This is a genomic window from Streptomyces sp. NPDC055025 (assembly GCF_053608565.1).
In genome coordinates this window covers 1-56,439 of record NZ_JBSGVS010000041.1, presented here as the reverse complement: position 1 = coordinate 56,439, position 56,439 = coordinate 1, and the positions used below count along the sequence as shown (strand labels likewise).

55 protein-coding genes and 2 riboswitches (1 of these 57 only partly in view) are annotated in these 56,439 nt (G+C 71.0%); of the genes, 37 read left to right on the top strand and 18 right to left on the bottom strand.

Annotation, left to right across the window (positions count from 1 at the left end; translation table 11 throughout):
- Positions 1-830: the 5' portion of an aminotransferase class V-fold PLP-dependent enzyme gene (locus tag ACWGDX_RS24565; RefSeq protein WP_453628820.1), read on the bottom strand. The gene continues 565 nt to the left of window position 1, outside the view; 830 of the gene's 1,395 nt are visible here — the first part of the coding sequence; the start codon lies at positions 828-830; its stop codon lies beyond the left edge, outside the window.
- 325 nt (positions 831-1,155) lie between these two features.
- Here ACWGDX_RS24565 and ctaC point away from each other — a divergent pair, with 325 nt between their 5' ends.
- From ctaC to ACWGDX_RS24545, 4 genes are all read left to right on the top strand, one after another.
- Positions 1,156-2,118, top strand: a complete 963-nt coding sequence (ctaC, locus tag ACWGDX_RS24560; protein WP_453628818.1) for an aa3-type cytochrome oxidase subunit II — start codon at positions 1,156-1,158, stop codon at positions 2,116-2,118.
- A complete protein-coding gene (gene ctaD, locus ACWGDX_RS24555) occupies positions 2,115-3,857 on the top strand; it encodes an aa3-type cytochrome oxidase subunit I (RefSeq protein ID WP_363080052.1) in 1,743 nt (580 codons plus the stop codon). The genes ctaC and ctaD overlap by 4 nt, the downstream gene beginning before the upstream one ends.
- Complete coding sequence (locus tag ACWGDX_RS24550) at positions 3,854-4,252, top strand: cytochrome c oxidase subunit 4 (RefSeq protein WP_453628816.1); 399 nt, start codon at positions 3,854-3,856, stop codon at positions 4,250-4,252. The genes ctaD and ACWGDX_RS24550 overlap by 4 nt, the downstream gene beginning before the upstream one ends.
- Before the next feature lie 112 nt (positions 4,253-4,364).
- Positions 4,365-5,615 (top strand): Ig-like domain-containing protein, encoded by a 1,251-nt coding sequence (locus ACWGDX_RS24545; protein ID WP_453628814.1) that lies wholly within the window; start codon positions 4,365-4,367, stop codon positions 5,613-5,615.
- Positions 5,616-5,709: 94 nt separating this feature from the next.
- Here the strand turns inward: ACWGDX_RS24545 and ACWGDX_RS24540 are convergent, their stop codons facing one another.
- Complete coding sequence (locus ACWGDX_RS24540) at positions 5,710-6,111, bottom strand: hypothetical protein (RefSeq protein WP_383040114.1); 402 nt, start codon at positions 6,109-6,111, stop codon at positions 5,710-5,712.
- Between the two features lie 195 nt (positions 6,112-6,306).
- Here ACWGDX_RS24540 and ctaE point away from each other — a divergent pair, with 195 nt between their 5' ends.
- The 6 genes from ctaE to ACWGDX_RS24510 all read left to right on the top strand — a co-directional run bounded on the left by ctaE (position 6,307) and on the right by ACWGDX_RS24510 (position 13,746).
- Complete coding sequence (gene ctaE, locus ACWGDX_RS24535) at positions 6,307-6,927, top strand: aa3-type cytochrome oxidase subunit III (RefSeq protein WP_453628812.1); 621 nt, start codon at positions 6,307-6,309, stop codon at positions 6,925-6,927.
- Positions 6,928-6,998: 71 nt separating this feature from the next.
- On the top strand, positions 6,999-7,808 hold the full coding sequence (qcrC, locus tag ACWGDX_RS24530) for a cytochrome bc1 complex diheme cytochrome c subunit (RefSeq protein ID WP_453628810.1): 810 nt from the start codon (positions 6,999-7,001) through the stop codon (positions 7,806-7,808).
- Positions 7,805-8,860 carry a cytochrome bc1 complex Rieske iron-sulfur subunit gene (gene qcrA, locus ACWGDX_RS24525; protein ID WP_453628808.1) on the top strand — a complete coding sequence of 352 codons (1,056 nt, stop codon included), beginning with the start codon at positions 7,805-7,807 and terminating at the stop codon, positions 8,858-8,860. The genes qcrC and qcrA overlap by 4 nt, the downstream gene beginning before the upstream one ends.
- Positions 8,857-10,524, top strand: coding sequence for a cytochrome bc1 complex cytochrome b subunit (gene qcrB, locus ACWGDX_RS24520; RefSeq protein ID WP_453628807.1), 1,668 nt, complete (start codon positions 8,857-8,859; stop codon positions 10,522-10,524). The genes qcrA and qcrB overlap by 4 nt, the downstream gene beginning before the upstream one ends.
- Positions 10,525-10,710: 186 nt before the next feature.
- Positions 10,711-11,781, top strand: coding sequence for an anthranilate phosphoribosyltransferase (gene trpD, locus ACWGDX_RS24515; RefSeq protein ID WP_453628805.1), 1,071 nt, complete (start codon positions 10,711-10,713; stop codon positions 11,779-11,781).
- A gap of 215 nt (positions 11,782-11,996) precedes the next feature.
- A riboswitch (SAM riboswitch) is annotated at positions 11,997-12,114 on the top strand.
- Between the two features lie 222 nt (positions 12,115-12,336).
- Positions 12,337-13,746, top strand: a complete 1,410-nt coding sequence (locus ACWGDX_RS24510) for an aminotransferase class V-fold PLP-dependent enzyme (protein WP_453628803.1) — start codon at positions 12,337-12,339, stop codon at positions 13,744-13,746.
- 21 nt (positions 13,747-13,767) lie between these two features.
- Here the strand turns inward: ACWGDX_RS24510 and ACWGDX_RS24505 are convergent, their stop codons facing one another.
- On the bottom strand, positions 13,768-14,049 hold the full coding sequence (locus ACWGDX_RS24505) for an Lrp/AsnC family transcriptional regulator (RefSeq protein WP_453628802.1): 282 nt from the start codon (positions 14,047-14,049) through the stop codon (positions 13,768-13,770).
- Entirely contained in the window at positions 14,046-14,756 is a 711-nt protein-coding gene (locus ACWGDX_RS24500; protein WP_453628800.1) for a rhomboid family intramembrane serine protease, read from the bottom strand. Before ACWGDX_RS24500 ends, ACWGDX_RS24505 begins: the two co-directional genes overlap by 4 nt.
- Positions 14,757-14,907: 151 nt before the next feature.
- On the opposite strand from ACWGDX_RS24500, the gene ACWGDX_RS24495 reads away from it, so the two are divergent.
- The 5 genes from ACWGDX_RS24495 (at position 14,908) to ACWGDX_RS24475 (ending at position 20,593) form a co-directional block, all read left to right on the top strand.
- On the top strand, positions 14,908-15,150 hold the full coding sequence (locus ACWGDX_RS24495; protein ID WP_453628863.1) for a hypothetical protein: 243 nt from the start codon (positions 14,908-14,910) through the stop codon (positions 15,148-15,150).
- 33 nt (positions 15,151-15,183) lie between these two features.
- Entirely contained in the window at positions 15,184-16,548 is a 1,365-nt protein-coding gene (locus ACWGDX_RS24490) for an NYN domain-containing protein (protein ID WP_453628798.1), read from the top strand.
- Between the two features lie 321 nt (positions 16,549-16,869).
- Positions 16,870-17,892: an NlpC/P60 family protein gene (locus ACWGDX_RS24485; RefSeq protein WP_453628796.1), complete on the top strand. Its 1,023-nt coding sequence runs from the start codon at positions 16,870-16,872 to the stop codon at positions 17,890-17,892.
- Between the two features lie 304 nt (positions 17,893-18,196).
- A complete protein-coding gene (locus ACWGDX_RS24480; protein ID WP_453628794.1) occupies positions 18,197-19,231 on the top strand; it encodes an NlpC/P60 family protein in 1,035 nt (344 codons plus the stop codon).
- A 105-nt stretch (positions 19,232-19,336) separates the two neighbouring features.
- Positions 19,337-20,593, top strand: coding sequence for a hypothetical protein (locus ACWGDX_RS24475; RefSeq protein WP_453628792.1), 1,257 nt, complete (start codon positions 19,337-19,339; stop codon positions 20,591-20,593).
- Here ACWGDX_RS24475 and ACWGDX_RS24470 read toward each other — a convergent pair.
- Positions 20,550-21,809 (bottom strand): glycosyltransferase 87 family protein, encoded by a 1,260-nt coding sequence (locus ACWGDX_RS24470; RefSeq protein WP_453628861.1) that lies wholly within the window; start codon positions 21,807-21,809, stop codon positions 20,550-20,552. The two genes, ACWGDX_RS24475 and ACWGDX_RS24470, sit on opposite strands and share 44 nt — an antisense overlap.
- Before the next feature lie 126 nt (positions 21,810-21,935).
- Here ACWGDX_RS24470 and ACWGDX_RS24465 point away from each other — a divergent pair, with 126 nt between their 5' ends.
- Positions 21,936-23,090 (top strand): glycosyltransferase family 4 protein, encoded by a 1,155-nt coding sequence (locus tag ACWGDX_RS24465; RefSeq protein ID WP_453628790.1) that lies wholly within the window; start codon positions 21,936-21,938, stop codon positions 23,088-23,090.
- Between the two features lie 189 nt (positions 23,091-23,279).
- On the opposite strand, the gene ACWGDX_RS24460 is transcribed toward ACWGDX_RS24465, so the two are convergent.
- On the bottom strand, positions 23,280-25,076 hold the full coding sequence (locus tag ACWGDX_RS24460; protein ID WP_453628788.1) for an AMP-dependent synthetase/ligase: 1,797 nt from the start codon (positions 25,074-25,076) through the stop codon (positions 23,280-23,282).
- Between the two features lie 291 nt (positions 25,077-25,367).
- On the opposite strand from ACWGDX_RS24460, the gene ACWGDX_RS24455 reads away from it, so the two are divergent.
- The 6 genes from ACWGDX_RS24455 to ACWGDX_RS24430 all read left to right on the top strand — a co-directional run bounded on the left by ACWGDX_RS24455 (position 25,368) and on the right by ACWGDX_RS24430 (position 30,331).
- Positions 25,368-26,135 carry a metallophosphoesterase family protein gene (locus ACWGDX_RS24455; protein ID WP_453628859.1) on the top strand — a complete coding sequence of 256 codons (768 nt, stop codon included), beginning with the start codon at positions 25,368-25,370 and terminating at the stop codon, positions 26,133-26,135.
- A gap of 56 nt (positions 26,136-26,191) precedes the next feature.
- Positions 26,192-26,641, top strand: a complete 450-nt coding sequence (locus tag ACWGDX_RS24450; RefSeq protein ID WP_382850034.1) for an SRPBCC family protein — start codon at positions 26,192-26,194, stop codon at positions 26,639-26,641.
- Between the two features lie 5 nt (positions 26,642-26,646).
- Entirely contained in the window at positions 26,647-27,867 is a 1,221-nt protein-coding gene (locus tag ACWGDX_RS24445) for an ArsA family ATPase (protein ID WP_453628785.1), read from the top strand.
- Positions 27,868-27,957: 90 nt separating this feature from the next.
- The gene (locus tag ACWGDX_RS24440; protein ID WP_453628783.1) at positions 27,958-28,458 is read left to right on the top strand and encodes a DUF5304 domain-containing protein; all 501 of its coding nucleotides are present in this window, start codon (positions 27,958-27,960) and stop codon (positions 28,456-28,458) included.
- A 65-nt stretch (positions 28,459-28,523) separates the two neighbouring features.
- A complete protein-coding gene (locus ACWGDX_RS24435; protein ID WP_453628781.1) occupies positions 28,524-29,465 on the top strand; it encodes an ROK family glucokinase in 942 nt (313 codons plus the stop codon).
- Positions 29,466-29,581: 116 nt separating this feature from the next.
- Positions 29,582-30,331: an endonuclease/exonuclease/phosphatase family protein gene (locus tag ACWGDX_RS24430; RefSeq protein ID WP_453628779.1), complete on the top strand. Its 750-nt coding sequence runs from the start codon at positions 29,582-29,584 to the stop codon at positions 30,329-30,331.
- A 220-nt stretch (positions 30,332-30,551) separates the two neighbouring features.
- On the opposite strand, the gene ACWGDX_RS24425 is transcribed toward ACWGDX_RS24430, so the two are convergent.
- Entirely contained in the window at positions 30,552-31,145 is a 594-nt protein-coding gene (locus ACWGDX_RS24425) for a hypothetical protein (protein WP_453628777.1), read from the bottom strand.
- Positions 31,138-31,917 carry an alpha/beta hydrolase gene (locus ACWGDX_RS24420; RefSeq protein WP_453628775.1) on the bottom strand — a complete coding sequence of 260 codons (780 nt, stop codon included), beginning with the start codon at positions 31,915-31,917 and terminating at the stop codon, positions 31,138-31,140. Before ACWGDX_RS24420 ends, ACWGDX_RS24425 begins: the two co-directional genes overlap by 8 nt.
- Before the next feature lie 149 nt (positions 31,918-32,066).
- Between ACWGDX_RS24420 and ACWGDX_RS24415 the strand changes: the two genes are divergently transcribed.
- The 4 genes from ACWGDX_RS24415 to ACWGDX_RS24400 all read left to right on the top strand — a co-directional run bounded on the left by ACWGDX_RS24415 (position 32,067) and on the right by ACWGDX_RS24400 (position 35,881).
- Positions 32,067-32,780: a lysophospholipid acyltransferase family protein gene (locus ACWGDX_RS24415; RefSeq protein ID WP_365902339.1), complete on the top strand. Its 714-nt coding sequence runs from the start codon at positions 32,067-32,069 to the stop codon at positions 32,778-32,780.
- A 101-nt stretch (positions 32,781-32,881) separates the two neighbouring features.
- A complete protein-coding gene (gene macS, locus ACWGDX_RS24410) occupies positions 32,882-34,030 on the top strand; it encodes a MacS family sensor histidine kinase (RefSeq protein ID WP_453628773.1) in 1,149 nt (382 codons plus the stop codon).
- Positions 34,027-34,707, top strand: a complete 681-nt coding sequence (locus ACWGDX_RS24405; RefSeq protein ID WP_453628771.1) for a response regulator — start codon at positions 34,027-34,029, stop codon at positions 34,705-34,707. Before macS ends, ACWGDX_RS24405 begins: the two co-directional genes overlap by 4 nt.
- A 145-nt stretch (positions 34,708-34,852) precedes the next feature.
- Positions 34,853-35,881 (top strand): 6-phosphofructokinase, encoded by a 1,029-nt coding sequence (locus tag ACWGDX_RS24400; RefSeq protein ID WP_453628769.1) that lies wholly within the window; start codon positions 34,853-34,855, stop codon positions 35,879-35,881.
- Between the two features lie 123 nt (positions 35,882-36,004).
- Here the strand turns inward: ACWGDX_RS24400 and ACWGDX_RS24395 are convergent, their stop codons facing one another.
- Together ACWGDX_RS24395 and ACWGDX_RS24390 are read right to left on the bottom strand one after the other, a co-directional pair.
- Positions 36,005-37,921: an anthranilate synthase family protein gene (locus ACWGDX_RS24395; RefSeq protein WP_453628767.1), complete on the bottom strand. Its 1,917-nt coding sequence runs from the start codon at positions 37,919-37,921 to the stop codon at positions 36,005-36,007.
- 118 nt (positions 37,922-38,039) lie between these two features.
- A complete protein-coding gene (locus tag ACWGDX_RS24390) occupies positions 38,040-38,096 on the bottom strand; it encodes a trp operon leader peptide (protein WP_370748118.1) in 57 nt (18 codons plus the stop codon).
- Positions 38,097-38,208: 112 nt separating this feature from the next.
- Here ACWGDX_RS24390 and ACWGDX_RS24385 point away from each other — a divergent pair, with 112 nt between their 5' ends.
- Both ACWGDX_RS24385 and ACWGDX_RS24380 read left to right on the top strand, forming a co-directional pair.
- Positions 38,209-39,561, top strand: a complete 1,353-nt coding sequence (locus tag ACWGDX_RS24385; RefSeq protein WP_453628765.1) for a class II 3-deoxy-7-phosphoheptulonate synthase — start codon at positions 38,209-38,211, stop codon at positions 39,559-39,561.
- 183 nt (positions 39,562-39,744) lie between these two features.
- Positions 39,745-40,041: a (2Fe-2S)-binding protein gene (locus ACWGDX_RS24380; RefSeq protein WP_453628763.1), complete on the top strand. Its 297-nt coding sequence runs from the start codon at positions 39,745-39,747 to the stop codon at positions 40,039-40,041.
- A 25-nt stretch (positions 40,042-40,066) separates the two neighbouring features.
- On the opposite strand, the gene bfr is transcribed toward ACWGDX_RS24380, so the two are convergent.
- The gene (gene bfr / locus ACWGDX_RS24375) at positions 40,067-40,597 is read right to left on the bottom strand and encodes a bacterioferritin (RefSeq protein ID WP_453628761.1); all 531 of its coding nucleotides are present in this window, start codon (positions 40,595-40,597) and stop codon (positions 40,067-40,069) included.
- Between the two features lie 154 nt (positions 40,598-40,751).
- On the opposite strand from bfr, the gene ACWGDX_RS24370 reads away from it, so the two are divergent.
- Positions 40,752-41,384, top strand: coding sequence for a sulfite oxidase-like oxidoreductase (locus ACWGDX_RS24370; RefSeq protein WP_453628759.1), 633 nt, complete (start codon positions 40,752-40,754; stop codon positions 41,382-41,384).
- A 41-nt stretch (positions 41,385-41,425) separates the two neighbouring features.
- Here ACWGDX_RS24370 and ACWGDX_RS24365 read toward each other — a convergent pair whose 3' ends face one another.
- From ACWGDX_RS24365 to thiO, 5 genes are all read right to left on the bottom strand, one after another.
- Positions 41,426-42,280: a deoxyribonuclease IV gene (locus tag ACWGDX_RS24365; protein ID WP_453628757.1), complete on the bottom strand. Its 855-nt coding sequence runs from the start codon at positions 42,278-42,280 to the stop codon at positions 41,426-41,428.
- 6 nt (positions 42,281-42,286) lie between these two features.
- Positions 42,287-44,173 carry a Stk1 family PASTA domain-containing Ser/Thr kinase gene (gene pknB / locus ACWGDX_RS24360; RefSeq protein ID WP_453628755.1) on the bottom strand — a complete coding sequence of 629 codons (1,887 nt, stop codon included), beginning with the start codon at positions 44,171-44,173 and terminating at the stop codon, positions 42,287-42,289.
- Positions 44,174-44,359: 186 nt separating this feature from the next.
- Complete coding sequence (locus ACWGDX_RS24355; protein WP_453628753.1) at positions 44,360-45,166, bottom strand: thiazole synthase; 807 nt, start codon at positions 45,164-45,166, stop codon at positions 44,360-44,362.
- Positions 45,167-45,172: 6 nt separating this feature from the next.
- A complete protein-coding gene (thiS, locus tag ACWGDX_RS24350) occupies positions 45,173-45,391 on the bottom strand; it encodes a sulfur carrier protein ThiS (RefSeq protein ID WP_365902351.1) in 219 nt (72 codons plus the stop codon).
- Positions 45,388-46,581 (bottom strand): glycine oxidase ThiO, encoded by a 1,194-nt coding sequence (gene thiO, locus ACWGDX_RS24345; protein WP_453628751.1) that lies wholly within the window; start codon positions 46,579-46,581, stop codon positions 45,388-45,390. Before thiO ends, thiS begins: the two co-directional genes overlap by 4 nt.
- Positions 46,579-46,692: riboswitch (TPP riboswitch) on the bottom strand. Its footprint overlaps the gene before it by 3 nt.
- Positions 46,693-46,823: 131 nt before the next feature.
- Between thiO and ACWGDX_RS24340 the strand changes: the two genes are divergently transcribed.
- The 5 genes from ACWGDX_RS24340 to ACWGDX_RS24320 all read left to right on the top strand — a co-directional run bounded on the left by ACWGDX_RS24340 (position 46,824) and on the right by ACWGDX_RS24320 (position 51,422).
- Positions 46,824-48,047: an NAD(P)/FAD-dependent oxidoreductase gene (locus ACWGDX_RS24340; RefSeq protein WP_453628749.1), complete on the top strand. Its 1,224-nt coding sequence runs from the start codon at positions 46,824-46,826 to the stop codon at positions 48,045-48,047.
- 157 nt (positions 48,048-48,204) lie between these two features.
- A complete protein-coding gene (locus ACWGDX_RS24335) occupies positions 48,205-48,570 on the top strand; it encodes an Rv2175c family DNA-binding protein (protein WP_453628747.1) in 366 nt (121 codons plus the stop codon).
- Between the two features lie 105 nt (positions 48,571-48,675).
- Positions 48,676-49,326: a thiamine phosphate synthase gene (thiE, locus tag ACWGDX_RS24330; RefSeq protein ID WP_453628856.1), complete on the top strand. Its 651-nt coding sequence runs from the start codon at positions 48,676-48,678 to the stop codon at positions 49,324-49,326.
- Positions 49,327-49,442: 116 nt separating this feature from the next.
- Positions 49,443-50,360: a methylenetetrahydrofolate reductase [NAD(P)H] gene (gene metF, locus ACWGDX_RS24325; RefSeq protein ID WP_383040042.1), complete on the top strand. Its 918-nt coding sequence runs from the start codon at positions 49,443-49,445 to the stop codon at positions 50,358-50,360.
- A 51-nt stretch (positions 50,361-50,411) separates the two neighbouring features.
- Entirely contained in the window at positions 50,412-51,422 is a 1,011-nt protein-coding gene (locus tag ACWGDX_RS24320) for a hypothetical protein (protein ID WP_453628746.1), read from the top strand.
- A gap of 66 nt (positions 51,423-51,488) precedes the next feature.
- Here the strand turns inward: ACWGDX_RS24320 and ACWGDX_RS24315 are convergent, their stop codons facing one another.
- Both ACWGDX_RS24315 and ACWGDX_RS24310 read right to left on the bottom strand, forming a co-directional pair.
- Entirely contained in the window at positions 51,489-52,997 is a 1,509-nt protein-coding gene (locus tag ACWGDX_RS24315; protein WP_453628744.1) for a phytoene desaturase family protein, read from the bottom strand.
- A gap of 31 nt (positions 52,998-53,028) precedes the next feature.
- A complete protein-coding gene (locus ACWGDX_RS24310) occupies positions 53,029-53,646 on the bottom strand; it encodes a DUF4126 domain-containing protein (protein ID WP_453628742.1) in 618 nt (205 codons plus the stop codon).
- Positions 53,647-54,143: 497 nt separating this feature from the next.
- Between ACWGDX_RS24310 and ACWGDX_RS24305 the strand changes: the two genes are divergently transcribed.
- From ACWGDX_RS24305 to ACWGDX_RS24295, 3 genes are all read left to right on the top strand, one after another.
- Positions 54,144-54,683, top strand: coding sequence for an SAV_6107 family HEPN domain-containing protein (locus tag ACWGDX_RS24305; protein ID WP_453628740.1), 540 nt, complete (start codon positions 54,144-54,146; stop codon positions 54,681-54,683).
- Positions 54,684-54,795: 112 nt separating this feature from the next.
- A complete protein-coding gene (locus tag ACWGDX_RS24300; protein ID WP_383040033.1) occupies positions 54,796-55,581 on the top strand; it encodes a methyltransferase in 786 nt (261 codons plus the stop codon).
- 421 nt (positions 55,582-56,002) lie between these two features.
- Entirely contained in the window at positions 56,003-56,401 is a 399-nt protein-coding gene (locus tag ACWGDX_RS24295; protein ID WP_365902360.1) for a DUF3040 domain-containing protein, read from the top strand.
- Positions 56,402-56,439 lie beyond the last annotated feature (38 nt).

The window sequence follows — 56,439 nt, the reverse complement described above, 5'->3', positions numbered from 1 at the left end:
TCCGGCACCAGTTCGGGCACCCGCGCCCTGATCCGGTCCACCAGCGCCCGCAGCCGCGCCGCCTCGTCCACCGCCTCGGCGCGCACCGCCCGCAGCGAGGCCACCGCCGCCACCACGGCCGGGATGTTCTGGAAGCCCGGCACGCGCCCCGACTCCCGTTCATCGGTGGGTCCTTGAGGGGCGAACCGGACGCCCTTGCGTACGGCCAGCAGCCCGACCCCGGACGGACCGCCCCACTTGTGCGCGCTCGCCGTCAGCAGCGACCAGGCGCCCTCCACCGGACCCCAGCCCAGCGACTGCGCCGCGTCCACCAGCAGCGGGACTCCCCGGCTCCGGCAGGCCTCGGCGACCGCGGCCACCGGCTGCTCCGTCCCCACCTCGTGGTTGGCGGACTGGAGACAGGCCAGCGCGGTGTCCTCGCGCAGGGCCCCGGCGTACTCCTCCGGCGCCACCGCTCCGTAACGGTCCACCGGCACCTCGGTCACCGCGCCGCCCGTCGCCGCCTCATGGGCCGACGCGGCGTGCAGCACCGAGGAGTGCTCCACCGAGGAGACCACGAGACGCCGCCCGGTCCGCCGCCGCCCCGAGAGCGCGCCGGACATCCCGGAATGCACGGCGTACGTCCCCGAAGGGGTGAAGGCCAGCTCGTCGGGACGGCAGCCGACCGCCTCCGCGGCGGCCTCCCGCGCCGCGTTCAGCAGCATCACGGCCCGCCGCCCCTCGCGGTACAGCCGGGCGGGGTCCGCCCACCCCTCGTCGAGGGAGGCCTGGAGGGCCTGCCGGGCGACGGGATGCAGCGGGGCGGAGGACGCGACGTCGAAGTAGGGCACACCGCCACGCTAGTACGTCCTCCCGGGGGGCCCGGTCGGCCCGGCGGAAGAGGCGGGGCGCGGAGCGGCGGAAGCGGACCGAAGGTGTCCCGAAGGCGGCCGGGAAGCGGCCCGGAGGCGGCCCGGAAGCGGTCCGGAGGTGGGCATTCCACCCCTTCGGGGTGCGGGGCGGCGCGTTGGGCACCCTCCCCGCACGGCCCCAAAACGAGTCCAGTAGGGTTTGGTCCGCATAAACATCCAAACCCCTGCCCGCGTCAGGGCCGGCGACCGACCAGCGAGACGGCCGCGGCCGGCCGCGCGGGCGAGACTCTCGGGAAGGCGCTACGTGAGTCCCAACGGCTCCGACCGCTCGTCGCGGCGCCCGATGCGGCGGAAGCTGCCGCAGGTGCTGACTGCGGGCCTGATCCTCGCGACCGCCACCGGTTGCACATACAAGGACTTCCCCCGCCTCGGAATGCCCACCCCAGTGACGGAAGAGGCTCCCCGGATCCTCTCCCTCTGGCAGGGCTCGTGGGCGGCAGCGCTCGTCACGGGCATCCTGGTATGGGGTCTGATCCTGTGGAGCGTCATCTTCCACCGGCGCAGCCGCACCAAGGTGGAAGTCCCTCCGCAGACCCGGTACAACATGCCCATCGAGGCGCTGTACACCGTGGTCCCGCTCATCATCGTCTCGGTGCTCTTCTACTTCACCGCACGTGACGAGTCGAAGCTCCTCTCCCTCTCCGAGAAGCCGGCCCACACCGTGAACGTGGTCGGCTACCAGTGGAGCTGGGGCTTCAACTACATCGAGAACGTGGACGGCAACCCGTCGACGGGCAACACGGTTCCCAAGGAACTCGACGCCATTCCCGACCGGTTCACGAAGCAGTTCCCCAAGGGTGCCGAGGGCGTCTACGACGCCGGTGTCCCGGGTCAGCGCAACCCCCAGACCGGCAACCCGGGTCCGACCCTGTGGCTGCCCAAGGGGGAGAAGGTCCGGTTCATCCTGACATCGCGTGATGTCATCCACTCCTTCTGGGTGGTGCCGTTCCTGATGAAGCAGGACGTCATCCCGGGGCACACCAACTCCTTCGAGGTGACCCCCAACCAGGAGGGCACCTTCCTGGGCAAGTGCGCCGAGCTGTGCGGCGTCGACCACTCGCGGATGCTCTTCAACGTCAAGGTGGTCTCTCCGGAGCGCTACCAGAAGCACCTGGAAGAGCTGGCCGAGAAGGGCCAGAACGGCTACATCCCGTCTGGCATCGCACAGACGGATCCGGCCAAGAACGCGGAGACGAACAAACTGTGAGCATCCTCAACGAACCCCAGGGTGCCGCCGCAGCAGCAGAGGACTCGTACGAGGACGAGCTGCCGGTACGGCGCAAGCAGCCGGGCAATGTCGTCGTGAAGTGGCTGACCACCACCGATCACAAGACGATCGGCACGATGTACCTGGTCACGTCGTTCGTGTTCTTCTGCATCGGCGGTCTGATGGCGCTCTTCATGCGCGCCGAGCTGGCCCGTCCCGGCACGCAGATCATGTCGAACGAACAGTTCAACCAGGCGTTCACGATGCACGGCACGATCATGCTGCTGATGTTCGCGACGCCGCTGTTCGCGGGATTCGCCAACTGGATCATGCCGCTCCAGATCGGCGCGCCCGATGTGGCGTTCCCGCGCCTGAACATGTTCGCGTACTGGCTGTACCTCTTCGGCTCGATCATGGCCGTCAGCGGCTTCCTCACCCCGCAGGGTGCCGCCGACTTCGGCTGGTTCGCCTACTCCCCGCTGTCGGACGCGGTCCGCTCACCGGGTGTCGGCGCCGATCTGTGGATCATGGGTCTGGCCTTCTCCGGCTTCGGCACGATCCTCGGCTCGGTCAACTTCATCACCACGATCATCTGTATGCGTGCCCCCGGCATGACGATGTTCCGCATGCCGATCTTCACCTGGAACGTGCTGCTGACCGGTGTGCTGGTCCTGCTGGCCTTCCCCGTGCTGGCCGCCGCGCTCTTCGCCCTGGAGGCGGACCGCAAGTTCGGCGCGCACATCTTCGACTCGGCCAACGGCGGGGCACTGCTCTGGCAACACCTCTTCTGGTTCTTCGGCCATCCAGAGGTGTACATCATCGCCTTGCCGTTCTTCGGCATCGTCTCCGAAGTGATCCCGGTCTTCAGCCGCAAGCCGATGTTCGGCTACATCGGTCTGATCGGCGCGACCATCGCGATCGCGGGTCTCTCCGTGACGGTGTGGGCGCACCACATGTATGTGACCGGCGGTGTGCTGCTGCCGTTCTTCTCGTTCATGACCTTCCTGATCGCGGTACCGACCGGGGTGAAGTTCTTCAACTGGATCGGCACCATGTGGAAGGGCTCCCTGTCCTTCGAGACACCGATGCTCTGGACGATCGGCTTCCTGGTCACCTTCACCTTCGGTGGTCTGACCGGTGTGATCCTGGCGTCGCCGCCGATGGACTTCCATGTCTCCGACTCGTACTTCGTGGTGGCGCACTTCCACTACGTCGTCTTCGGCACCGTGGTGTTCGCGATGTTCGCCGGATTCCACTTCTGGTGGCCGAAGTTCACCGGCAAGATGCTCGACGAGCGGCTCGGGAAGATCACCTTCTGGACGCTCTTCATCGGATTCCACGGCACCTTCCTCGTCCAGCACTGGCTGGGCGCCGAGGGAATGCCGCGCCGGTACGCGGACTATCTCGCCTCCGACGGATTCACCGCGCTGAACACCATCTCCACGATCAGCTCGTTCGTTCTCGGTCTGTCGATCCTGCCGTTCCTGTACAACGTCTGGAAGACCGCCAAGTACGGCAAGAAGGTCGAGGTCGACGACCCGTGGGGCTATGGGCGTTCACTCGAATGGGCGACTTCCTGCCCGCCGCCGCGGCATAACTTCCTCACTCTGCCGAGAATCCGTTCGGAATCCCCGGCATTCGATCTGCACCACCCGGAGATCGCCGCGCTCGAACAGCTCGAGAACATCGGGCACGGTTCGGAGCCCGTCCTCGCCGGTGGCAAGGAGGCCGGGAAGTGAAGATCCAAGGCAAGATGTTCCTCTGGCTGGGCGTCTTCATCCTCGCCGCCGCCGTGCTGTACGGCGTGTGGTCGAAGGAGCCGGCCGGTACGACCGCGCTGTTCCTGGCCTTCGGCCTGAGCATCATGATCGGCTTCTATCTGGCCTTCACCGCCCGCCGGGTGGACGCGATGGCCCAGGACAACAAGGAAGCCGATGTCTCGGACGAGGCCGGTGAGGTGGGGTTCTTCGCCCCGCACAGCTGGCAGCCGTTCTCGCTCGCCATCGGTGGCGCGCTGGCCTTCCTCGGGATCGCGATCGGCTGGTGGCTGCTGTACTTCTCGCTGCCGCTGATCCTGATCGGCCTGTGGGGCTGGGTCTTCGAGTTCTACCGGGGCGAGAACCAGAACCAGTAGAACGGTTCGCAGCGCTCCCTGGGGGCCCGCCGTACTCGAACGGAGTATGGCGGGCCCCCGTTTGTACCCGCTCGTCGCGCGCTGAGCGGAAAGATCTTCCTACCGTGTGCTCATGGACCACACGCCACGTCTGCGCGCCGTCCTCACCTGCACTCTGCTGGTCGTGTCCCTCGGGGCGAGCGCCAGCGCGTGCAGCAGTGACGACGGGCCGCACCCGCTCTCCGGGAAGCCGCGCGAAGCCGCCCCGGGGAAGATCGTCTTCAGTACGCCCGCGGGCGCCACCAAGGTCGATCCCAACAAGCCCCTCCAGGTGACCGCCAAGGGTGAGCGGATCACGGACGTCAACGCCGTCGACAAGGCGGGCCACTATCTGGCGGGTGAACTCACCGCCGACGGCCTGCGCTGGCACTCCACGGCACCACTGGCGGCCGGCTCCCAGTACACCGTCAAGGTCGCCACCGAGGACAAGAAGGGCAAGCCGGGCTCGCGGACGCTCACCTTCGAGACCATGCCCGCCAAGCGGACCCTCACGGTCGAGTTCGGGCCCGACGCGGGTGAGTACGGTGTCGGCCAGCCCATCACCGCCACGCTCAGCCAGCCGATCACGGACAAGAAGGCGAGGGATGTGATCGAACGGTCGCTGAAGGTCCGTGCCACCCCCGCGGCGGAGGAGGGCGCCTGGCACTGGGTGGACGACGAGGAGCTGCACTACCGGCCCAAGGAGTACTGGCCCGCGAACGGGAAGGTCACCGCCTACAGCACCCTCCAGGGGGTGAAGATCACCGACAAGGTGTACGGCGGTGCCGTCAAACCGCTCAAGCTGACCACCGGCGACCGGGTGGAGGCCATCGTCGACGCCAGCTCCCACTACATGACCCTGTTCCGCAACGGGGAAGAGGTCACCAGCATCCCGGTGACCACCGGCAAGCCCGGCTTCTCCACCCGTAACGGCATCAAGGTCATCCTGGGCAAGGAGTACTTCGTACGGATGCGCGGTACGAGCGTCGGCATCGGCGGCGGTGAGGGCTACGACCTCCCCGTGTACTGGGCGACCCGGGTCACCTGGAGCGGTGAGTACGTGCACGCCGCGCCCTGGTCCGTGGGCTCGCAGGGATCCGCGAACGTCAGCCACGGCTGTGTCGGTATGTCCACCGCCAACGCGGCCTGGTTCTTCGAGAACGTGCAGGAGGGCGATCTCGTCCAGGTGATCAACAGCGCCGGCGACTACATGGAGGACTTCGGCAACGGGTTCGGCGACTGGAACGTGGACTGGGAGGACTGGCGCGAGGGCAGCGTCCTGCTGGCCGGGACGAGGGAGGGCACCAGCCCCGCCGACCCGGCCCGCCTCCGCCCCCTGGTCTGAAACACGGTCCGTCGGCCGGACAGCCTTCAACGGACAACCAGGTCCTGCCGCCCCTCACAGGCGGCAGGACCTGGCCCGTTCCGGACCTCGGGACCTACGCGCTGATGGCGAGGCGGTGGCGCAGCAGGGCGGCCAGGGCGTCCGCGAAGCCGACCGGTTCGACCGGCAGGGTCACCGCCGCGTCCGCGCGGCTCCAGGTGGCCAGCCAGGCGTCCTGCGGGCGCCCCATGAGCAGCAGCACGGGCGGGCAGTTGAAGATCTCGTCCTTGATCTGCCGGCAGACGCCCATCCCGCCCGCGGGGACCGTCTCGCCGTCCAGTACGCAGACGTCGATCCCGCCCCGGTCGAGCTGCTTCAGCAGGGCGGGCAGGGTCGCGCACTCCAGGAACTCGACGGGCGGTACGTCGGCGGCCGGCCGGCGTCCCGCTGCCAGCCGGACCTGCTCGCGGGTGTTCGCGTCGTCGCTGTAGACCAGCACCGTGGCGGTCGGCTGCATTGTTCCTCCGTGACATCAGTGTCTGCGAGGGCTCCAGGGCTCCGTCGCCCTGAACCGATGCGCGGATGCTACTCCGTCGGAGACCGAGTCAGCACGGGTACGTACGTCGTTCGCCGACCCGTTCGAGCTGGGCACACTCCACGGACACACCGAACGGCACCCCCCGGAGTCAGGGCGGGATAAGCGACCGACATAATGTCGGTCGTGGCGACAGCAACGACAGTAGAAACCGGGCACGCGCACCCGTCGGTCAACCGGCCGAACCTCACCAGCGTCGGAACCATTATTTGGCTGAGTTCCGAGCTGATGTTCTTCGCGGCCCTCTTCGCGATGTACTTCACCCTGCGATCGGTGATGGGCGCGGCGCACTGGAAGGAGATGGCGTCGGCCCTGAACATCCCGTTCTCGGCGACGAACACCACGATCCTGGTGCTCTCCTCCCTCACCTGCCAGCTCGGCGTCTTCGCCGCGGAGCGCGGGGATGTGAAGAAGCTCCGCTCCTGGTTCGCGATCACGTTCGTGATGGGTGCGATCTTCATCGGCGGTCAGGTCTTCGAGTACACCGAGCTTCTGAAGAAGGACGGCCTGTCGCTGTCCTCCGACCCGTACGGCTCGGTGTTCTATCTGACGACCGGCTTCCACGGGCTGCACGTGACGGGAGGTCTGATCGCGTTCCTGCTGGTTCTGGGCAGGACCTACGCGGCCAAGAGGTTCACCCACGAGCAGGCAACCGCCGCCATCGTCGTGTCCTATTACTGGCACTTCGTCGATGTCGTCTGGATCGGCCTCTTCGCCACCATCTACTTGATCAAGTAGCCGGGTCCCGTGCCCGAAGCGCACACAATCCAGAAACACCGACGCAGAAGATCCTGACACCGGGGTAATCCGTGAAAAAGCTCTCCGCACGACGACGCCATCCGCTGGCGGCGGTCGTCGTCCTACTCCTCGCACTGGCGGCCACCGGGGGGCTGTACGCCGCGTTCGCGCCCGCGGGCACGGCACAGGCTGACGAGACCTCCCAGTCCCTCGCCATCGAGGAGGGCAAGAAGCTCTACTCCGTCGGCTGCGCAAGCTGCCACGGAACCGGCGGTCAGGGCAGCAGCGACGGCCCGCCCCTGGTCGGCGTCGGCTCCGCCGCCGTGGACTTCCAGGTCGGCACCGGCCGTATGCCCGCGCAGCAGCCCGGCGTGCAGGTGCCGAAGAAGAAGGTCATCTACTCGCAGGCCGAGATCGACCAGCTCGCCGCGTACATCGCGTCCCTCGGCGCCGGTCCGATCATCCCGACCGGGAACCAGTACGACCCCGCCGGCGCGGATGTCGCCAGGGGTGGCGATCTCTTCCGCACCAACTGCACCCAGTGCCACAACTTCACCGGCGAGGGTGGCGCACTGACGAACGGCAAGAGCGCACCGAATCTTGAGGGTGTGAGCCCGAAGCACATCTACGAGGCCATGCAGACCGGCCCGCAGAACATGCCTTCGTTCCCCGACTCGACGATGCCGGAGCAGCAGAAGAAGGACATCATCGCGTACATCCAGGCGGTGAACGGAGAGAAGGCCGCGAGCCCCGGCGGTCTGAAGCTGGGTGGCCTCGGCCCCGTCAGCGAAGGTCTCTTCGGCTGGATCGTCGGTCTGGGTGTTCTGATCGCAGCCGCCGTCTGGGTCGCGGCCCACACCGCTAAGGCCAAGAAGTCATGAGTAGCCAAGAAGAGTTTCCAGAGAAGAACCTGCCGAGCGAGCAGGGCGACGCGCACGGCGCGGTCGAGCGTACGGACGACCCGTTCGCCGACCCGGGACTGCCGGCCCACCGGCCCCGTATACAGGACATCGACGAGCGGGCCGCCAAGCGGTCCGAGCGTACGGTGGCGCTGCTGTTCCTGCTGTCGATGGTGGCGACCGTCGCGTTCATCGCCTCGTTCGTGGCGTTCCCGGTCAGCAAGATCGTCTACATCTTCCCGCTGGGCCATGTCAGCATCCTGCACTTCTCGCTGGGTGTGACCCTCGGCATCGCCCTGTTCTGCATCGGCGCGGGCGCGGTCCACTGGGCCCGGACGCTGATGTCGGACGTCGAGGTGGCGGACGACCGCCATCCGATCGAGGCGCCGCCCGAGGTCAAGGCGAAGGTCCTGTCGGACTTCGCGGCCGGTGCGGCGGAGTCCGGCTTCGGCCGGCGCAAGCTGATCCGCAACACGATGTTCGGTGCGATGGCGCTGGTGCCGCTCGCCGGTGTGGTGCTGCTGCGCGACCTCGGTCCGCTGCCCGAGAAGAAGCTCCGCTCGACGCTGTGGGCCAAGGGCAAGCAGCTCATCAACATGAACACGAATCAGCCGCTGCGTCCCGAGGACGTGGTGGTGGGCTCGCTCACCTTCGCCATGCCGGAGGGCCTGGAGGAGCACAGCGAGGACTTCCAGAAGCAGATCGCCAAGGCGGCCCTGATGATCGTCCGGATCCAGCCGGACGAGATCAAGGACAAGCGTGAACTCGACTGGTCCCACCAGGGGATCGTGGCGTTCTCCAAGATCTGCACCCATGTCGGCTGCCCGATCAGCCTGTACGAGCAGCAGACGCACCATGTGCTCTGCCCGTGCCACCAGTCCACCTTCGACCTCTCCGACGGCGCCCGCGTCATCTTCGGCCCGGCCGGTCACCCCCTTCCGCAGCTGCGGATCGGTGTGAACGCGGAGGGCAACCTCGAGGCGCTCGGCGACTTCGACGAGCCCGTCGGTCCTGCCTTCTGGGAGCGCGGATGAGTACCAGCACTGCTACGGACGACAAGAACCGCAAGGCCCCCGCGGGTGAGCGGGTCGCCGACTGGGCGGACGGCCGGCTGGGGATCTACTCCCTGGCCAAGGCCAATATGCGGAAGATCTTCCCGGACCACTGGTCCTTCATGCTCGGCGAGATCTGCCTCTACAGCTTCATCATCATCATCCTCACGGGTGTGTATCTGACGCTGTTCTTCCACCCCTCGATGAACGAGGTGGTGTACCACGGCAGTTACGTCCCGCTCCAGGGCGTGACGATGTCGGAGGCGTACGCCTCGACGGTGGACATCAGCTTCGACGTCCGCGGCGGTCTGCTGATCCGGCAGATCCACCACTGGGCCGCGCTGATCTTCCTCGCGGGCATGCTCGTCCACATGATGCGCGTGTTCTTCACGGGCGCGTTCCGCAAGCCGCGTGAGATCAACTGGCTGTTCGGCTTCCTGCTGTTCGTCCTGGGCATGTTCACCGGGTTCACCGGCTACTCGCTCCCGGACGACCTGCTCTCCGGCACCGGCGTCCGCTTCATGCAGGGCGCGATCCTGTCGGTGCCGGTCGTCGGCACGTATCTCTCGATGTTCCTGTTCGGCGGGGAGTTCCCCGGCGGCGACTTCGTGGCCCGGTTCTACTCGGTCCATATCCTGCTGCTGCCCGGCATAATGCTGGGACTGGTCGTGGCCCATCTGATCCTGGTCTTCTACCACAAGCACACGCAGTTCGCGGGCCCCGGCCGGACGAACAAGAACGTCGTGGGCATGCCGCTGCTGCCGATCTACATGGCCAAGGCCGGAGGCTTCTTCTTCCTGGTCTTCGGGCTCATCACGATCGTCTCCGCCATCGCCACGATCAACCCGATCTGGGCGCTGGGCCCCTACCGACCCGACCAGGTGTCCACCGGAGCCCAGCCCGACTGGTACATGGGCTTCTCCGAGGGACTCATCCGGGTCATGCCCGGCTGGGAGATCAACTTCCTGGGACACACCCTGGTGCTGGGTGTCTTCATCCCGCTGGTGATCTTCCCGCTGGTGCTGGTCGCGATCGCGGTCTACCCGTTCATCGAGGGCTGGGTCACCCGCGACAACCGCGAGCACCACATCCTGGACCGCCCGCGCAACGCGCCGACCCGTACGGCGTTCGGTGTGGCCTGGCTGACGTGGTACTTCATCCTGCTCGTCGGCGGCGGCAACGACCTGTGGGCGACGCACTTCCATCTGTCGATCAACGCGATCACCTGGTTCGTCCGGGTCTTCTTCTTCGTCGGACCGGTCGTCGCCTTCGTCGTCACCAAGCGGATCTGCCTGGGCCTCCAGCGCCGCGACGCGGAGAAGGTGCTGCACGGACGCGAGTCCGGTGTCATCAAGCGGCTGCCGCACGGTGAGTTCATCGAGGTGCACACCCCGCTGGACCAGTCCGATCTGCACAGGCTGACCGCCCACGACCAGCACAAGCCGGCCGAGATCGGCCCGGAGGTCGACGAGAACGGCGTACGGCGCAAGGTCGGCCCGGCCGAGAGGCTCCGGGTGAAGCTGAACAAGGGCTACTACGGCGAGGGCAACCAGATCCCCAAGCCGACGGCCGAGGAGTACAACGAGATCGCCGCCGCGCACGGCCATGGGCACGAGGAGATCACCAGCGGCCACAGCAAGCACTGATCCACCGGTTCGCCACCACCGAGGGCCCCGGCCCGGTCTCCCCGCGAGGGGGACCGGCCGGGGCCCTCGGCGTGGGACCGTCCGTACTGCGGGCATCCGTCCTGCCGGCCGGGCGTACGCCGATAGGCTGGTGGCGCGGGCCTCGTACGGTCCGCACACCCGTCCCGGAACCCACCAGGAGCGAGCATGAGCGCTGTGACCCCCGTCGGAGGCGACACCGTGGCGGACCGCACCTGGCCGGGCGTGCTGAACCCGCTGCTGCGCGGCGAGAGTCTGGGCACGGAGGACACGGCGTGGGCCATGGACCGCATCATGAGCGGCGAGGCCACCGACGCGCAGATCGCCGGGTTCGCGGTCGCCCTGCGGGCGAAGGGCGAGACGGTCGAAGAGGTCTCCGGCCTGGTGCGCGCCATGTACGCGCACGCCAACACCATCGAGGTGCCGGGCCGTACGGTCGACATCGTCGGCACGGGCGGCGACCTCGCCAGGACGGTCAATATCTCCACCATGGCGGCGATCGTCGTGGCGGGCACCGGCGCCAAGGTCGTCAAGCACGGCAACCGCGCCTCCTCGTCGGCGAGCGGTGCCTCGGACGTACTGGAGAAGCTCGGCGTCAATCTGGAGCTGACCCCCCAGCGGGTGGCCGAGGTCGCCGAGGAGGCGGGCATCACCTTCTGCTTCGCGGTGAAGTTCCATCCCGCGCTGCGGTACGCGGCCAAGGCCCGCAAGGAACTCGGCGCCCAGACCACCTTCAACATCCTCGGCCCGCTCACCAACCCGGCGCGGGTCAGGGCCCAGGCGGTGGGTGTGGCGGACGCGCGGATGGCGCCGATCGTCGCGGGTGTGCTCGCCGAGCGCGGAAACTCGTCCCTGGTCTTCCGCGGCGACGACGGCCTGGACGAGCTGACCACCACCGCGACATCACGGGTGTGGGCGGTACGGGACGGCAAGGTCACCGAGGAGGCCTTCGACCCCCGGGACGTGGGCCTGGAACTGGTCCCGGTCGAGGCGCTGCGCGGCGCGGACGCGTCGTACAACGCCGATGTGGCCCGCCGGCTGCTGGCCGGCGAGACCGGCCCCGTACGCGACGCGGTGCTGCTCAACTCGGCGGCGGCGCTGGTGGCCCTGGACCCGACGGACGACCCCCTAGCCCTCCAGCTCGCGGCGGGTATCGCGCGGGCGGCGGAGTCGATCGACTCGGGCGCGGCGGGGCGCACGCTGGAACGCTGGGTGGCGGCGAGCCACCGCGACGCCTAGGCCCTGTACGCCTAGGCCCTGTACGGCTGGGCCCTGTACGGGCCAGGTCCTGTACGGCTCTGGCGCGGGTCGCCTCCCGGTCAGGGGGCCGTGGTGCGGGGTGCGTTGTCGGGGTGGGCCGGTTTTCGAACCGCCCACCCGCCGCGCCCCGCACACGTCCCGTATCGCGGACACCCGTTGGGGCGCGCGGCACCCTGTGCCATAATCTTGGACCAGGTCATGAGTGACAGCGATTAAGGCCCCGGCTCGCTGTCCGGCAACCCTCCGTCCGTGGCGGGGTGCCCCGGGTGAAGACCAGGCCGTGGGCAGCGAGGTCCGCGGCAAGCGCGGACCCCTCGCACCTTGGGGTCCTGGTCCTCAAGGGAGCAGTCTCGTGAGCAAGCGAATGTGCTAGGGCCTGTCCGACAGGCCCCAGGGGTTTTTCGACCCCTTCTTCAGTACGCCTCCATGCGTCGAGGCACCCCCCGTCACCGCCCCCGCGGCTCCGTCGAGCCGTGGTGCCGCCGTGCGGGTTCCTGAAAGCCGTTCCGACTTGTCCCGCCGGGAGATATCGCCATGTCCGCATACCTGAACGCCGCCGCCCCGACCACCGCCACCGCGACCTCCGGCACCGCGACCTCCGGTACCGACCCGCTGCCCGTCCTCGGGCGTGATGTCACCGTGCCGCTCGTCACCGGCGGCGAGGTCAGCTACGCCGCGCTCGACTACGCCGCCAGCGCCCCCGCCCTCCAGCGGGTCTGGGACGACGTGGCCGCGTACGCGCCGTACTACGGCAGTGTCCACCGCGGCGCCGGCTATCTCTCGCAGCTCTCCACCGACCTCTTCGAGAACAGCCGCCGCACGGTCGCGGAGTTCCTCGGCTGCCGCCCCGACGACCAGGTCGTCTTCACCCGCTCGACCACCGACTCGCTGAACCTGCTCGCCGCGGTGCTCCCCGCCGACTGCCAGGTGTTCGTCTTCGAGACCGAGCACCATGCCTCGCTGCTGCCCTGGCGCGAGGCCCGGGTCAGCTATCTGAACGCCCCCCGCACCCCCGCCGAGGCCGTCGCCACCCTGGAGCGGGCGCTCGCGGAGCGTGACCCCCGGGGTCCGGCGCTGGTCTGTGTGACCGGGGCCTCCAATGTGACCGGCGAGCTGTGGCCCGTACGGGAGCTGGCCGCCGCCGCGCACACGCACGGCGCCCGGATCGTGCTCGACGCCGCGCAGCTCGCCCCGCACCACCCCGTGGACATCGCCGGGCTGGATGTCGACTGGGTCGCGTTCTCCGGGCACAAGCTGTACGCGCCCTTCGGCTCCGGGGTGCTCGCGGGCCGTGCCGACTGGCTCCAGGACGCGGAGCCCTATCTCGCGGGCGGTGGCGCCAGCCGCGCGGTGGCCCGGCGGAGCGACGGCGGGGTCGATGTCGCGTGGCACACCACCGCGGCCCGGCACGAGGCCGGTTCCCCCAATGTCATCGGGGTGTACGCGATCGCCGCCGCCTGCCGGGCGCTCACCGAGGCGGGCTTCGACACCCTCGTCGACCGTGAGCGGCGGCTCGTCGCCCGAGTGCGCGCGGGTCTCGCCGAGGTGCCCGAGGTCAGGGTGCTCTCGCTGTTCGGCGACGACGCCCCGCGCGTCGGTGTCCTGTCGTTCGTGGTCGAGGGATGGAACAGCTCGCACTTCGCCGCCGCGCTCTCCGCGGAGTACGGCATCGGTGTACGGGACGGTCTCTTCTGCGCGCACCCGCTGGTGCGGACCCTGCTGGGCACCGACCCGCAGGACCCGGGGGAGTGCGGCGCCCCGGAGGCCGAGCCGGGCGAGCGCTCGCTGAACGCGATCCGGGTCAGCTTCGGCGCCGGCACCCCGGACGAGCACGTGGACCGCTTCGTCCGGGCCGTACGGGAGCTGGTGAGCCAGGGAGCGCGCTGGAACTACCGTACGGAGGACGGCCGTTGCGTCCCGGACCGGGACGGCGCCACGGCCTGACGCACGGAGCCGCAGGCGGCCTTACGCGTCGAGTCCGATGGCGAAGGCCGCTTCGAGGTCGTGCTGTGAGTACGTACGGAACGCCACATGCGTGTCCGTGGCCTCGACACCCTCGATCCTGCTGATCCGGCCGGGGATCACATCCGCCAGATCGTCGTGCCTGGCCACCCGCACCATGGCGATCAGGTCGTACGTACCGGTCACCGAGAAGACCTCGCTGACGCTGTCCAGCGCGGCGATCGACTCCGCGATCTCGGGGATCCGGGCCACGCTGGTCTTGATGAGCACGATCGCGGTGATCACGGTTGACGTTCTCCCTCGGTGGCCGCGGTGTGGTCTCCCACTCTATCGGTACGCCAGTACCGCCCCCAGGCGTAGAGAAACCCGGTGGCGAAGCCCACGAGGTGCGCGAGATAGGCCACGCCGGGACCCGAGCCCGCGCCGCGCGCCGCCAGCCACTGGATCGCGAACCAGAAGATCAGCACGATCCAGGCGGGAAAGCGCAGCGGCAGGAAGAACAGGAACGGGAAGAGGCTGGTGACCCGGGCCTTCGGGAAGAGATAGAGAAAGGCGCCGAGCACCCCCGAGATCGCGCCCGAGGCCCCCACCAGCGTCTGGTCCGAGGCCGCGTTCACCATGGCGTACGTGAGCAGGGCGAAACAGCCGACGGTCAGATAGAAGAACAGGAAGTGCGCCCGGCCCAGCCGTTCCTCCGCCATCGCGCCGAAGACGAACAGAAACAGTATGTTCCCCAGCAGATGCAGCCAGCTTCCATGGACGAAGAGCGCCGTCAGCGGGGTGAACAGGGCGCGTGGGGAACCGCTCAGCAGCTCGACCGGGATGACGCCCCACCGTTCGAAATACAGGCTCTGCGCGTCGAGGAGCGCCTCGCCTCTCCCGTACGCCGGGTTGAACCCCGACGACGGACTGAACAGGAATGCCAGACAGCAGAGGCCGATCAGCGTGTGGGTCACCACCGGTCCGTCGGCCGTCGTCCGCGACGTATTCACCGACAGAGCATGGCTTACCGGGAGTGAAGGGTACAGAGTGCCTCGCCGCTCCCTGGGGTGGCCCGGAGGCCGTAGGGTTGCAAGGAGTACATCCGCTGTTCGACGGCGCGCCGCGGGCGGCGGCGGCAGGGACGACGAAAGAGGACGCATGATGACGACGGTTCCCCAGCCGACGGCCGCCACCCGGTGGCGCTGCACACTGTGCGGCAATCTCACGCGTTTCGACGTGACGCGGTCGTCGAGGGCCGTCGAGTACGTCCATCTGGACCTGGCGGGGGAGCCGAGGGTCGAGGAGCGCGAGGTGGTCAGTGAGACCATCGAGTCGGTGCGCTGCCGGTGGTGCAACGCGGTGGATCAGATCGAGCTGGTGGACAGGCCGGGCGCCGGTTCCTGAGGGAGCCGCCCGAAAGGGTATGGGGTGACGGATGTGGAGCAGGCCGCAAGCGGTGCTGAGCCGGCCGGCGCGGCCGGCGGTGACGCCGCGGAGGCGCTGGACCGCCCGCTCCCGGACGGGGTACGACGCAGGGTCATCGCGCTGGTCTCGGACGCCTTCGGCGGTCTGACCGTCACCGAACTCCCCGCGCAGCTGCGCCAGTACGCCCGGTTCACGCCCAACAGACGGGCCAAGTTCGCCGGTAACGCGATGGCGGCCGCCCTGGAGAGCGATCCGCTGTTCCGGCAGCGGATCGGTGAGCGCATCAGCCACTCCCAGCCGGAGCTGGCCGGGGCCCTGGAGTCGGGGTCGCCGCCGGCCGCCGCGGATCCCGTCGACGTGGCCGCGGCCGCGTATGTGCTCAGGCCCCCCGGATGGGTGAAGTTGGTGGCCGCCGCGGGCGAGGAGGCCCAGCGCGCGGACGCCGAGCGCGCCGACGAGGAGGCCCGGCGCGAACTGGATCGGCTGCGTGAGGAACTGGCCGTGGCCAGGGCGCTGACGAAGAGCGAGACCGAGCGGCTGCGTACGGAACTGGAGTCGGCCCGCAAGGAGGCCGAGTCGCTCCATCGCAAACTGCGCAGTGCCCAGAGCGATGTGAAGCGGGGCGAGGCCGCCCTGCGCCGGGTGCACGCGGAGACCGAGGCGGTCAGGGCCGAGGCCGCCGCCGCGGTGTCGGCCGCGGAGAGCGAGACCCGCCGGATCAAGGCGCGGCTCGGTGAGGCCGAGTCGGCGGTCGAGGCGAGCCGCAGGGCCGCCCGCGAGGGCCGCTCGGTGGAGGACATGCGGCTGCGGCTGCTGCTGGACACCGTGCTGGAATCGGCCCAGGGGCTACGGCGCGAACTGGCGCTGCCGCCCGCCACGGTCCGGCCCGGCGATACGGTCGACGCGGTCGAGCCCGGCCGGATGTCGCCCAAGGACGTGGCGGCCCGCGCGCTCTCCGAGACCGATCCCGCGCTGCTCGACCAGTTGCTCGCGCTGCCGCAGTCGCATCTCATCGTGGACGGCTACAACGTCACCAAGACCGGCTATCCGACGATGCCGTTGGAGAAGCAGCGGCTGCGGCTGCTGGGCGGGCTCGCCATGCTCGCGGCGCAGTCGGGCGCGGAGATGACCTGTGTCTTCGACGGCGCGGAGCTGGCGGCGCCCGTGCTGCTCGCCCCGCCGCGCGGGGTGCGGGTGCTGTTCTCCAAACCGGGTGTGACCGCCGACGAGTTGATCCGTCAGCTCGTCAGGGCGGAGCCGCCGGGGCGGCCGCTGGTGGTGGTCTCCACCGACCGTGAGGTCGCGGACGGAGTGGCTCTGGCCGGCGCCAGACCCGTCGCGTCCGCCTTGTTGCTGAAGCGGCTTTCGCGCATCTAGTCAACTTGTGGGATCAATGCCCGAATTAAGGGCCTTTTTCTGGGGCGTAGCGTCAAATGTCCATCACTGCCTGTGTAGCGTCTGTAAATAATGCGCGTCCTGACGGAGATTTTCCTTGTCAGGATTTGAACTGATCACAAGAAGGTCACTATGGTCAGGCGTCGAACCTTCGCGCGGTTGATCACCCACCCGGGGTGACAGCGAAGGAACCGCCGATTTCATGCAGTTCAGCCCAGCTGGCAGGGGTATGGGACGTATGGAGCCGGGGCCCTGTGTCCCCCATGGCCCGGTAGGCGGCTGAGGAAGAAGGAGCTCGCCTCCGTGGCGTCCCACCGTCGTCCCAAGCAGCCGAGCCGCGCCCGTGTGACCGTGCTCACCGCGACCGCTGCCGCCGCTGTCGCCCTGACCTCCCAGGCCGCTCAGGCCGCTCCGCAGCCGAGCAAGAGCGACGTCAAGGAGAAGGTCGACAAGCTTTACGAGGACGCCGAGAAGGCCACCGAGAAGTACAAGGGCGTGGAGGAGCAGCAGACCAAGCTGGAGAAGGAGGTCGACGCCCTCCAGGACAAGGTCGCCCGCGGTCAGGACGAGCTGAACGACCTCCGCGACAGCCTCGGTTCGATGGCCAGCGCCCAGTACCGCACCGGCGGTATCGACCCCGCCGTGCAGCTCTTCCTCTCCTCGGACCCGGACAGCTATCTGGAGAAGGCGTCCACGCTCGACCAGGTCAGCGCCCAGCAGGCCGAGTCGCTGCGGCAGATCCAGGAGAAGCAGCGCCTTCTGGCGCAGCAGCGCCAGGAGGCCCAGACCAAGGTCCAGGACCTCGACGAGACCCGCAAGGAACTGCGCGCGAAGAAGGACCAGGTCCGCGAGAAGCTCGCCGAGACGCAGAAGCTGCTCAACACGCTCACCGCCCAGGAGCGCGCTTCGATCGCCGAGGACGAGTCCCGCGCCAACCGCGCCAGTTCCCGCGCGGACCTCGGCAACGCGGTGCCCGCCTCGCAGCGCGCGTCGGCCGCCTTCGCCGCCGCCCAGGGCAAGATCGGCACGCCGTACGTCTACGGCGCCTCCGGCCCCAGCTCCTTCGACTGCTCCGGGCTCACCTCGTGGGCGTACGCCCAGGCCGGTGTCTCCATACCCCGTACGTCCGAGGCTCAGGCCAACGCCGGTACGCGGCTGGGCATGAGCCAGCTCCAGCAGGGCGACCTGGTCATCTTCTACGGCGACCTGCACCACGTCGGTTTCTACGCGGGCAACGGCCAGGTGCTGCACGCCCCCAAGCCGGGTGCCAGCGTGCGCTACGAGTCGATCAACAACATGCCGTTCCAGTTCGGCGTACGTATCTGAGGTTTCATGCCGGGATTCCCCGTCCGGGGCTCCGCCGCACTCTCTTCCCGCCGCACCCCCTTCCCGCCGGATCCCGGACTCCATGCCCGCCCATTCGGGCGAATTCCCGCACCTCCCGCTGACGCCGCGCCCCGCCGATGACCTGTGGTCTACGGCGGGGCGTCACTTTGTGTGCGCGGGGCGGTCGTTGGCCGCTCCGTGATCGCCCGGCTACTGTCTGCTCCCGCGGCTCAGGCCAGTGGTCCGCCCGTCGGGCGGCCGGGGGCCGCGTCAGTGCGTTCAGCGGAAGGAAGTGCGGCCTCCTGTGGTGTCCCATCGCCGTCCCTCACACTCCGGCCCCCTGGTTTCCCGCGGGGGCGCGGCCGTGGCCCTGTCCGCCGCGGCGGCCACGGCGGCCGCGGCCCTCGGAGCGGTCCCGGCGGGCGCCGACCCGCGGCAGTCGCCCGAGGAGACCCGGGCCACGGTCGACCGGCTCTACGAACAGGCCGAGAAGGCGACCGAGCAGTACAACAAGGCGACCGAGCGGGTGGACCGGCTGCGCGCGCTGGTGGACCGGGCGCAGGACAGCGCGGCGCGCGGCCAGGGGAGCGTCAACCGGATGCGCGGAGCGCTCGGTTCGGTCGCCGGCGCCCAGTACCGCTCCGGCGGGATCGATCCCGCCCTCGCCCTGCTGCTCTCCTCCGACCCCGACAGCTATCTCGACAGGGCCTCCGTACTGGACCGGGTCGGCGAACGCCAGTCCGGTGCGCTGAGAGAACTCAAGCAGGCCCAGCGGAGACTGGGACAGGTACGTATGGAAGCCGCCCGCGATCTCACCGAGCTGGAGCGCAGCAGGGCCGTCGTCGCCCGGCACAAGCGCACCGTCGAGGGGAAGCTCGCGCAGGCGCGGCGGCTGCTGAACTCCCTGCCCGCCGCCGACCGGGAGTCCTACGACCGGGCCTCCCGCTCCGGCCGCGGCGGACCGGCCACGCTCTCCGGCGGCGGACCGGCCTCCGCGCGGGCCTCCGCCGCGATGCTCGCCGCCCAGCGCGCGGTGGGCCGGCCCTATGTGTGGGGCGCCAACGGGCCCTCGGGCTTCGACTGTTCGGGACTCACGCAGTGGGCGTACGCGCAGGCGGGCGTCGGACTGCCGCGTACCTCCCAGGCGCAGCGGTACGCGGGCAGTCGGGTCCCGCTCTCGGAGGCACGGCCGGGGGATCTCGTGGCGTACCGCGACGACGCGAGCCATATCGCGATGTACGCGGGCAACGGCCAGGTGATCCATGCCCCGTATCCGGGCGCCTCGGTGCGCTACGACCCGGTGGGCATGATGCCCGTCTCCTCGGTCACCCGCGTCTGATCCACCGGTCGCGCTCCTCGGCCGCGCGTCGGGCACACGCGTCCGGTCCCGCTCCCCGGCACACGCGCCCGGTCCCGCTCCCGGGCACGCCGTACGATCGGCGGGGTGGCAGGTCGGGCGCGTACCGCGGCGGGACGGCACGGTACGCGCGGGCGCGCGGCCGTGCTGTGGCTGACCGTGCTCCTGCTGGTGCCGGTCTGGGGCTGTACGGCCCCGGCGAAGGCCCCCGACAGCGCCGCCGCGGCGATCGGGCAGACCCTGGACCGCAGAGCCGCCGCCGTCCTCGACCGCGACGAGCGCGCGTATCTCGCCGTCCTCGACCCCACGGCGACGGCGCTGCGCGCCACCGGCCGCCGTGAGTTCCGGAACCTCGCCGAGGTGCCGCTCGACTCCTGGACGTACCGGCTCACCGATGTCGAGCGCTCCGGTGACCGGGCCACCGTCCGCGCCGAACTGCGCTACGGGCTCGCGGGCTACGACCGCGCTCCGGTGTCCGCGCCGCGCACGCTGGAGCTGACGGAGCGCGCGGGGCGCTGGTATGTGACCGCCGACCGGCCCGGCGAAGGCGCCGCCCAGCAGCTCTGGGAGCAGGGCCCGGTACGGGCCGTACGGGGCGCCCGCAGCCTGGTCCTCGGCGCCGGGCAGGACGACGCGCGGCTGCGCGCGATCGCTGCCACCGCCGACCGGGCCGTCCCGGCCGTCGACGACGCCTGGCCGCGCCCGTGGGCCGGCCGGGCCGTTCTGCTCGTCCCCGGCTCGCTGGAGGCCATGGCGAGGCTCCTGGGGGCCTCCGCGGCCGGTTACCGGGGCATCGCGGCGGTCACCACCGGAATCACCGCCGGGGAGAGTGCCGCCGGCACCGCGCCGGCCGACCGGGTCGTGGTGAACCCCGAGGCGTACGGCTCCCTCTCCGGCTTCGGCCGGGAGATCGTCCTCGCCCACGAGATCACCCATGTCGCGACCCGTACCGCCACCTCGGCCGCCACCCCCACCTGGCTCTCGGAGGGCTTCGCCGACCGGGTCGCGTACCGGGGCACGGACCGTACGGCCGGACAGATCGCCCCCGAACTCCAGCGCGCCGTGCGCGGCGGCGCCGCCCCCGCCGCGCTCCCGGCCGACGAGGACTTCGCCTTCGGCGCCGGCGCCGACCGGCTGGCCAGGGCGTACGAGAGCGGCTGGCTGGCCTGCGAGCTGATCGCCGAGCGCTGGGGCGAGCGGCGGCTGACCGACTTCTACCGCGCGGTGGGCGCGCACGCCGGGCGCGAGGGCGCGGTGGAGAAGGCCCTGCACGATGTCCTGGCCACCACGCCGGAGGACTTCACCGCCCGCTGGCGCGCGTACGCCCGGCAGCGGCTGGGCTGACCCCGGCCGGCTCCGCGCGCTCCGCCGCCCGCCCGCGTGAGCGCGGGACCGTCGCCCGCCAGAGCCGGTGGCACGCGAGGAGGGTCGCGGCGACCAGCAGGCCGTTGCGTACGAAGAGCAGCGCCACCCCCAGCGGATCGCCCCCCACCACATGCGAGAACAGCACCGGGAACTCCAGCAGGGTGACCCCCGTCGCGGCCAGCACCAGCCACCCGGGCAGCGCCATCCGGCTGCCGCGCAGCGTCAGACAGGCGGCGGCCAGACCCACCAGCCAGAGCATGTACTGCGGGCTGATCACCCGGCTCGTGGTGGTGAACAGCAGCACCGCGGCGAAGGCGGCGTCGCAGGGGGTGCTCGCGCCGAACTCGCGCGCCTTGAGCCGCCAGACGAACAGCCAGCCGGCGGCCAGGGCGGTCAGCCCCAGCGCGGCCGTGCTGACCAGCGGGACATACGGTCCGACGAACTCCACGGAGCCGTAGTTGAGCAGCGCCCCGCCGCTCCAGCCGAAGTGCCGCGCCACCTGGAAGACCAGGGCGCCCAGCGACTCGATCTCGGTGCCCCGGTCGCGCTGGAAGGTGAGAAAGGCCAGCGCGCCGGGCATCGCGGCACAGCAGACCACCGTCAGCGCGACGGCCGTGACGGCCGCGGCGGTCCAGGTCCCGCGGGTGTCCCGGCCGCGCGGGGTGCCCACCAGCAGCAGCAACGGCCAGATCTTCAGCAGCGCGCCGAATCCGGCGAGCGCCCCCATCAGCCGGGGTCCGCGCACCCCCGTGAGCAGCGCGGTGACGGCCACCGCCGTCACCATCAGGTCGTACCGCGCGTACGAGGTCGGTCCCAGCAGCGGCACCCCCGCGATCCACACCCACGCGCCCCGGTACGACCGGCCCGTGCCCCGGGCCGCCCGCAGCAGCAGCGCGAAGGCCACCGCGTCACAGAGGAAGGCCAGCACGAAGAAGGCGGCGGCGTAGCCCAGGAACGGCAGGACCGCGGGCGCCAGGATCGGGAGGGCCGCGGCGGGCGGATACTGCCAGGTCACATCGTCCAGCGGATAGGTGCCGGTCCTCAGCACCTCGTACCAGCCCTGGTAGATCACCGAGACATCGCCGGTGACGTCGGGCCCCGGCACGGAGACGACCTTGAAGACACAGAGCAGCAGAACGGCCCTGGTGAGGGTCCACACCGCGACCGGGAGCCGTGTGCCGTGCGTGCCCGCCATGCCCACCTCGTCCGCTTCCTGTGCTTCGCGCGCTTCGTCTGTTCCGTTCCCGGTCGCGGGAGTCATGATGCCGGGCGGGACCGCGCCCGAGCCATCAGGCAGGGCCGTTGGGTACTGTCGGCGGCGATGCGCAAGACATTGATCGTGACCAACGACTTCCCGCCCCGGCCCGGGGGCATCCAGGCGTTCCTGCACAACATGGCGCTGCGCCTGGACCCCGAACGCCTCGTGGTCTACGCCTCGACCTGGAAGCGCGGCAAGGAGGGCGCGGAGGCCACGGCCGCCTTCGACGCCGAGCAGCCGTTCACCGTCGTACGGGACCGTACGACGATGCTGCTGCCGACCCCGCGCGTGACCCGCAGGGCCGTCGGGCTGCTGCGTGAACACGGCTGCGAGTCGGTCTGGTTCGGCGCGGCGGCGCCGCTCGGACTGATGGCCCCGGCGCTGCGCAAGGCCGGTGCGCGCCGGCTGGTGGCCACCACACACGGCCATGAGGCCGGCTGGGCGCAGCTTCCCGCCGCACGGGGGCTGCTGCGGCGGATCGGCGAGTCCACGGACACGATCACCTATCTCGGTGAGTACACCCGCTCGCGTATCGCCGGCGCGCTCACCCCCGAGGCCGCCGCGCGCATGGTGCGGCTGCCGCCGGGCGTCGACGAGAAGGCCTTCCACCCGGGCTCGGGCGGCCCGGCCGTCCGGGAGCGGCTCGGGCTGGTGGACCGGCCCGTCGTCGTCTGTGTCTCACGGCTGGTGCCGCGCAAGGGCCAGGACACGCTGATCCTCGCGCTGCCCGCGATTCTGGCGCGGGTGCCGGACGCGGTGCTGCTGATCGTGGGCGGCGGACCGTACGAGGGCGAGCTGCGCAAGCTGGCGGCCGAGACCGGGGTCACCGGTTCCGTACGCTTCACCGGCGCGGTCCCCTGGGCGGAACTGCCCGCCCACTTCGGCGCGGGCGACGTCTTCGCGATGCCCTGCCGTACGCGGCGCGGCGGTCTGGACGTCGAGGGCCTCGGCATCGTCTATCTGGAGGCCTCCGCCACCGGGCTCCCGGTGGTCGCGGGCGACTCCGGCGGCGCGCCGGACGCGGTGCTGGACGGGGAGACGGGCTGGGTGGTCAGGGGCGGGCCGCCGCAGGTCGCGGCGGAGGAGTCGGCGGAGCGGATCGTCGCCCTGCTGCTCGATCCGGAGCTGCGGAGACGGATGGGGGAGCGGGGACGGGAGTGGGTGGAGGAACGCTGGCGCTGGGACGACTTGGCGTCCGAGCTGCGGGCGCTGCTCTAGGGCCTCTCGTTTGGATCTTGCTGGGCTCCAGCCGGATCCAGACGAAAGACCCTGGGCCCCCGGCCGGGGGCATCGTCCCGGGTCCGGTTCGGCCCGGGACGGCGGGTCCGCGCGAGCCGTCGTGCGCGGGTCCGGACGCGCGCCTCCTACGCCCCGGCCCCGCCCGTCGGTGGGCCCGCGCTCGTCCGCTCAGGTCTGGTACAGCGCCTCGATGTCGTCCGCGAAGTCCTTCGCGACCACATTCCGCTTGAGCTTGAGCGAGGGGGTGATGTGGCCGCCCTGCTCGGTGAACTGGGTGGTGAGGATGCGGAACTTGCGGACCGATTCGGCCTTGGAGACCGCGGTGTTCCCCTCGTCCACGGCTCGCTGCACCTCGGCCAGCAGTTCCGGGTCCAGCCGGAGTGTCGCCGCCGTCGAGTTCGCCGGTTTGCCGTGTTCGGCGGCCCAGCGGGTCAGGAACTCCTCGTCCAGGGTGATCAACGCGCCGACAAAGGGACGGCCGTCGCCGACGACCATGCATTCGGAGATGAGCGCGTGGGCGCGGATCCGGTCCTCGATGACGGCCGGGGCGACGTTCTTGCCGCCGGCGGTGACGAGGATCTCCTTCTTGCGGCCCGTGATGGTCAGATAGCCGTCCTCGTCGAGGGTGCCGATGTCGCCGGTGTGGAACCAGCCGTCGGCCAGCGCCTCCGCTGTCGCCTCCGGGTTGTTCCAGTACCCGGTGAAGAGGTGTTCGCCGTGGAGGAGGATTTCGCCGTCGTCGGCGATGCGGATGACGGACCCGGGGAGAGGCTGTCCGACGGTGCCGATCTTCTGGCGGTCCCAGGGGTTGAAGGAGGTGGCGGCGCAGGACTCGGTGAGTCCGTACCCCTCCAGGACGGTGAAGCCGATGCCGCGGTAGAAGTGGCCGAGGCGCTCGCCGAGAGGGGCGCCGCCGGAGATGGCGTACTCGCCGTTTCCGCCGAGCACCGCGCGTAGCTTCCGGTAGACGAGCCGGTCGAAGAGCTTGTGACGGATACGCAGACCGAGGGACGGGCCGCGCGGGGTGGACAGGGACCGGCTGTAGGCGATCGCGGTGTGGGCGGCCCGGTCGAAGACCCGGCCCTTCCCCGCCGCCTGCGCGGTGGCGCGTGCCGAGTTGTAGACCTTCTCGAAGACCCGGGGCACCCCCAGGATCAAGGTCGGCCGGAAGGCGGCCAGCTCCTCCGTCAGATTCTTGATGTCCGGTACGCAGCCGAGTTTGATCGGCGCCATCACGGCCGCCACCTCGACGAGCCGCCCGAAGACATGCGCGGCCGGGAGGAAGAGCAGTACGGAGCATTCGCCCGTGCGGAAGAGGGGCTTGAGCCGCTCCACCGCGTTCCCGCACTCCGCGAAGAAGCTGCGGTGGGTGAGCACACAGCCCTTGGGGCGGCCGGTGGTGCCCGAGGTGTAGACGATGGTCGCCGGGTCGTCGGCCTTCGCGGACGACGCGCGCTCGTCGACCACCGCCTCCGGGATCTCCGCGCCCGCCGCCGTCAGCTCCTCGACGCCGCCCCGGTCGATCTGCCAGACCGCCCGCAGCTCGGGCAGTGTGTGCTGGACCGACTCGACGGCTGTGTAGTGCGCGTCGTTCTCGACGATCACCGCGACCGCGCCGGAGTCGCCGAGGATCCACTGGACCTGCTCGGCGGAACTGGTCTCGTACACCGGTACGGTCACCGCGCCCGCGGTCCAGATCGCGAAGTCGAGCTGGACCCACTCGAAGCGGGTACGGGACATCAGCGCGACGCGGTCGCCGGGCCGGATGCCCGCCGCGATCAGGCCCTTGGCGGCGGCCCGTACCTCGGCCAGGAACTGGGTGGCGGTCACATCGGTCCACACGCCCCCCACCTTGCGGCCCAGGACCGCGACATCGGGATGCTGTGCGGCGTTGCGGCGGACGAGATCCGTCAGATTGCCGTCCGCGGGGACCTCGTACAGGGCCGGAAGGCTGAACTCGCGCAAGACTGCTGCTCCTCATCGGGCGCCGGCGCCACGGCTCCGTGCGACTCGCCGGTCGCGGTCCAGGACCGGGGCAGGTGCTCGGCGGGGCGAGCACGAGTGGACTGCCCGGACGTTACCCATCGGTACTGGCGTACGCATAGGGGGGTCCGGCCAGATGTTCCCTGCGTCACACGTGATGGACGGTACTGCGCGCACAGTAGTCCACACCTCTGACACGACGGAAGGAACCGCAGGTCCGGCCCCCTCTATCGGGTGGGAGAACCCCGTTCTAGGGTGATCCGCATGGCAGGTATGCGAGTCAATGTGATCAGTGATGTGCATGGGAACACCCAGGGCCTTCTGACGGCCGGCGACGGCGCCGACGCCCTGATCTGCCTCGGTGACCTTGTGCTCTTCCTTGACTACGCGGACCACTCGCGCGGTATCTTTCCCGACCTCTTCGGGGTCGGGAACGCCGACCGGATCGTGGAGCTGCGCACCGCCCGCCGCTTCGACGAGGCCCGTGACCTGGGCCGGGAGCTCTGGTCCCGGCTGGACATCGACCCCGCCGCGGCCATCGAGGGCGCGGTGCGCCGTCAGTACGCCGAGATGTTCGCCGCGCTTCCCGCCCCGACATACGCCACCTACGGCAATGTCGACATCCCGGCGCTCTGGCCGGAGTACGCGCGCCCCGGGACCACCGTTCTCGACGGGGAGCGGGTGGAACTGGGCGGCCGGGTCTTCGGCTTCGTCGGCGGCGGACTGCGCACCCCCATGCGCACCCCGTACGAGATCTCCGACGAGGAGTACGCCGCCAAGGTCGAGGCGCTCGGCGAGGTGGACGTCCTGTGCTCGCACATCCCGCCCGATGTGCCGGAGTTGACCTATGACACCGTCCCGCGCCGGTTCGAGCGGGGCAGCCGTGCGCTGCTGGAGGCCATCCGCCGTACGAAGCCCCGCTACGCCCTGTTCGGCCATGTCCACCAGCCGCTCGCCCGGCGGATGCGGATCGGCTCCACGGAGTGTGTGAATGTCGGTCACTTCGCCGCGACAGGGCGCCCCTGGGCCCTGGAATGGTGAACGGCGCACTCGCGATAGCCTGCACACCGCGTACCCAGTACCGGAGGAGCACGGCGATGGCGGAACACACCAGTTCGAGCATCACGATCGAGGCGGCACCGGCCGATGTCATGGGCGTGATCGCCGACTTCGCCCGCTACCCGGAGTGGACCGGCGAGGTGAAGGAGGCCGAGGTGCTGGCCACCGACGACCGCGGGCGCGCCCAGCAGGTCAGGCTGGTGCTGGACGCCGGGGCGATCAAGGACGACCACACCCTCGCCTACACCTGGACCGGCGGCGACGAGGTGAGCTGGACCCTGGTGAAGTCCCAGATGCTGCGCGCCCTCGACGGCTCGTATCTGCTGACGCCCCTCGGCGGCGGCGACCGCACCGAGGTCACCTACCGGCTGACCGTCGACGTCAAGATCCCGATGCTCGGCATGATCAAGCGCAAGGCGGAGAAGGTCATCATCGACCGCGCGCTCGCGGGCCTGAAGAAGCGCGTCGAATCCGCCCCCGGAGCCTGACCCCGATGCGTACGGTCCTGGTCACCGGCCCCGGCGGGGCGGGCCGTACCACCATCGCCGCGGCCACCGCGCGGGCCGCCGCCCGGCGGGGCGGACGCGTCCTGCTGCTCTCCGCCGACCCGCTCGACGATCTGCTCGGCATACCGGTGGGCGCCGGGCCCACCGGGGCGGGCGACGGCCTGTGGGCCGCGCGCGTCGACTCCGGCGAACACTTCCGCGCGGAACTGCTCACCCTTCAGGAGCGGGCCGCCACCGCGCTCGATCTGCTCGGCGCCCGCAGACTGGCCGGCGAGGAACTCACCGAGCTGCCCGGCAGCGAGCAGTTCGCCCTGCTCCACGCCGTGCGCCGGGCCGCCGAGGGCGACTGGGACGTCCTGGTCGTCGATCTGCCGCCGCTGCGGCAGGCACTGGCCGTACTGGCCCTGCCCGAGCAGCTCCGCCGCTATCTGCGCCGGCTGCTGCCCCGCGAGCGGCAGGCCGCCCGCGCGCTGCGCCCGATGATGGCCCAGCTCGCCGGGGTGCCGATGCCCGCGCAGTGGCTGTACGAGATGGCCGACCGGCGGGACGCGGAGCTGGCCGTCGTCCAGTCCGTCGTCCAGGACCCCATGACGACCGTACGGCTGGTCGCGGAGCCGGGGCCCACGGCGGCGGCGGCCCTGCGCACCGCCCGTACCGCACTGGCCCTGTACGGGCTGCGCGTCGACACCCTCGTACCGAACCGGATCCTGCCCGGCGACGCGGCGGGGCCCTGGCTCGCGACGCTCGTCGCGCAGCAGCGCAAGTGCCTGGACGAGTGGTACGAGGAGTGGGCGCCCGAGGCGCCCCTGTACCCGGTGGGGCATCTCGGCCGCGACCCGTACGGCCCGGACGATCTGACGCTGCTGGGCGAGGGCTCCGGTGAGGACGGGGGAGCGGGCCTGGCCACCGGGCTCGCGGACGGGCTGGACGGGCCGGGCCCGGCGGCGGCCGACCCCTGGCCGGTCGAGGACCGGCTCGCCGAGGACAACCTGCTCGTCTGGTGCCTGCCGCTGCCGGGAGCGGTCAAGAGCGAGCTGTCCCTGGTCCGCAGGGACGACGAACTCCTGCTCACCGTCGGCCCCTTCCGCCGTACCGTGCCCCTGCCGTCCGCGCTGCGCCGCTGCACGGTGACCGGCGCGGCCCTCACCGACGGGGTGCTGCGGGTGAGATTCACCCCCGACCCCGCGCTGTGGCCGCGCGGGCACTGAGGGACCCGGGGCCGTTCGGGTACCGTCGAAGGTAAGAACCCCTTCCGCTGCCCACGGCGGAGGGCCTCTGCCCCTGACGCAGGAGTCTCCATGAGCGAAGCCACCGAGCGCCCCGCCACCGACTCGGACGCCTGGGCGGCGGCATGTGCCGAGGATCTGGAGGCGGAGAAGGCCCGCCGCCGCGCGACCTACGGTCCGCCGCCCGTCTCCGCCGCCGACGAGCTGCGCAAGCTCGTCGACGCCGTCGCGGACAAGGTCTCCTCCCTGCCGGGACCGCTGTTCGGTATGGCCGCGCAGGGCGCCGTGGAGCAGTTCATCAACCAGGCCAAAGCGGTCGTCGAGCCGGTCATCGAGCGCAACCCCGGGGTTTTCGGCCATCTCGCCGCCGCGGGCAACGAACTGCTCGCCGCGTACCGCTCCGCGGTCGAGAACCAGGAGGGCGGCTGGACCCGCGGCTCCTCCTCGGCGCCGTCCACCGGGGACCCGTCGGCCGCCGGACCAGACGTCCCTCGCGACACGAAGAAGTCCGACGACCCCACCGACCCCAGGGACGAAGGACCTGGTCCGAGCGGTCATATCGACCTGGACTGACCTTCGCCCGCCAGCCCTCGGGTACGGTTGACCACAGCGGGGCTCGACCGAAAACTGAGGGACACATGGGACTCACCATCGGCGTCGACATCGGCGGCACGAAGATCGCGGCGGGCGTGGTCGACGAAGAGGGCACCATCCTGGAGACGCACAAGGTGCCCACCCCGCCGACCGCAGAAGGCATCGTGGACGCGATCTGCGCCGCGGTCTCCGGCGCCGGCGAGGGACACCAGATCGAGGCGGTCGGTATCGGGGCCGCCGGATACGTCGACGACAAGCGCGCCACCGTCCTCTTCGCGCCCAACATCAACTGGCGCCATGAACCGCTCAAGGACAAGGTCGAGCAGCGGATCGGCCTGCCGGTCGTCGTGGAGAACGACGCCAACGCCGCCGCGTGGGGCGAGTACAGGTTCGGGGCCGGACAGGGCCACGACGATGTCATCTGCATCACGCTCGGCACCGGGCTCGGCGGCGGCATCATCATCGGCAACAAGCTGCGCCGGGGCCGCTTCGGTGTGGCGGCGGAGTTCGGGCACATCCGGGTGGTGCCGGACGGTCTGCTCTGCGGCTGCGGCAGCCAGGGGTGCTGGGAGCAGTACGCGTCCGGGCGCGCCCTCGTCCGGTACGCCAGGCAGCGCGCCAACGCGACCCCGGAGAACGCGGAGATCCTGCTCGGTCTCGGCGACGGCAGCGCGGACGGCATCGAGGGCAGGCACATCAGCTCCGCGGCCCGCGCCGGTGACCCGGTGGCCATCGACTCCTTCCGCGAACTGGCCCGGTGGGCCGGCGCCGGTCTCGCCGATCTGGCCTCGCTCTTCGACCCGTCCGCGTTCATTGTCGGCGGCGGGGTCTCCGACGAGGGCGAACTGGTCCTCGACCCGATCCGCAAGTCCTTCAGGCGCTGGCTGATCGGCGGCGAGTGGCGTCCGCACGCCCAGGTGCTCGCGGCCCAACTGGGCGGCGAAGCGGGCCTGGTGGGCGCCGCGGACCTGGCCCGCCAGGGCTGACGCCGACACCCGCGCCCGCCGCACCCGACGTGGGTACGGCGGGCGCTGCCCGGAGCACCGCACCCCGGCCCGGTGTCGGCCGAAACCCGTCGGACTCTCTCCCGTATCTTGTGGGCATGGCGATGCCCCCGCTGCCCGACTCCCGTACCGAACCGGACGGTTCGGCCGTGATCCGGGTGCTCAGTTACAACATCCGGTCGATGCGCGACGACCGTGAGGCGCTGGTCCGGGTGATCAAGGCCTGTGCGCCCGATCTGGTCCTCATCCAGGAAGCGCCGAGATTCTTCCGCTGGCGCAAGCGCGCCGCGTGGCTGGCCGCGCGGACCGATCTCGTGGTGCTGAGCGGAGGGGCCACCGCGTCCGGGCCCCTGCTGCTCTGTTCGCTGCGCGCCACGGTCGAGCGGACCGAGGACATCCTGCTGCCGCTCACCCCCGGTCTGCACCGGCGCGGCTTCGCCACGGCGGTCGTACGGTTCGGCCGGGCCCGGCTCGGGGTGCTGAGCTGCCATCTCAGTCTGGACGCCGACGAGCGGTACGCGCAGGCGCGGACGCTGCTCGACCGCGTCGGGGCCATGGACGTACCGCACGCGATCGCCGCCGGTGACCTCAACGACCCACCGGAGGGCCGGAGTTTCCGGCTGCTGGCCGGGGAACTCCGGGACTGCTGGACGGCGAAGCCCTGGGGCGACGAGTACACCTCCACCCCGGAGCGCCCCCACCAGCGCATCGACGCGATCTTCGCCACCGAGGGCGTCGAGATCCTCGGCTGCGGGGTGCCGAGGGGACTGCCGGGCGTCACCGAGACCGACCTGAAGGCGGCGACGGACCACCTACCGGTACTGGCAGCGGTGCGCCTCCCGGCTTAGAGGACCGCGGCTCCGGGCGCGTCCCGGCGGAGCCCGGTCCCGTCCGCCCGATTCGTCCTCAATCGCCGGACGGGCCGGGTTTCGGCCCGCGTCCGGGGTCCGGGCGGGAGGGGGTCGGGGAGTGTCCCGGCACCCGCACCCGCACCCGCCACCGGCCCCCGCGCCGCCAGGCGCGCGGCGCACCCCGCCCACGCCCCCCGCCGGGAGGTGAGGCGCACCGTCAGACGACCGCGCCCCGGCCCGGGTCGTCGTTCTCCTCGTCGTCGTGTTTCATCCGCGCCACCAGCGTGGCGAAGCCGCCCAGGAAACCGCCGATGCACAGCGTCGTCAGCCACCACGTCATGTCCCACTGGAGCAGGACCGCGACCAGCATCAGCACCGGTCCGCCGATCACCGCCAGCCAGGCGAACTTGGCCGTGACGTCGGCCTCGGGCAGCGGCGGCGGCTCCGGGGGTACGAAATGTCCCTCGTCGCCGTCGTCGAGGTCCTCCTCCCGGGCCTCCGGCACCTCGTAGTCGCGCGGTCCGGAACCGCCGACCCCGGGCGCGAAGACGACCGAGCCGCCGAGCGTGGGTCTTGCCTCGTCGCTGTCCTTCTCCGGAGCCGGGGCGGGCGCCGCCGCTTCCGGATCGGGTCCGGCACCCGGCCCGAGGGTGTTCTTCTCCCCCTCCAGCACGGCCAGATCCTCCACCGACTTGAACGGCTTGGCGCCCGGCGGATCCGCCGGCTCATCCCCGTACCCGGCGACGATCGCCGCCCAGGCCGCGTCCTCGTCGATCGGCTGCGGCTCCCGGTCCGCGTCATGCTCAGCCACCGCTGGTGCTCCCCTTCTGCCCGGCAATCGGAGCGAGGCGGCCGATGAACGAGAGACTCTCCTCGAAGATCCGCTCCGCGTCATGGTCCAACGTCGCCACGTGGTAGCTCTGTTCCAACTGGATCTCACGGACATCCCGTGACGAGATCCGGGCGAGGATCCTGGCCGAGTCGGCCGGTGGTACGACATGGTCCCGAGGGCTGCGCAGCAGCAGCAACGGCTGGGTCACCTGGGGCAGCGCCCCGTCCACCAGACCGAAGAACTTCCGCAGCGAGTACGCGGCGTGCAGCGGCACCCGGTCGTAACCGACCTCCTTCACGCCCTCCTTGGCGATATCGCTCGTCACTCCCCTGGTCGTCGGCACGAGATGGCGCACCACCGGCAGGACATGGGCCGCCGCTCCATGCAGCTTGATCGCCGGGTTCACCACGACGATCCCCTGGACCGCCGGGCCGTGCTTGGCCGCGAGCCGCAGCGCCAGCGTCCCGCCCATCGAGAGTCCGAGGACGAAGACCTGGCGGCACCGCTGGAGCAGCTCGCCCAGCGCCCGGTCCACCTCCGCGTACCAGTCCTGCCAGCCGGTGAGCTGCATGTCCTGCCAGCGGGTGCCGTGGCCGGGGAGCAACGGCAGGGACACGGTGAGACCGTGCCCGGCCAGATGCTCGGCCCAGGGACGCAACGACTGCGGGGAACCGGTGAATCCGTGACAGAGAAGAACGCCGACCTCTCCGCCCTCATGGCGGTACGGCTCGGCTCCAGGAAGGACCGGCACCGGGGTCTCCTGTTCGTGAGGCTCGGGAAGGTGTACTTCACCGTACGCGACCGGACCGACACCGACCAGATCCGTCCGGCCTCCGTGAAGGAGAGCACGTACCCCCCAGGCGTTAAGGTCTGTCCGACAGCACACAGGAGGCATTCGAGTTGATCTACGGTGCGATGAAGTTCTCCATCGGAGGGTCCCTGAAGCTCGCCTTCAGGCCCTGGGTGGAGGGTCTTGAGAACGTTCCCGCCGAGGGCCCCGCGATCCTCGCCAGCAACCATCTCTCCTTCTCCGACTCGTTCTTCCTCCCGGCCGTCCTCGACCGCAAGGTGACATTTATCGCCAAGGCCGAGTACTTCACCTCGCCCGGTCTCAAGGGGAAGCTGACCGCCGCCTTCTTCAAGGGAGTCGGACAGCTCCCGGTGGACCGCTCGGGCGGACGCGGCGCGGGCGAGGCCGCCATCCGGAGCGGGATCAAGGTCCTGGAGCGCGGTGAACTCTTCGGTATCTACCCGGAGGGCACCCGCTCGCCCGACGGCCGGCTGTACCGGGGCAAGCCGGGCGGTCTGGCGCGTGTGGCGCTGGCGTCCGGAGCGCCCGTCATCCCCGTCGCCATGATCGACACCGAGAAGATCCAGCCGCCCGGCAAGGTGGTGCCCAAGCTGATGCGCCCGGGGATAAGGATCGGCAAGCCGCTGGACTTCAGCCGCTACCAGGGCATGGAGAGCGACCGGTTCATCCTGCGCTCGGTGACCGACGAGGTCATGTACGAGATCATGAAGCTGTCCGGCCAGGAGTATGTCGACATCTACGCGACGGCGGCCAAGCGCCGGCTCGCCGAAGAGGCGAAGGCGTCGGGAACCGGCGGGGAGTGATCCACGAGAGGTGAGATCCACGAGGGGGGGAGGATCCGATCGACCGTCGGTACGGGTTCGCGGTGTCCTGGAGGCGCGGCGGACCGCAGAAGGACAGACGTATGTCGGTCGAGCAGCCGCTCTGGCGGGCGCTGACCGCCTACCGGCCGCTCACCATGGTCTACGCCGTGCTGATCTTCGTCTTCGAACGCGACCGGTTCGAACACCCCTGGGTGGCCGCGGCGTTCCTGGCGTTCCTGGCCGTCTGGACGGTCGTCACACTCCCCAGAGTCGCGAACGCCGTGAACTGCACCAAGCGCTTCCTGGTCGCCGATCTCACCGTCGCCCTCACCGGCATCCTGCTCACCCCGCTGGCCGACGAGCACGCCCGGAGCGTCGACGGCCCCACCCTGCCGTCGATATGGACCGCGGGTTCGGTCCTCGCCTTCGCGATCAAGGGCGGCTGGCGCTGGGCCGCCGTCGCCTCCTCCTTCGTCGCCGCGGCCAATCTCGTGGAACGCGCCCACCCCAGCCGGGACACCCTCCACAATGTGCTGCTCGTCTGGGTCGCCTCCATCGCCATCGGATATGTCGTCGAGGTCGCCCGAGCCTCGGAACGCACCCTCGCCCGCGCCCTGGAGATCGAGGCCGCGACCCGGGAACGCGAGCGGCTGGCCCGGGACATCCACGACAGCGTGCTCCAGGTGCTGGCGATGGTGCAGCGGCGCGGTACGGCGATCGGCGGCGAGGCCGCGGAGCTGGGCCGGCTGGCGGGGGAGCAGGAGATCGCCCTGCGCACCCTGGTCTCCAGCGGTCTCGTGCCCACCGTGCGCGCCCCCGCGGAGTCCATGGCGGCCCCCGCCGATCCGGGCCCCTGCGATCTGCGCTCGCTGCTCGCGCCGTACACCGGCCCGAAGGTCACCTTCGCCGAGCCGGGCGCGCCCGTACTGCTGGAGCACGCGACGGCCGGTGAGCTGGCGGCGGCGGTCGGCGCCGCCCTGGACAATGTCCGCGAGCACGCGGGCCGGGACGCCCGCGCCTGGATCCTGGTCGAGGACTGGCCGGACGAGGTGATCGTGACCGTCAGGGACGACGGACCCGGCATCCCGGACGGCAGACTCGCCCAGGCCGAGGGGGAGGGACGGCTCGGTGTCGCCCTCTCCATCCGCGGCCGGCTGAGGGAGCTGGGCGGCAGCGCCGAACTGGTCTCGGTGCCGGGACAGGGCACGGAGGTCGAGTTGAAGGTTCCACGGGGGAAGGCGGAGCGATGAGCGAGCGGCAGACGGAGGAGACGGTCAGGGTGATGGTCGTCGACGACCATCCGATGTGGCGGGACGCCGTCGCCCGCGATCTGGAGGCCGCCGGTTTCGAGGTGGTCGCGACCGCCGGGGACGGCCCGCAGGCGGTGCGCCGCGCCACGGCGACCACCCCGCGGGTGCTCGTCCTCGATCTCAATCTCCCCGGAATGCCGGGAGTCCGGGTCTGCAAGGAACTGGTCGGCTCCCTGCCCGGACTCCGTGTACTGGTCCTCTCCGCGAGCGGCGAGCACGCCGATGTCCTGGAGGCGGTGAAGTCCGGCGCCACCGGCTATCTGCTCAAGTCGGCCAGTACGGAGGAGCTGATCGACGCCGTACGCCGTACCGCCGCGGGCGATCCGGTCTTCACCCCCGGACTCGCGGGTCTGGTGCTGGGGGAGTACCGCAGGCTCGCGACGGAGCCCGCGCCCGCCGCCCCGGACGAGCGGGGGACGCCCCGGCTGACCGAGCGGGAGACCGAGGTGCTGCGGCTGGTCGCGAAGGGGCTCTCGTACAAACAGATCGCCGAACGCCTCGTCATCTCGCACCGCACCGTGCAGAACCATGTGCAGAACACCCTGGGCAAGCTGCAACTGCACAACCGCGTCGAGCTGGTCCGTTACGCGATCGAGCGCGGACTCGACGACGCCTGACCGTTCTCCCGGGGACAGATCCGTACAACCATCTCCGTCCGCCCTCTGGTGGAACCCAATCCCTCCTGCGCACCATGCCGGAGTGACCTGAGTCACCCTTCCTGTGGCCCGGGTGCCCCACCGACGGCGAAGGGAAGTGTTTTCCATGCGAGTCGGAGTGCTGACCGGGGGCGGCGACTGCCCCGGGCTGAACGCGGTCATCCGCGCCATCGTGCGCAAGGGCGTTCAGGAGTACGGCTATGAGTTCACCGGATTCAGGGACGGCTGGCGGGGGCCGCTGGACGGCGACACCGTACGGCTCGACATCCCCGCGGTACGCGGCATCCTGCCGCGCGGCGGCACCATCCTCGGTTCCTCCCGCACCAATCCGCTCAAGGCCGAGGACGGTGTCCGCCGGATCAGGGAGAACCTCGCCGTGCACCAGGTCGACGCGCTCGTCGTGATCGGCGGCGAGGACACGCTCGGCGTCGCGTCGCGGCTCTCCGACGAGTTCGGCATCCCCTGCGTCGGAGTGCCCAAGACCATCGACAACGACCTCTCCGCCACCGACTACACCTTCGGCTTCGACACCGCGGTCGGCATCGCCACCGAGGCCATCGACCGGCTGCACACCACCGCCGAATCCCATATGCGCGTCCTGGTCTGCGAGGTGATGGGCCGTCACGCGGGCTGGATCGCCCTGCACTCGGGGCTGGCCGGCGGCGCGAACGTCATACTCATCCCCGAGCGGCGCTTCGACGTCGACCAGGTCTGCGCCTGGGTGACCTCACGTTTCAAGGCCTCGTACGCCCCGATCGTGGTGGTCGCGGAGGGCGCGATGCCCAAGGACGGCGACCTGGTCCTCAAGGACGGCACGCTGGACTCCTTCGGCCATGTCCGGCTCTCGGGCGTCGGCGAGTGGCTGGCCAAGGAGATCGAACGCCGCACCGGCAAGGAGGCCAGGACCACGGTCCTCGGCCATGTCCAGCGCGGCGGCACCCCGAGCGCCTTCGACCGCTGGCTGGCCACCCGCTTCGGCCTGCACGCGATCGAGGCGGTGCGGGACGGGGACTTCGGCAGGATGGTGGCGCTGCGGGGGACGGACATCGTACGCGTACCGATGGCGGAGGCAACGGCCCAACTCAAAACGGTCCAGCCGGCACTGTACGAAGAGGCGAGCGTCTTCTTCGGCTGATTCCTGAGACCTCCGGCCGGGGGCCCGGCCGGCGGTCGACGGTGGGGGCCGGGGTCGGAGTGCCCCGGCCCCCGCACCACCCACCGACCCCCGCCGCGAGGCGCCCCCACAGCCCCCGGGAGGCTACGCCCCCCGCACCCCCGCCCCCATCGCCTCCGCCAGCAACTGGCCCACGATCTCCCGCCCGTTCACCGTCAGCACCGACTCCGGGTGGAACTGCACCGACGCGAACCCGTCGCCCCTCAGCGCGTACACCTCCCCGCTGTCCGTGTCCCGGCTCACCCGCACGCCATGCGCGCCCAGTTCCTCCGCCGTCTCCTCGTCGCAGCGCGCCGTGAAGCTGTTGTAGAAGCCGACCGTCTCCGTCCGCCCGAAGAGATCGATCCGCGTCTGCGCGCCCTGGTACGGAACCCGCTTGCGTACGGTCTCCAGGCCGAGTTCCGCCGCGATCAGCTCATGGCCGAGACAGACGCCCAGCAGCCCGTGCCGCCGCTCCCGCAGGAGATCCGACGCGAGCCCGCGCAGCAGCCGCATCTTCGGGTCCGCCATGTCCGCCGGATCGCCGGGGCCGGGCCCCAGCACCACCGGCCCCCCGGACCCGACACCCCCGTGCCGGAGTACGGCCTCCCGTAGCCCCGGCTCGTCGTACCGCCGTACCGTCACCTCCAGGCCCGAGGACCGCAGCAGATGCGCGAGCATCGCCGTGAACGTGTCCTCGCCGTCGACGACCAGCGCGTGCCCGCCGAGCGTCGCCGGTTCGGTCCGCATCCTCAGCCAGAACGGCGCCAGATCCGCGCGCCGCGCGTCCAGCGCCGCCCGTACCCTCGGGTCGTCGGCGAGCCGTGGGCGCCCGGACTCCTCGCGCGGCCGGCCGGGACGTACCCCCAGGGCCGCCAGCACCCCCGCCGCCTTGGCATGGGTCTCGGCCACCTCGCCCTCGGGGCGGGAGTGCCGTACGAGCGTCGCCCCCACCGGCACCCGCAGTCCGCCGTCACGGCCGATGTCGGCGGTACGGATCAGAATGGGGGAGTCGAGGGTCTGCGCGCCGCCCGCGTCCCGCCCGATGAGCGCGAGCGCGCCGCCGTAGTAGCCGCGCCCGCCGGCCTCATGGCGTTCGATGACCCGGCAGGCGTTCTGCACCGGTGAGCCGGTGACCGTCGCCGCGAACATCGTCTCCTTGAGCACCTCGCGCACATCGAGCGAGGACCGCCCGCGCAGTTCGTACTCGGTGTGCGCGAGATGCGCCATCTCCTTGAGCCGGGGGCCGATCACCACCCCGCCCCGGTCGCCCACGGCGCACATCATCTTCAGCTCCTCGTCGACGACCATGGAGAGCTCCTCGGTCTCCTTGCGGTCGGCGAGGAAGTCCAGCAGCGCCTCCGGCGACGGGCCCCCGGGCGGATAACGGAAGGTCCCGCTGATCGGATTCATCACGACCGTCCCGCCGCTCATCCGGACATGGACCTCGGGGCTGGCCCCGACGAGGGTGCGCTCGCCGGTGTGGACGACGAAGGTCCAGTACGCGCCCCGCTCACCGGCGAGCAGCCGCCGGAAGAGGGCGAGGGCATCGGCCCTGGAGAAGCCCGGGATCCGGCCCTCGAAGGTGCGCCGGATCACGAAGTTGGCGCCCTCGCCCCGGCCGATCTCGTCCTCGATCACCCGCCGGACGATCTCCCCGTACCGCTCGTCGTCGAGATCGAACGCGCCGTCCTCGACCCGTACCCCGTGGGCGGGCAGGCGGTCGAGCACCTCGGCGAGCGGCAGTTCGTACGTCTCGTCCGCCACCAGCACGGACAGGGGTGTCCCGTCGTCCCGTACGTCGAAGCCGCGCTCCCTGATCTGCCGGAACGGCACCAGGGCGAGCGAGAGCCCGTCACCGGCGGGGAGATCGGCGAGCCGGGCGGCCTCCCGTACGGTCCCGGTCAGCAGCTCCACGGTGTCGTGGTCGCGGCCGGGGGTGCGACGGCGCAGCAGGGCGAAGGGCGGGCAGTCGTCGTGCGTGAGTCGGTCCAGCGGATGGGCGAGCGGATTGCGGGGCATCTGCGGTGTTCCTTCCGGAGAGGAGGAACGGCCGTCTCCTCCCCGGTCCGCCGTCGGCCCGGACAAGACTGAAGGCCGCCCCTCGGGGCGGCCTTCGCGATTCGTGGTGCGCGCTGAATCAGTGGGCCGCCGGACGAGCGGTCCACCACCAGGTCTGATTCGAAAGCGCGAACATGAGCGGCACCCTAGCGCATCCGCTCCGCCGCGGGCGCACGGAGCGCAAGGTTCATGTTCCATACTGTGAGAGCCACCCGTGCTACGGCGTGCGACCACGTAATCTGGGGCGCGTGACAGTCAACGCTGAGAACCTCGCGACCCATGAGCCGTCCTGGAGAGACCTTCCCGCCGCGCAGCAGCCGGAGTATCCGGACCAGGACGCCCTGCGCGGGGTCGTGGCGGAGCTGGAGAGCTATCCGCCGCTCGTCTTCGCGGGTGAGTGCGATCAGTTGCGTGCGCGGCTGGGTGCCGTCGCCAGGGGCGAGGCGTTCCTGCTCCAGGGGGGTGACTGCGCGGAGGCGTTCGACGCGGTCTCGGCGGATCAGATCCGGAACAAGCTGAAGACGCTTCTCCAGATGGGTGCCGTCCTCACCTACGCGGCGTCGGTGCCGGTGGTGAAGGTCGGCCGGATCGCCGGCCAGTACTCGAAGCCGCGTTCCAAGAACACCGAGACGCGTGACGGGGTGACGCTGCCGACGTACCGGGGTGACTCGGTGAACGGGTTCGACTTCGAGGAGAAGGCCCGGATCCCGGATCCGGAGCGGCTGAAGCGGATGTACCACGCGTCCGCGGCGACGCTCAATCTGGTGCGTGCCTTCACCACCGGTGGTTACGCGGATCTGCGTCAGGTGCACGCGTGGAACCAGGATTTCGTGAAGTCGTCGCCGTCGGGGCAGCGTTACGAGCAGCTCGCCCGGGAGATCGACAACGCGCTGAACTTCATGAAGGCGGCGGGCACCGATCCGGCGGAGTTCCGTACGGTCGAGTTCTACTCCTCGCACGAGGCGCTGCTGCTGGACTACGAGTCGGCGCTGACGCGGGTCGACTCCCGTACCGGCGGGCTGTACGACGTGTCCGGGCACATGGTGTGGATCGGTGAGCGCACCCGTCAGCTGGACGGCGCGCACATCGAGTTCGCCTCGAAGATCAACAATCCGATCGGGGTCAAGCTCGGTCCTGCGACCACGGTCGACGAGGCGCTCACCTACATCGACCGGCTGGATCCCGAGCGGGTGCCCGGCCGGCTGACGTTCATCGTGCGGATGGGCGCGGACAAGGTCAGGGACAAGCTTCCCGAGCTGGTCGAGAAGGTGACGGCCTCGGGTGCCACGGTGGCGTGGGTGACGGATCCGATGCACGGCAACACCTTCGAGGCGGCGTCCGGCCACAAGACCCGGCGCTTCGACGATGTGCTCGACGAGGTCAAGGGCTTCTTCGAGGTCCACAAGGGGCTGGGCACGCATCCGGGCGGTATCCATGTCGAGCTGACCGGTGATGATGTCACCGAGTGTGTGGGCGGCGGGGACGAGATCTTCGTCGACGATCTGCACCAGCGGTACGAGACGGCCTGCGACCCGCGCCTCAACCGCAGCCAGTCCCTCGACCTGGCCTTCCTGGTCGCCGAGATGTACCGCGACCAGTAGGCGCGACCGGTGGGCCCGGCCGAGCGGCACGTTCGGTGACATGTACGGCACGGTGGGGCGTGGATCGATGTGATCCGCGCCCCATCGGTGCTTTTCGGGCTTTTGCGGTTCGAGGGCGACAGCTAAGGTTAGGTTAACCTCACCGAATGGTCGGGGTGGTCCGATCGACAGCCCGCCCGGGAGGTGAACCGCGTGTACGTCTGCTCCTGCTTCGGCATCACCGAGACAGAGGTGAAGGCACACGCGGACGCTGGCGCGTGCACCCCTCGCCAGATCGCCTCGGCGAGCAAGGCCGGCACCGACTGCGGCTCCTGTGTGCGCAGTATCCAGTCGATCCTCGGGCGCGGCGGCTGCCCCCGCCGTGAACTGCCCGACCGCCGTACCCCCGTACGCGTCGAACCGGCGGACCCGGAGGTCGCGGCCGTACCCATGACCCCGGCCCCGGTCCCGGCCCCGGCACGCCTGCGCAAAGCCGCCTAGGTCCTGTCCGCCTGCGCAAGGCCGCCTAGGTCCTGTCCGCTCCCGTGCTGTCCGTGTGGTCCCCCCGGCCGTCGTGTTCGCCGTCCGGCTGTTCGATGACCTGGGCGATATAGAGCGCCTCGCCCAGCTTCTCGACCAGTTGGAGCTGGGTGTCGAGATAGTCGATGTGGTGTTCCTCGTCCGCCAGGATCGATTCGAAGATCCTCTTCGACGTATGGTCCCCCTTGGCCCGCATGACCTCGATCCCGCGCTTGAGCCGGTCGATCGCCTCCACCTCGACCTCACGGTCGGCCTGGAACATCTCCGTCACGGTCTGGCCCACCCGTACATGGAAGAGCCGCTGGTAGTTGGGCAGGGCCTCCAGGAAGAGAATCCGGTCGGTGAGCCGTTCGGCATGCCTCATCTCGTCGAACGACTCCGCCCGGGTGTACTGCGCGAGCTTCGTCCAGCCGAAGTTCTCCTGCATCTTCGCGTGCAGAAAGTACTGGTTGATCGCGGTCAGTTCGGCGGTGAGCTGCTCGTTGAGGAACTCGATGACCTCGGGATCGCCCTGCATCGCAGACTCCTTCCTGGCGGGTGACGGGGGCGGAATGCGCGCATCCTGGCACCTTGGCCAGAATTCTTCCATTAAGTACATGCTTAGCAGGAATTGACAGAATCGGTCCCGACCTGGTCATGACCACCCCTCCCCGTCTGTCACCATGGAAGGCATGGGTCAGCCGGAGAGCCGGGAGTGCCGGGAGCCGGCACAGGCCGAGCTACCACCAGGGCAGCGCGTGCAGCGCGGCTGGCCGGTGACCCATTACGGACCCGTACCGAGGTTCAAGCCGGACCGCTGGGAATTCCGGGTCTTCGGTGCCACCGCGGACGGTGACAAGCGCTGCTGGAACCATGACGAGTTCTCGGCGCTGCCGTTCTCCACCGTGGTCGCGGATCTGCACTGTGTGACGAAGTTCAGCATGGTGGGAGCCGAATGGGGTGGGGTGCCCGCCCGTACGATCCTGGATCTGGCGCCGCCCGCGCGGACCGCCACCCATGTGATGGTCTGGGCCGAGTACGGCTTCAGCTCCAATCTGCGGCTCGCCGACTTCCTGTCCGACCGTACGATCTTCGCCACCCATAAGGACGGTGAGCAGCTCACCGCCGAACACGGTTTCCCGGTCCGGCTCGTCGTCCCGCATCTGTACGCCTGGAAGGGACCGAAGTGGGTCCGGGGCGTGGAGTACATGACCGCCGACCGCCGTGGCTTCTGGGAGGAACGCGGCTACCACAATGTCGGCGACCCCTGGGCCGAACAGCGCTATTCCTATCAGGAGCTGCCGGGCGACGGCCCGGAACTGTAGACGGACGGACGGGCCCGCGGGCCCGCGGGCCCGGCGGGGGATCAGCCGTCACGCAGCTTCTTCAGCAGCCGTATGTCCGCCGCCTGTCCCTCCTTGCCGCCCGGTGTCTCGATCACCAGCGGTACGTTCTCGGTCGCCGGATGCGAGAACAGCTCACCGAACGGCTCCTCGCCGATCAGGCCCGCCCCGATGTTCATGTGCCGGTCCTTGTTCGCGCCGGCGACATCCTTGGAGTCATTGGCGTGGATCAGCTTGAGCCGCCCCTCACCGACCGTGTCGACCAGCAGGTCCAGGGTCTGCCGCATACCGTGCGGGCCCGCGAGATCGTGACCCGCGGCGAAGATATGGCAGGTGTCCAGACAGATCCCCAGCTTGGGATGCGAGTCGAGCGCCTCGAAGTACGGGCCGAAGTCCCAGGTCCTCGAACAGAGCGAGAAGCCCTGTCCGGCCGTCGACTCCAGCAGGAGGAACGGGTCGTCGTCATGGGTCAGCTCGTCCAGGAGCGGCAGCATCAGCTCCCTCACCTGCGCGAGCGCCACCTCACGGGTACGACCGCCGGTCGCCGACCCCGTATGCACGACGACACCCAGCGCGCCGATCTCCCGGCCCCTGCGCAGGCTGTGCCGCATGGAGGCCACCGACTGCTCGGCGGTCGCCTCGGTGTGCGAGCCGAAGTTGATCAGGTAAGGAGCGTGTACGTACGCGCTGATCCCCTCGGCCGCGCACTCCGCGCGGAACCGCTCGTCCTGCGCGGGATTCCCGGGGGGCGTCGCCCAGCCGCGCGGATTGGCGACGAAGACCTGGACGGTCTCGGCGTCCAGATCACGCGCGTACGTCAGACCGTTCGTGGCGAGGCCGCCGGCCACGGGGACATGGCCGCCGACGGGGTTGCGCATGGCCGGCTAGATTCCCTCGGTCTTGATGGTGATGGTGCTGCCCTCGGGAGCCTGCTCGCCGCCCTCGACGGACTGCTCGGCCACGGTGTCGCCCAGGAACGGGAAGCCGCGGTCGACCTCGACCACGAACCCGGCCGCCTCCAGCAGACTCTTGGCGCTGTCGGTCGTCTCCCCGACGACATCCGGTACGGGGACCAGGCGCGGGCCCTTGGAGACCGTCAGGGTGACGGTCTCACCACGGGCGACCTGTGAGCCCTCCGCCGCCGACTGCCGGGCGACGGTGTCCGCGTCCTCGGGGGAGTTCACCCGCGCGGCGGCGATCCTGACCCTGAGCCCGGCCTCCTCCAGCTCGCTGGTGGCCTCGGGCACGGACTCCCCGGTCACATCGGGCATATCGATCGGAACGCCCTTGCTCACCACGAGCGCCACCCCGGAATCGGGCCGCACACCGGTCCCGGCCGCGGGCGACGAACGCACCACGGAGCCCTGGGCGGTCCCCTCGTCGAACTCCCGGGTGACGATCCCGGCGGCCAGACCGGCCCGCTTCAGCGCACGTCTCGCCTCGGCCAGGGGCACCCCCGCCACCTCGGGGACCTGGACGATCTCCGGGCCGCGCGAGACGACGAGAGTCACCGGGCCGTCACCACGGATCCGGGCACGCGGCCCGGGATCGCTGCGTATGACGCTGCCCCGCTCGACGGTCTCGCTGAAGTCCTCGGTGACCCTGGCGTCGAGTCCCGCGTCGGAGAGCCGCTTCCTGGCCTCCTGCTCGCTCTGGCCGAGCAGCGAGGGGACGCGGGTGAACTGACCGGAATTGATGTACCAGACACCCGCGCCGACACCGAGCACCAGCAGCACGGCGACGACCGCCGCCACGATGCCCCTGCGGGGCACGGTCACGCGCCGGCGGGGCGGGGGCGGGGAGCCGGGCGGAACCATCTCCAGCCGGCTGGTGTGCAGGACACGGCGCGGGATCACCGCCGTACGGTTCTCGGCGCCCGCCTCCCCGGTGGTCCTGGCCCCCGGCGGTACGGCGTCGAGCTGTGCGTCACCGAGCGCGGCGCGCGCCACACGGGCCCTGGCGAGCAGCGCCACCGCGTCCTCGGGCCGCAGCTCCGGATCCCGGGCGGTGGCCGCCGCGACCAGCTCGTCCAGCTCGGCGGCGAGCCCGGGAACACTGGCCGACGGCGCGGGGACGTCCTCGTTGAGATGCCGGTAGAGCACCTGCGCGGGGGTGTCCCCGCCGTGCGGCTTGGCACCGGTCAGCATCTCGTGGAGGACGACCCCGCAGGCGTACACATCGACCCGGGTGTCGGACGTGCCGTACTCGATCTGCTCCGGTGCGAGATACGACACGGTGCCGAGCACGGTCCCGGTCGTCTGGGTGACATCACCCACGGCCCGGACGAGCCCGAAGTCCGCGACCTTGACCCGCCCGTCGTCGCCTATCAGCACGTTCTCCGGCTTCATGTCCCGGTGGACGAACCCGGCCCGGTGGGCCGCGCCGAGCGCCGCGAGCACGGGCTCCAGGATGTCCAGCGCGGCCCGCGGCTGGAGCGCGCCGCGCTCACGCAGCACGTCACGGAGGGTGCAGCCCGCGACGTACTCCATCGCGAGATAGACATAGGCGCCCTGCGCGCCCTGGTCGAAGACCGCCACCACATTGGGGTGCGACAGCCGGGCCACGGACTTGGCCTCACGGATGAACCGCTCCACGAAGGTGACGTCGGTGGCGAGCGCGGGATGCATCACCTTGAGGGCCAGGACCCGGTCCAGGCGGGTGTCGAGGGCCCGGTAGACCGTGGCCATGCCACCGACGGCGATACGCGCGTCGACGCGGTAACGACCGTCGAGCACCTGCCCGACGATGGGGTCGTGAAGGGTGGTGTCCACGCCCCGAGTCTACGGTCACGCCTCCCGGCTGAGGGGCCGTGGTTCGGGGGTGCGCTTCGGCGGGGGCGGTTCTCAGGGGGCGGGTCCGTCCGCGTGACGGTTCCGTCCTCAATCGCCGGACGGGCTTGAATCGCGGCCCGCGGCCGGACCCCCGCACCCACCGCCGGCCCCGCGCCCCCACGACCCCTAGCCGGGAGGCGGAAACGCCGGGCGTTCCGGGTCCAGGTCGCCCCGGCCGTCCCTCGGCGACGACGCCGTCGCGAAGTGGCGGCGGGGGATCCGTCCCGCCCGGTACGCCAGCCGTCCCGCCTCCACCGCGTGCCGCATCGCCTCCGCCATCAGCACCGGCTCCCGCGCCCGGGTGACCGCCGACGCCAGCATCACCGCCGCGCACCCCAGCTCCATCGCCAGCGCCGCGTCCGACGCGGTGCCCGCGCCCGCGTCCAGGATCACGGGCACGCCCGCCCGCTCCACGATGAGCTCGAAGTTGTGCGGGTTGCGGATCCCGAGGCCCGAGCCGATCGGCGAGCCCAGCGGCATGATCGCGGCGCAGCCGACGTCCTCCAGCTTTCTGGCGAGCACGGGATCGTCGTTGGTGTACGGCAGCACCGTGAACCCGTCGTCGACCAGCGTCTCGGCCGCGTCCAGCAGCTCGATCGGATCGGGCAGCAGGGTCCGCTCGTCCGCGACCACCTCCAGCTTGATCCACTCCGTACCGAGGGCCTCGCGCGCCAGCCGGGCGGTCAGGACCGCCTCGCCCGCCGTGAAGCACCCCGCCGTGTTGGGCAGGGCGCGGATGCCCAGGGAGCCGAGTACGGAGAGGACCGAGCCCCGGACCGTGGGGTCGAGACGGCGCATCGCGACCGTGGTGAGTTCCGTGCCCGAGGCGCGCAGGCAGCGTTCCAGCACATCGAGGCTGGGCGCCCCGCCGGTCCCCATGATCAGCCGTGAGTTGAGGACGGTGGAGCCGATGGTGAGCCGGTCGTCGGCCATGGCGGCTCAGCCTCCCTGGACCGCGGTGAGGACTTCCACCCGGTCGCCGTCGCCGAGCACCGTGCCGGACCAGTGGCCGCGCGGTACCACCGTCTCGTTGACGGCGGCGGCGACACCCGAGGGCGCGGGGGTGAGGGAGGCGACCAGGATGTCGAGGGTGGTGCCGGGGGCGAGGGCGCGGGCCTCGCCGTTCACGGAGACGGTCACACGGACGGAGGTGCTCATACGGTCAGCTCCCGCGGTACGGAGGTGAGGTCCTGCGGTACGGAGGTGAAGCGGCGCGCGGTGAAGGGGCGTGCCACGTCCGGGAGTTCGCCGGTGGTCAGCGCCGAGGCCAGCGCGTCGCCGGTGACCGGTGTGAGCAGCACCCCGTTGCGGTGGTGCCCGGTCGCGAGATGCAGCCCCGGCAGCGCGGTCGGCCCCAGCAGCGGCGCGTTGTCCGGCGAGCCGGGGCGCAGTCCCGCGCCGGTCTCGGTGAGCGGCAGCTCGGTGATGCCGGGGACCAGTTCATGCGCGTCCCGCAGCAGTTCGTACACCCCGCCCGCGGTGACGGTGGTGTCCCAGCCCAGTTCCTCGCTGGTGGCGCCGACGACCAGCTCGCCGTTCTCGCGCGGCACCAGATACACCTGGCTGCCGCGCACCACGGCCCGGACCGTCCTGGACAGGAAGGGCGCGTACGGACGGGGCACCGTCAGCCGCAGGACCTGGCCCTTGACGGGCCGTACCGGCGGCAGGACATCGTCCGGGACGCCCGCCAGCCGTCCGCTCAGACTGCCGGCCGCCACCACCACCTGGTCCGCGGTGAGCGCGCGCCCGCCGTCCAGTACGGCGCCGGTGGCCCGGTCCCGTACGACGGACAGCCGCTCGGCCCAGGCGCGGTGGAAGACCACCCCGGCCCGTTCGCAGGCCGTGAGCAGGGCCGAGGCCAGCCGGCGGGGGTCGATCTGGTGGTCGCCGTCCACGCGCAGACCACCGCGTACGCCCGGCGCGAGCATCGGTTCGAGGCGCCGGCACTCGCGCCCCGTGAGCCACTCGGACGTCAGGCCCGAGCGCCGCTGAAGGGCGTGCAGTTCGCGCAACTCGGCGCGGTCGTCGGTGTCGAGGGCGACGGCGAGGGTGCCGCAGGCGCGGTAGCCGGTCTCCTGGCCGCTCGCCTCCTCCAGCTCGGCCACGAAGTCCGGATAGCGCTCCGCCGAGGCGAGATTGAGCCCCAGCAGGAGCTGTTCGCCGTGGTGGAGTTCGGTGACGGCGGCGAGCATGCCCGCCGCCACCCGCGCGGCGCCCCCGCCGGGACCGGGATCGACGACGGCGGTGCGCAGTCCGCGCTGCGCGGCCCGCCAGGCCGTGACCAGACCGATGATCCCGCCGCCGATGACCAGGACATCGGAAGCGGTCTTCTCCTGAGACGACTGCATGGGCGTCCAGCCCCTCCCTTCGCCGGCATGACCCGGATCAGGTTCGTACGGTCGGAGGCCGCTTCAGCCTCCCTCTCAGCCCGGTGCGTCCGGACTCCCGCGAGGTAGTGTCGACGGCCAGCGTAACGCGCGCCCCGCCGCGTGGTAAGGCCGTCCGGCCGGGGGCGGGGGCGGGAGCGTCCCTCCGTACGGCGCCGGAACATCCGTCCTCCCGATGGCCGTCGGCTGCTTAAGGTGATCGGGTGAGCGAGCAGAAGCAGAGCCGGCGCGAACAGCCGGGCGTCGTCATCGTCGGTGCGGGCATGGCGGGTGCGCAGACCGCCGTGGCCCTGCGGGAGAAGGGCTACGAGGGGCCGGTCACCCTGATCGGCGCGGAACCCCATCCGCCGTACGACCGGCCCCCGCTCTCCAAGGCGGTCCTGCTGGGCACGGCGGACGGCTCGGCCTTCGACATCGACTTCGAGGCGCTCTCCGTCCGGCTGAGACTCGGTGTCGAGGTGACCGGACTGCGCCCCGGCGCGCGGGAGGTCGACACCGCGGCCGGGCCCGTTCCGTACGACGTACTGGTCCTCGCCACCGGCGCGGAGCCGGTCGGGCTGCCCAGCGCCGCCTCCGTGCCGGGGGTCCATCTCCTGCGGACCCTCGACGACGCCGAGGCGCTGCGGCCCGTCCTCGGCCGGCGGGACCGGATCGTGGTCGTCGGCGCCGGGTGGATCGGCGCCGAGTTCACCACCGCCGCCCGCGAGGCCGGGTGCGCCGTCACGGTCGTGGAGGCGGCGGACCGGCCGCTGCCGGGCGCCCTGCCGGCCGAGGTCGCCGCGCCGATGGCGCGGTGGTACGCGGAGAGCGGCGCCGAACTGCTGACCGGCGTCCGGGTGGCCGGTGTCGAGCCGGGCACGGTGGTCCTCGCGGACGGCCGGCGGCTGCCCGCCGACGCGGTGGTCGTGGGCATAGGGGCGCGGCCCTCGACGGACTGGCTGACCGGCTCCGGTATCGAGCTGGGCCCGGACGGGGCGATCGTCGCGGACGAGCGGCTGGCGACGTCCCTGCCCGATGTCTACGCGGTCGGCGACTGCGCGTCCTTCCCGTCCGCCCGCTACGGCGAGCGGCTGCTCGTGCACCACTGGGACAACGCGCTCCAGGGCCCCCGTACGGTCGCCGCCCAGGCCGTCGGCGAGAGCGAGCGGTTCTACGATCCCGTGCCGTACTTCTGGTCGGAGCAGTTCGGCCGGTTCGTCCAGTACGCGGGCCATCACGCGGCGGAGGACACTCTCGTGCGGCGCGGCGATCCCGCGGACGCCGCCTGGTCGGTGGTGTGGCTGCGGGACGGGGCGCTGATGGCCCTGCTCGCCGTCGGCAGGCCACGTGATCTGGCGCAGGGACGCAAGCTGATGGAGGCGGGCGCCCGGCTGGACCCGGTGTCGGCCGCCGACCCCTCCGTACCGCTGCGCAAGGCCGTTCTCTGAGGTTTCCCGGCCCACGGGCGGGCGTTTCCCGGCCGGGGACGGGCGCTTGTCCGGCGCACGGGCGGGCCCGTCGCGCTCGTTCCCGGCCGGGCGTGGCGACCGCTCCTGCCGGAGCCGGTTCGTGGCGTCTGTCAGTCCGGGATGGCACGCTTGTCGTGTGACCGAGATTGACGCAAAGATCGATGCTCTCGTCCCCGCCTGGCTTCACCTGCCCGACATCGCGGAAGCCCTCGATGTCGAGGTGACGCGCGTGCGGCAGTTGGTGAAGGAAGGGCAGCTCATCGCCGTGCGCCGCGGTGAGAACAGGACACTCCAGGTGCCCGCCGCCTTCATCGACGGCGGCAAGGTCGTCAAGGGCCTCGCCGGGACCCTGACACTGCTGAGGGACGACGGCTTCTCCGATGAGGAGATGCTCGAATGGCTCTTCACCCCCGACCCGACCCTGCCGGGCACGCCCGCGCAGGCGCTCAGCGAGAATCGCGGCACGGAGGTGAAGCGCCGGGCCCAGGCGCTCGCCGTCTGATCCACTCATCATTCGCGGTGTGCGGCGGCGCCCCCATGGCCGCGTGGCGGTCCCGGTACCGCCGCACACCGCCGACCCGACGGGGGACTTCCCATGCCCGAGGCCATGCCCAGGGCCCGCGCGTCGCTCTCCGACGCCCGGCTCTATCTCTGCACGGACGCGCGCAGGCGGCAGGGGGACCTTCCCGAGTTCCTCGACGCCGTGCTCGCGTCCGGTGTGGACATCGTGCAGCTACGTGACAAGGGCATGGAGGCGGCCGAGGAGCTGGACCACCTTCAGGTCTTCGCGGACGCCTGCCGCCGCCACGGCGCGTTGCTCGCGGTGAACGACCGCGCGGATGTGGCCCATGCCGCCGGCTCGGACGTACTGCATCTGGGACAGGGCGATCTGCCCGTCCCCGCGGCCCGCGCGATCCTCGGGGACACCCCGCTGATCGGCCGTTCCACCCATGCCGCGGCCGAGGTGGACGCGGCCGTCGTCGAGCCGGGCGTGGACTACTTCTGTACGGGCCCGTGCTGGCCCACCCCGACCAAACCGGGCCGCCATGCCCCCGGGCTCGATCTGGTGCGCCATGCCGCCGCGCTGGCCACGGACCGGCCGTGGTTCGCGATCGGCGGTATCGACGCGGGCAATCTCGACCAGGTACTGGACGCCGGTGCCCGCCGGATCGTCGTCGTACGGGCGATCACCGAGGCCGACGACCCGGCCGCGGCGACGGCCGGACTGGCCAAGCGCGTACGGGACCGGACCGTGTGACGCGACCGGACCGGAGGGGGTGACGAGACCGGACCGGACGGTGTGACGCGACCGTAAATCCAGACAAATACCCCCGTCCGGTTGGGGGACCGCCACGCCCTCGATAACCTGCACCCATGGCCTTCGGCACAGCTTCGACCAGATCGGATCACGCACTGACCGTGCGTGATCTGCTCGCGACCGGCAAGACATCGTTCTCGTTCGAGTTCTGGGCGCCCAAGACCGAGAAGGGTGAACGGAATCTCTGGAACGCGCTGCGCCGGGTCGAAGGGGTGGGGCCGAGCTTCGTCTCCGTGACCTATGGCGCGGGCGGCTCCACCCGGGCGGGCACGGTCAAGGCCACGGAGCGGATCGCCTCCGACACCACCCTCACCCCGGTCGCCCATCTCACGGCCGTCGGCCAGTCCGTCGCCGAACTGCGCAATATGGTCGGGCAGTACGCCGACGCCGGGATCCGCAACATCCTCGCCGTACGGGGCGATCCGCCCGGCGACCCCATGGGCGAGTGGGTCAAGCACCCGGACGGCGTCCGCTACGCCGCCGAACTGGTCAGGCTCATCAAGGAGTCCGGCGACTTCTGTGTCGGAGTGGCGGCCTTCCCGGAGATGCACCCGCGCTCGTCCGACTGGGACGCCGATACCAGGCATTTCGTGGACAAGTGCCGAGCGGGTGCCGACTACGCGATCACCCAGATGTTTTTCGAAACGGACGGATATCTGCGGTTGCGTGACCGGGTCGGCGCCGCCGGTTGCGCGACACCGATCATTCCCGAGATCATGCCGGTCACCAGCGTCCGGATGCTGGAGCGGCTGCCGCAGCTCAGCACGGCCGTCTTCCCGGCCGAACTGAAAGAGCGGATCCTCTCCGTCAAGGACGATCCCGCCGCTGTACGCTCCATTGGCATCGAGTTCGCGACGGAGTTCTGCGCGGAGCTGCTCTCCGAGGGTGTTCCCGGCTTGCACTTCATCACCCTCAACAACTCCACCGCAACGCTCGAAATCTACGAGAATCTCGGACTGCACGAGCAGTCGTGACCGGCCGTACCCGCCCTGTCCCGGGCGGGTGGCCGCAGGAGAGGGGCGGGCATGGGCTGGACGGTCCTCTACATCGCATTCGGCATCGTGGCCCTGTGGCTGCTGGGCGAGGTGCTGCTCCAGTACAAGGCGCGACTGCGCTGGCGACTGCTCGCCTTCAGCGGCTTCATGGGTGTGGTTCTCGGTGTTCTGCTGCCCTCGGTCCTGGTCATCGCGGTGGGTGCGATCGCGTTCGCCGTCGGTCAGACCTATGTGACGCTCTCCTTCCGCCGCGGCTTCTCCACCGGCTGGGCGATAGGCGGCAGTCCGGGGGCCAGCCGCCGCCGGAAGGACACAGGCCGGTCGGCCGCCGAGCGCGAACCGTCGCTGGAGGTCTCGGATCTGGAGTACCAGCCGGCCGCCGCGCCCGCGGAGACCACCGCGGCCTATGAGCCGGAGCCGGTCTACGAGCCGGAGCCGATGCCCGACGACACCGGGCAGTACGGCGTCTACAACGACTACGACACCCCGGCCCATGACGCGCCCCAGCAGGGCCGGACCCAGCAGCCCGACGCCGACGGATGGGGCAGCGGCGCGTACGACGCGTACCCCGGCTACCAGCAGCCGGCCGGCCAGGACAGCTATGCGGGACAGGGCGGTTACGCGGCGCACGACGCCTACCCGGGCCAGGACGCCTACCCGGGCCAGGACCAGGACGCCTACCAGCCGGGCCACTCGGGCGAGCACACGTACGCGAGCCAGGAGAACTACGCGGGCCAGGACGGCTACGCGCAGCAGTACGACTACGGAAACGGCCAGCAGCCGTACACCGGATACTCCGATCCGTACGCCGACCCGGCCAACGGCGGTCAGCAGTACGGCTCGTACGACAGCTTCGGCGGCCAGCAGCCGTACACCGACTCCTACGGCGGCCAGCAGCAGTACGGCGCCGAGACCCCGCCCGGCGGTGTCTGGGTCCCGCAGCAGCGCGAGGGCGAGCAGGCACCGCCGCCGCAGCAGCCCCAGCAGCCCCAACAGCAGGGCTACGACCCCGACTACAACGAGCAGCAGTACCGCTACTGACGGCCCGTCGTATCCGATCGCGGGTCAGAACAGTTCAGGTCAGGTCGGGCGGCATCGGCCGGTGGCTCACTGGGAGCCCCGGAAGCCGGCCCCCTCGACGATCAGCCCCGCCACCAGCGCCCCCGACATCCCGGCATGCGCGAGTCCGCCGCCCGGATGTGCCCAGCCGCCCGCCAGATACAGCCCGGACAGCCGCGTGGTGTTCGCCGGATGGAGCAGGCGCCCCGCCGCCCCGGCCAGCGCGGGCGCCGGCACCGAGCCACCCGCCGCACCCGTCTGCGCCGCGGTGTCGGCGGGCGTCCGTATCTCGCGCCACATCAGCCGCTCCCTGATCCCCGGAACGGCCGCCCCCGCCGCGGCCACCAGCACATCGGCGTATCGCTCGCGCAGCGCGCCGTCCGTCCAGTCCACCGGGCCCTGCGGGGCGACCGTCGCGGTGACCGTGACCGCCTCGTGGTCACCGTCGGGCCGCGTCGCCGCGTCATCGGGCCGCAGCACCGCGACCGTGGGCCGCTCGGCCGTGCGGCCCGCGAAGACCTCGGCGGCCTCGGCGCTTCCGTCGGGGGAGTGCACCACCGTACGGTGCGCGGCGTCCCCGTCCCGAGCGCCGCGCAGCGCCAGCAGCACCGTGAACCGGCCGGGCACCGGAGCGCCGCCCGCCTCCGGTGGCCGTGGCTCGCCGTCATCCCACAGCTCGCGCTCCACGAGCCGCCCCGGCGCGACGCCCGCCACGACCCGGTCCGCCGCCACGACCGTGCCGTCCGCCAGCTCGATCCCGGTGGCCCCGCCGTCCTTCTCCGCGATCCGGGTCACCTCGGCCCCGAAGACGAACTCCACCTTGCGGGCCAGGCACCGCTCGTACACCGCGCGGGCCAACTCCCGCATCCCGCCCCGCACATACCAGCTCCCGAAGGTCTGCTCCAGATAAGGGAGCAGCGCGGCGCCCGCCGGCGCGTGGCGGGGATCGAGTCCGTACGACAGGGCGTATCCGTCCAGCAGGGCCGCCAGCCGGGGATCGGCCAGCTCCCAGGCGCCGATCTCCGCGACCGTCGCGGCCCGGCGCGCGCCGCGCAGCAGCCGCCGCTGCCGCACCGCCGGATACGGATCGCGCCCGAGCACCTGCCGGTCGGTCCACAGCGGCTCTTCGAGCAGCGGCCGGCGGGAGCGGTCCCAGGCGTCACGGGCCCGGCCGAGGAAGGCCCCCCACCGCTCCCCGGCGCCCGCGCCCAGTGCCGCGTCCAGGGCGGAGACCACGCCCGCCCGTGACGCGTTCGGCAGCCGTACGCCGGTGCCGTCGGCGAAGACATGGCGGCTCGCCGGATCGACCTGACCGAGCTGGACGCACCGCTCCAGCGGCTCCTTGCCGGTCTTGACGAACAGATCGCGGTAGACGGCGGGGAGATGCAGCAGACCGGGGCCGGTGTCGAAGACGAAGCCGTCCCGCTCGAACCGGCCCAGCGAACCGCCGTACGTCGCCGAGCGTTCGTACACCGTCACCCGGTGTCCTGCCACGGCCAGCCGGGCAGCCGCCGCCATGGCGCCCGTCCCGGCGCCGATCACCACGATCCGTGCCATGCCAGGGACTTTAACGGGGCCCACCGACAGTTCAGCCGGGCGGTGCCGCCATCCCGCCTCCAGCCAGGCGTTTCTCCGCCCGGCGCTGAGCCCTGCGGCGCAGGAAGCGGCGGATCCTGGCGGCGAGGAAGGCCACCGTGGCGATACCGAGCACGAGCAGCGTGCCCGCGACGACGGCGGCGGCGACCGGATGGAAGACCGCGAAGGTGATGATCCCGGCCACGCCCAGATCCTCGGCCGTGCTCACGGCGATATTGCTGAACGGCTCGGGGGAGGTGTTGACCGCCATCCGGGTCCCCGCCTTGACGAGATGGCTCAGCAGGGCGGTCGACCCCCCTACCGCACCGGCCGCGATCTCCGGCAGCGAGCCGCTCTGCCCGGCCAGCAGCGCACCGACCACCGCCCCGGAGAGCGGTCTGACGACCGTGTGCGCGGCGTCCCAGGCCGTGTCGACGTACGGGATCTTGTCCGCGACCGTGTCACAGAGGAAGAGCACCGCCGCTGCGATCAGGACATCGGTGCGCTGCAACGACTCGGGAACCTCGTCGGTCAGCCCTGTCGCGCCGAAGACGCCGAACAGCAGGACCACCGCGTAGGCGTTGATGCCGCTGGCCCAGCCGCTGGTGAAGATCAGGGGGAGTACGGACACGGACGCGATCGTATCCAGCCGCCGCACGGCCGCGCGGGGAGTCGGAGCCGCGGTGCGCGACGGGCCGGAGTACGGAGCACTGAGTACGCGTACTCAGAGGGCGAGATGAGTAGGCGCGCGGATGGGGCGTCACCCGCCTGGACGGAAGAGTGGAGACCACAGAAGGGGCGCGGCGCCGGCACCGCCGGCACGGGGCGGCGGAACGGCGCGGCTCCCCTGACGGAACGGGGGCGTGCGACACCACGACGGGGGTGTACGGCACCACGGGGAACGCACCGGTCCGGCGCGGCTCAGGGGGACCGGGCCGCGCCGGACCGGTCGTACGCCGGTGATCGGCGACCGGTGACCGTGGGCGCCCGCGGATCCGCCCGCCGGGCCGGCACCTCTCCGAACGTGCGAACGAAGCAAAAACGCAGGTCAGAGCCGATTGTCAGTGGTGTCCTTCAGGATGGACACATACGGCCACAGCGCCGTCACACGACGACAGGAGGTTCGTCATGGCCAGCTCCTACGCCGGTGCCGCACACCGGCGCCGCACAGACGGCCCTGCCCCCTCACTGACCGGACCGCCGACCGATGTCCATCCCGTGCCGCGCCGGGCCACGGCCCCGCCCGCGGCCCTCGATCTGCTCGCCCAGGCCCGTACGGGACTTGACGAGGCAGCGGCCCTGGACACTCCGAACGAGCGCTATGCCACCGCTCATCTCGCCGCCCTGCGCACCGCCGCCGCGGTCCTCGCGGCCCGGGGCCGCCCCGAGACCACCGCGCGAAAGCGCCGCCGGATCAGGAGCGCCTGGGAGGTCCTGCCCGAGATCGCGCCCGAGCTGACCGAATGGAGCGGCCTCTTCGCCTCGGGCGCCGACCGCAGGGCGCGCGCGGAGGCGGGCATACGGGGCGCGGCGAGCAGCCGCGACGCCGATGATCTGCTGCGCGACGTGGCCATGTTCCTGCGCCTGGTGGAGCGGCTGCTGGTGCTGGAGCCGGTGCCGCCCAGGCCCCGCGCCGAGCAGCCACGGCGGGGCGGCGCCGCTGGGTGATCCGGCGCCGCTGGGGGATCTGGAGGGACGGCCGAGGCAATAGGGTGGGCGGAGCCCGCACCGTTCCACGCCCCGCCGTCCGGGGCGGCCCCGCGCCGAGGAGTCAACTGCCGTGTCGGACCGTTCCCCTGTCGCCGGTGGGGAGACGCCATCGCGCTCCCGGGGCTCCCTCCGTACCGCCGTGGTCTGGGAGGTTCTCAGGGACGCGCTCGACCACCGGGTCAAGGCGGCGGGGACGGACGTCCTGGACGTGCTCGACACGGGAGGGGGCACCGGCAGCTTCTCGGTGCCCGTCGCCCGTCTGGGGCATCGGGTGACCGTGGTCGACCCCAGCCCGAACGCGCTCTTCGCGCTGGAGCGCCGGGCGGCCGAAGCGGGGGTCGCCGAGCGTGTCCGCGGGGTGCAGGGCGATATCCACGGGCTCTTCGACGTGGTCGGGCGCGGTGGCTTCGACGCGGTGCTGTGCCACGGCGTCCTGGAGTATGTGGACGATCCCGCCGAGGGCGTACGGAACGCGGTCGACGCCCTCCGCCCGGCCGGCGCGCTCAGTCTGCTCGCCGCGGGCCTGGGCGGCGCCGTGCTGGCCAGGGCGCTCGCCGGGCATTTCAACGAGGCCCGGCGGGCGCTCGGCGACCCGGCGGGGCGCTGGGGCGAGGGCGACCCCGTGCCCAGGCGCTTCACCGCCGAGCAGCTCACGGAGCTGGTCGAGGCCGCCGGTCTGCGGATCGGCGCCGTTCATGGCGTACGGGTCTTCGCGGACCTGGTCCCCGGTGGTCTGGTGGACACCCAGCCCGGGGCGCTGGAGGCCCTGCTGAAGCTGGAGGCCGCCGCCGCCGAGCTGCCCGCGTTCCACTCCGTGGCCACGCAGCTCCATGTTCTGGGCGAGAAGCGGGACTGATCCGAAGTCCCCCTGGAATACGGGCTGAAGCACGGGCCGGAAGCCCACGGAACCCCGTCCCCCGGCCCTCTTCGGAGCCTTCCGGGAGGCCCTCCGGAGGCCTCCGGGAGGGTCCCGGGCCTGCCCCGGCCCCGGCCCGGCCGTCCCCGGGGCGCCGATCGCCCGGCTGATCAGGGGCGCAGCCGCGCATGGAGTGCGCCACAGGCCCCCCGATGGGACGTCTGGCGCCGTATGATCGGGGTACACCTTCCGGCATGACGGATCGATGGTTGGGGAATCAACGCCTCAGCGGCCGAGTCGACATGGCGGCCCGGAATGGCGAAATGGCGTTGAGGGCGGGTTTCACGGGGGCGATTCCCTGCCTATCCTTGAAGGAGCCGCATACCGGTCGCCCCCCGCGACCGACGACTAGGAGGACTCCGTGCCGCTCTCGGAGCACGAGCAGCGAATGCTCGAGCAAATGGAGCGAGCGCTGTACGCCGAAGATCCCAAGTTCGCGACAGCGCTTGAGGGAAGCGGGCTGCGTACGTACACCCGGCGACGGGTCTACCAGGCAGTAGCCGGCTTCCTGGTGGGTATCGCGCTCCTCATGGCCGGAATGGTCGCCCAGCAGATCTGGATCAGCGTGGTGGGGTTCCTCGTCATGCTGGGCTGTGCGGTCCTGGCGGTCACCGGGTGGCGCAAGGCGCCCAAACCAGGTGAGCAACCGGCGGCGGGCGCAGGCCCGGCCGCCCGACAACAACAACCCAGACAGCGTCGCTCGATGATGAACCGGATCGAGCAGCGGTGGCAGCGCCGCCGTGACGAACAGGGCCAGTGAGTCCCTGAAGGTTCTCAGGCTTGGCCGTACGACTGAGG

Coding starts and splice junctions, on each gene's coding strand:
- ACWGDX_RS24470 (WP_453628861.1), bottom strand. CDS start 21,809: ATGGCGGGCACGCACGGCACACGGCTCCCGGTCGCGGTGTGGACCCTC.
- ACWGDX_RS24405 (WP_453628771.1), top strand. CDS start 34,027: ATGAGCGAGCGGCAGACGGAGGAGACGGTCAGGGTGATGGTCGTCGAC.
- ACWGDX_RS24450 (WP_382850034.1), top strand. CDS start 26,192: ATGGCGGAACACACCAGTTCGAGCATCACGATCGAGGCGGCACCGGCC.
- qcrB (WP_453628807.1), top strand. CDS start 8,857: ATGAGTACCAGCACTGCTACGGACGACAAGAACCGCAAGGCCCCCGCG.
- ACWGDX_RS24465 (WP_453628790.1), top strand. CDS start 21,936: ATGCGCAAGACATTGATCGTGACCAACGACTTCCCGCCCCGGCCCGGG.
- ACWGDX_RS24435 (WP_453628781.1), top strand. CDS start 28,524: ATGGGACTCACCATCGGCGTCGACATCGGCGGCACGAAGATCGCGGCG.
- ACWGDX_RS24430 (WP_453628779.1), top strand. CDS start 29,582: ATGGCGATGCCCCCGCTGCCCGACTCCCGTACCGAACCGGACGGTTCG.
- thiE (WP_453628856.1), top strand. CDS start 48,676: ATGCCCAGGGCCCGCGCGTCGCTCTCCGACGCCCGGCTCTATCTCTGC.
- ACWGDX_RS24320 (WP_453628746.1), top strand. CDS start 50,412: ATGGGCTGGACGGTCCTCTACATCGCATTCGGCATCGTGGCCCTGTGG.
- ACWGDX_RS24445 (WP_453628785.1), top strand. CDS start 26,647: ATGCGTACGGTCCTGGTCACCGGCCCCGGCGGGGCGGGCCGTACCACC.
- qcrA (WP_453628808.1), top strand. CDS start 7,805: ATGAGTAGCCAAGAAGAGTTTCCAGAGAAGAACCTGCCGAGCGAGCAG.
- ACWGDX_RS24355 (WP_453628753.1), bottom strand. CDS start 45,166: ATGGCCGACGACCGGCTCACCATCGGCTCCACCGTCCTCAACTCACGG.
- thiS (WP_365902351.1), bottom strand. CDS start 45,391: ATGAGCACCTCCGTCCGTGTGACCGTCTCCGTGAACGGCGAGGCCCGC.
- ACWGDX_RS24545 (WP_453628814.1), top strand. CDS start 4,365: ATGGACCACACGCCACGTCTGCGCGCCGTCCTCACCTGCACTCTGCTG.
- ctaE (WP_453628812.1), top strand. CDS start 6,307: ATGTCGGTCGTGGCGACAGCAACGACAGTAGAAACCGGGCACGCGCAC.
- ACWGDX_RS24365 (WP_453628757.1), bottom strand. CDS start 42,280: ATGCGCAACCCCGTCGGCGGCCATGTCCCCGTGGCCGGCGGCCTCGCC.
- ACWGDX_RS24440 (WP_453628783.1), top strand. CDS start 27,958: ATGAGCGAAGCCACCGAGCGCCCCGCCACCGACTCGGACGCCTGGGCG.
- ACWGDX_RS24305 (WP_453628740.1), top strand. CDS start 54,144: ATGGCCAGCTCCTACGCCGGTGCCGCACACCGGCGCCGCACAGACGGC.
- ACWGDX_RS24540 (WP_383040114.1), bottom strand. CDS start 6,111: ATGCAGCCGACCGCCACGGTGCTGGTCTACAGCGACGACGCGAACACC.
- metF (WP_383040042.1), top strand. CDS start 49,443: ATGGCCTTCGGCACAGCTTCGACCAGATCGGATCACGCACTGACCGTG.
- ACWGDX_RS24315 (WP_453628744.1), bottom strand. CDS start 52,997: ATGGCACGGATCGTGGTGATCGGCGCCGGGACGGGCGCCATGGCGGCG.
- macS (WP_453628773.1), top strand. CDS start 32,882: ATGTCGGTCGAGCAGCCGCTCTGGCGGGCGCTGACCGCCTACCGGCCG.
- ACWGDX_RS24370 (WP_453628759.1), top strand. CDS start 40,752: ATGGGTCAGCCGGAGAGCCGGGAGTGCCGGGAGCCGGCACAGGCCGAG.
- ACWGDX_RS24400 (WP_453628769.1), top strand. CDS start 34,853: ATGCGAGTCGGAGTGCTGACCGGGGGCGGCGACTGCCCCGGGCTGAAC.
- ACWGDX_RS24510 (WP_453628803.1), top strand. CDS start 12,337: ATGTCCGCATACCTGAACGCCGCCGCCCCGACCACCGCCACCGCGACC.
- thiO (WP_453628751.1), bottom strand. CDS start 46,581: ATGCAGTCGTCTCAGGAGAAGACCGCTTCCGATGTCCTGGTCATCGGC.
- ACWGDX_RS24495 (WP_453628863.1), top strand. CDS start 14,908: ATGACGACGGTTCCCCAGCCGACGGCCGCCACCCGGTGGCGCTGCACA.
- ACWGDX_RS24455 (WP_453628859.1), top strand. CDS start 25,368: ATGCGAGTCAATGTGATCAGTGATGTGCATGGGAACACCCAGGGCCTT.
- trpD (WP_453628805.1), top strand. CDS start 10,711: ATGAGCGCTGTGACCCCCGTCGGAGGCGACACCGTGGCGGACCGCACC.
- ACWGDX_RS24395 (WP_453628767.1), bottom strand. CDS start 37,921: ATGCCCCGCAATCCGCTCGCCCATCCGCTGGACCGACTCACGCACGAC.
- bfr (WP_453628761.1), bottom strand. CDS start 40,597: ATGCAGGGCGATCCCGAGGTCATCGAGTTCCTCAACGAGCAGCTCACC.